Consider the following 56,063-nt stretch of genomic DNA (forward strand, 5'->3'; position numbering starts at 1 on the left):
TTCCCGGCTCCTGCGCAACAACAAACAGCAAGGCACAAGTCAGGCGAACGAGTGCCCTCACCCCACCCCTCTCCCAGAGGAAGAGGAAGCAAGTCCGGCAAAAGGTGAACCCATGATCCACACGGCCGTCCCCAAGGCGAATACCGCTGCCGAAGGCGGAGGTCGCCCATGAGCTACGCCACCATCGACCGCGCCGTCTTCGCCGAGCTCCAGGACACGGCGGGCGCGGACTTCGTGCAGGAGCTGCTGCAGACCTTCTTCGAGGAGGCGCCGGTGATGTTGACGGAACTGCGCGAGGCGCACGAGGCCGGCAACGCCGACGCGTTCCGCCGCGCCGCGCATTCGCTGAAGTCCAACAGCCTGACCTTCGGCGCGCAGGCGCTCGCCGCCATGGCGCGCGAGCTGGAGCTCGGCGGCCTGGCGGCCGCGCCGACGGCGGATGCCCTCGCCGCGCTGCAGGGCGAGTACGACCGGGCCGCCGCGGCCCTGGCGGCGCTGAGCCATGGTTGACCTGCGCCACGCGCCGGCGCATGTGCTGGTGACCGACGACAACAAGGTCAACCGCCTGCTGATGACGCGCAACCTCGAGCTGCTGGGCCACACCGTCCGGTGTGCCGAGAACGGGCGCATGGCGCTGGAAATGCTGCAGCAGAACGGCTTCGATCTGATGCTGCTCGACGTCGAGATGCCCGAGATGAACGGCTTCCAGGTGCTGGAGGCGCTGGCGGGCGATTCGCGCCTGCGCGACCTGCCGGTGATCGTGACCTCCTCGCTCGAGGGCGTGGCCAACATCGCGCGCTGCATCGAGCTCGGCGCGGAGGACTACCTGCACAAGCCGGTCAACCCGGTGCTGCTCAAGGCGCGCATCGGCTCCAGCCTCGAGAAGAAGCGCCTGCGCGACCAGCAGAAGGAGATGGTGCGCCGCTTCGTTACCCCCGAGGTCGCGCAGGATCTCGCGCAGTCCGGCTTCGCACTCGGCGGCCGGCGCGTCCAGAGCACCGTCATGTTCTCCGACATCCGCGCCTTCACCACGCTGGTGGAGTCGCAGCCGCCCGAGGAGACCATCGAGCTCCTGAACACCTACTACACGCTCGTGTTCGAAGCCATCACCAGCCACGGCGGCGTGGTCAACCAGATGATCGGGGATGGCCTGATGGCCATCTTCGGCGCGCCGCAGCCGCTGGCCGACCACGCGGCCGCGGCGGTGCGCGCGGCGCTGGACATGGTGGAGATGATCGAGCTGCTGAATGTCGAGCGCACCGCATCGGCCAAGACCGCGCTGCGCATCGGCGTGGGCATCGCCACCGGCGAGACCATCGCCGGCTACACCGGCACGCAGCAGCGTGCGACCTACACCTGCATCGGCGACGCCGTCAACCTCGCCGCCCGGCTCGAGACGCACACCAAGGAGGCGAGGCGCACGATCCTGATCGATGCCGCCACCTGTGCCGCGCTCGAGGGACGTTTCCCGGTCGAGGCGCTCGGCAAGGCCCAATTCAGAGGCAAGGCGGCGCCGGTGGAGGTCTTCGCGGTGCCGTGGGTCGGCGCGAAGAACGAAGGAGCAAGCCGATGACAGGAGGAGGGACGCGCATGTCAACGACCGGATTGCTCGACACCGCGCTGGCCGCACTGGACACGGCCCTGGCGACACCGACGGGGATCGTCGCGCTGTGCTCGGCCACCATCGCGGGCGTGCTGATCATCATCAGCTCCTTCGTCAGAACCATGATCCCGCTGCGCTACCTCGCGGTCGGGGGCAACCTGGGCTTCCTGATCTACGGCGCGCTGCATCCGTCGCTGATCCTGGTGTTGCTGCACGGCGTGCTGCTGCCGATCAACATCTTCCGCGCCGGGCAGATGGTGCGCCTCACCCGCCGCGTGCAGGTCGCCGCGGCCTCGAACGACCTCTCCGGCGTCTGGCTGCGGCCCTACATGCGCAGGCGCAGGCGCAGGAAGAACGCCGTGATCTTCCGCAAGGGCGACGAGGCCACGCACCTGTACTTCCTGGCCGACGGCGTCATCGAGTTCGTCGAGATCGGCGAGAGGCTGGAGGCCGGCCGGCTGTTCGGGGAGATCGCATTCTTCGCCCCCGACAAGCGCCGCACGCTGACCGCGCGCTGCGTCACGACGTGCACCGTCCTCCAGATGGACGAGGCCACCTTCAAGAACCTCTATTTCCAGAACCCCACCTTCGGATTCGAGGTGGTGACCCTCGTGACCCGGCGGCTCCTGGCCGACCGCCAGCGGTTGGAAGAACGGCTTGCGGCCAGCCCCCGGTCGAAAGACCCCACCGAAGAGGAGAGACCATGCCCGACATCCTGAAGCGCGCGACGCGCCGCCACCTCGCGCTGTGGCTCTGGTTCCTGATCCTGCTGCCGGCCATCGCCCACGCCCAGGCGCAGCTGGGCAGTGCCGCGGCGTTGCAGGGAAAGTTCGATGCGGTCAAGTCGCAGCTCGAGGGCAACATCTTCGGGCGCCCGCTGGTGCTCGAATCGACGGAGGCCTCCGGCCAGTTGAGCGGCGACATCTTCGCGGTGCTGAACCACCCCTTCGACCAGGTCAGCGCATCGCTGAGCCAGCCGGCCGTCTGGTGCGACGTGCTGATGCTGCATCTCAACACCAAGCACTGCGCGGTGCGGGGCGGCGAGGGCAGCAGGACGCTGGCCGTCTCCGTCGGCCGCAAGTTCGACCAGCCGCTGTCGGAAGCGCAGCGGGTGGACTTCGTCTGGGCGGCGCCGACCACCTCCGCGGACTACCTGAGCGCCAGGCTGAGCGCGGACAAGGGGCCGCTGTCGACGCGCGACTACCGCATCGAGCTCGAAGCCACGCCGCTTCCCAACGGCAAGACCTTCATGCATCTCGGCTACGCCTATGCCTACGGGACGGCGGCGCGCATCGCGATGCGGGGCTATCTCGCGACCCTCGGCGCGGACAAGGTGGGCTTCACCGTGACCGGCAAGGATGCGTCGGGCCAGCCCGAATACATGGGCGGCGTGCGCGGTGTCGTGGAGCGCAACACCATGCGCTACTACCTCGCCATCGATGCCTACCTGGACTCGCCCAAGCAACTGCAGCCACGCCTGGCGGCCTGGTTCGACAGCACGGAGCGCTATGCGCGGCAGCTGCATGAGGTGGATCGGGAAGACTATCTGACGATGAAGCGCAACGAGTACAAGCGGCTGGCCAGCGGGGCGACGGAATAGCACGCTGCAGGAGGGCCGCCTCGCGGTGGCTGTATCCGCGTATACAGCCAGGCCGCCCCCGCCCATGGAAGACTGCGGGCTTTCTCCAAGCCGTGAAACCCGCATGAACATCCCGCCTGCCAAGCAACAACTCATCGATCTGTCGCGCCGATTGCTGAAGGAGGTCAAGGACCATCCGATGGGCGAGGCGCTGGAAATCTGGCTGAACGCAACCTACCCCGCGAGCAGCGACCTCTACCGCCAACTGGCGAGCCTCGTCAAAACCGGCATGACCGAGGGATGGGCCTGCCGCGACGAGATCAGGGGGCCCGACTACCGCCGCAGCCAGATCGCGCCGCCCAGCCTGGCGACGTTCGGCTTCAGCATCGAAAGCGTCTACATGCGAGAGATCGTCGGCAGGGAACACGAACACCCGAACGGCGAGGTGAACATGATCGTTCCTCTCGACGCCGGTGCGCGCGTCGGCGAGGTCCACGCGGGCTGGACGTGCCCGGCGCCCAGGAGCCAGCACTTCCCCGAGGTTCACGGCGGCGCGGTGATCTTCCTCTACTACCTTCCCGGCGGCGAGATCCGGTTCACTGGGCGCTGACATGGAAACGGAAGAAGTCATCCGGCCCGGTTTCGAGGACGCGATCCGCACCCGGCGCTCGATCCGCCGCTACCTGCAGACGCCGGTTCCGAAGGAACTGGTCTTCCGACTGCTCGATCTCGCCGCCCGGGCGCCGAGCAACTCGAACACCCAGCCCTGGAACGTCTATGTCCTGACCGGCCGCGCGAAGGAAGCGCTGAGTGCTGCCATCGTCGATGCGCACCGGCATCGGCGCAGCGAGCATTCGGAGGAATACGCCCACGATGCGCGCAAGCCGCTGGAACCGTACCAGTCGCGCCGCCGGGACTTCGGCGCCAGGCTCTACGGGCGGCTCAACATCGAGTACTCGGAGAATCCGCAGCGCGATGCCCAGATCGCGCGCAACTACCAGTTCTTCGGCGCGCCGGTGGGCCTGATCTTCACGCTCAGGCGCGAGCTGGGCCTCGGCAGCTGGGTGGACCTCGGCATGTTCATGCAGACGCTGATGCTCGCGGCACGCGGCCACGGGCTCGACACTTGCGCGCAGGTGTCGTTCGCCAAGTACCACCGGCTCATCAAGCCGCGGCTTGCCATCGACGAGGCCGAGATCGTGGTGTGCGGCATGGCGCTCGGGCACGCGGATCCCGCCGCACCGGAGAACGATGGCTGGATGCCCCGGCTGTCCGCACGCGAGTTCGCACGCTTCTTCGATTGAAGCGGCAAGCGCTCGAATGACGGCCGCGGGTATAGCGCTATACAGCGTCGCGCCGACCTCGCGGCTTCTAATTTCCCCACCGATCGAAACATACGGAGCGGATCATGAAGAGAACATATCGAGGGTTGGCCGTCGCGGCCTTCGCCTTCCTGGCGGTCGCCACGTCGGCACCTGCGCAGATCAGGGTGGGCGTGACGCTCTCGACCACCGGCGCGGCTGCGTCGCTCGGCATTCCCGCGCGCAACGCCGTCACGCTTCTGCCGCGCAGCATCGCGGGCCAGGCGGTCGAGTACATCGTGCTGGACGATGCTTCCGACCCCGTTGCGACAGTGAAGAATGTGCGTCGCTTCCTGACGGAAGACAAGGTCGACGTGGTCGTCGGTTCGTCCACGACGCCCAACAGCCTCGCGATGATCGATGTCGTCGCGGCGGCGGAAACGCCGATGATCTCGCTCGCCTCGTCCGTGCGGATCGTCGAGCCGATGGACGCCAAGCGCCAGTGGGTGTTCAAGGTCGTGCACAACGATACGCTCCAGATGACCACCATGGTCTCTCACATGGCGGCCAACGGCGTCTCGAAGGTCGGGCTTGTCTCGGTGAACGATGCGTACGGCGAGGGCGTGATCTCCGAATTCCAGAAGGTCGCACCGGCACGCAGGCTGGGGGTGGTGGCCCATGAACGCTATGCACGCACCGACACCACCGTGCTCGCGCAGGTGCTGAAGGTGATGGCGGCGCAGCCCGACGCGGTGCTGGTGGCCGCCGCCGGTACGCCGGCCGCGCTGCCCGCCAAGGGGCTAAGGGAGCGCGGCTACAAGGGGAAGATCTACTTCACCGACGGTGCCGTCAACGAAGATTTCCTGCGCATCGGCGGAAGCGATGTGGAGGGCGGCTTCCTTCCGTCGGGCCTCTTCGTGGTCGCGAAGCAGCTGCCCGACAGCAACCCGAGCAAGGCGGTGGCGCTGGACTTCATCCGCCGCCACGATGCGGCGTTTCCCCCGGGTACCGCGAACCACTTCTCCGGCCACACCTGGACAGTGGGCCTGCTGCTGCAGAAGGCCGTGCCCCTGGCGCTCGCCAAGGGCAAGCCCGGCTCCGCCGAATTCCGGCGGGGCCTGCGCGACGGCCTCGAGCAGACGCGCGAGCTCGTCACGGCGCAGGGCGTGATGAACATGAGCCAGGCGGATCACGTCGGCTACGACCAGCGCGCCAGCACGATGGTGACGGTCGAGCGCGGCACCTGGAAGCTCGGCAGGTAAGCATGGATTCCACGATCTCGCTCATCCTCGCGCAGGACGGCATCAGCACGGGCGCCATCTACGCGCTGCTGGCGGTTGCGCTGGTGCTGGTGTTCGCCGTGACGCGCATCATCTTCATCCCCCAGGGCGACCTGGTCGCGTGGGGCGCGATGACGATCGCCGCGTTGCAGGCCGGCCATCGGCCGGCCACGGTGCATCTGCTGCTTGCGCTCGGTTTCGCCGCCTTCGCCATCGACGGGTTGCGGCCGCAGCCATCGGGCTCGAGCCGGCTGCGCCCGCTGGTGCGGGCTTCGCGCCATCTGGCGGTTCCGCTCGCTGCCGCCGCCGTCGCATGGTGCATGCCGCTGCGGGACATGGGCCTCGCGCTCCAGGTGGCGCTCACGCTCGTCATCGTCGGCGCGATGGGTCCTTTGCTCTATCGCCTCGTCTATCGGCCGGTGGCGCGGCAGAGCGTGCTGCTGCTCCTGATCATGTCGGTCGCCTTGCACTTCGCGATGATGGGCATGGGACTCGCGATGTTCGGCCCCGAAGGCGTTCGCTCGAACGCGCTCGTCGCCGGCAGTTTCGATCTCGGCGCCGGCCCGGTGAGCCGGCAGTCGATCGCGGTGGTCGCGTCATCGGCGCTGATCATGGTGCTGCTGTGGTTCTTCTTCGACAGGACACTCGAAGGCAAGGCCATGGCGGCGACGGCGGTGAACCCCGTGGGCGCACGGCTGATGGGCATCGAGGTGACGAAGGCCGGCGGCATCTCGCTGGGACTCGCGAGCTGCATGGCGGCCGCCTCCGGCATCCTGATCGGGCCGACCACGACCATCTACTACGACTCCGGCTTCGTCATCGGGCTCAAGGGCTTCGTGGCGGCGATCCTCGGCGGGCTGTGCAGCTATCCGGTCGCGGCGGCGGGCGCGCTGCTCGTGGGCTTGCTGGAAATCTTCGCGTCGTTCGCCGCGAGCGCCTACACCGAGGTGCTGGTGTTCTCGCTGGTGCTTCCGGTGCTGCTCTGGCGCTCCATCGCCACGCATGCGCACGACGGGCGGGACGCATGAGCGCGGTCGTTTCTCCCGCCGTGCCGCCGGTGCCGACATCGGCAGGCCGGCGCATCGGCCTCGTCCTCGGCTGCCTCGTCGCGATCGCGCCGCTCGCGCCCATCCCGGAGTACTGGATCACGCTTCTGAACTACATCGGCCTGAACGCGCTGGTGGCGTTGGGCATCGTGCTGCTGACGGGCATCGCGGGCATGACCTCGTTCGGCCAGGCCGCGTTCGTCGGCGTCGGAGCCTATGCCGGTGCGCTGGTCTCTTCGCACTTCGCGGCCTGGCCGTGGCTCGGCCTCGCGGCCGCGCTGGCCGTGGTGGTGCCGATGGCCATGGCGCTCGGACTCCTGACCATGAAGCTCTCGGGACACTACCTGCCCATCGGCACGCTGGCCTGGGGCGTTGCGCTGTATTACTTCTTCGGCAACCAGGAGGCGCTCGGCAAGTTCGACGGGCTCTCCGGCATCCCGCCGGTCACGGTGTTCGGCTGGCCTCTCACCACGGGGCGCGAGATGTATGTGCTGATCCTGAGCTTTCTCGCCGGGGCGATGCTCGCGGTGCGCAACCTGCTGGATTCCCGCGTGGGCCGTGCCATTCACTCGCTGCGGGCGGCGCCGCTGGTGGCGGAGTCGTGCGGCGCGTCGGTGCCGCTCCTGCGCATGCGCGTGTTCGTCATCGCGGCGCTGCTCGCGGGCATCGCCGGATGGCTCTATGCGCACACGCAGCGGGCGGTGAATCCGACGCCTTTCAATTTGTCGGCCGGCATCACGTACCTGTTCATGGCCGTGATCGGCGGCGCGGCGCACATCTGGGGCGCGGTGATCGGTGCGGCCGCGGTGACCGTCGCGGGCGAGCTTCTGAAGGACGCGCTGCCCCGTCTCCTCGGCTCGGCAGGCAACTATGAGGGCGTCGCGCTCGGCGTGGCAACCATCCTCCTGCTGCAGCGCGCACCCGACGGCATCTGGCCGGCGCTCGTCGGGAAGCTCGGCCCGCGGGAGCAGCCTGTGCAAGGCGATGGCGATGCCGCCACGCTGTGCCGGCCGGCCTCGGTGCGCAAGCGTCCGCTGCCTGCGCGCGGGACGCCTCTGCTCGAGGTGCACGCGGTGCGCAAGCGCTATGGCGGGCTGGTCGCCATCGACGGCATCGATCTCACGATGCGGGCCGGCGAGATCGTCGGACTGATCGGGCCCAACGGCGCGGGCAAGAGCACGCTCTTCAACGCCGTGAGCGGTGTGTTGGCGACCGACGGCGGAACCATCGCCTTCATGGGCGCTGACCTGACCGGACGGCAGCCGCGGGAGTTCGCCCGCAGCGGCATGGGACGGACTTTCCAGCATGTGCAGCTGCTGCCCGAGATGACCTGCCTGGACAACGTTGCCATGGGTGCATACCTGCACGGTGCGAAGGGCTGGATTGCGAGCATGCTTCGGCTCGACCGGGCGGAAGAGCGCGACCTCAGGGCCCAGGCGCTCGCGCAACTGAACCGCGTCGGGCTCGGCGCGTATGCGGAGCGGCGGGCGGGATCGCTCGCGCTCGGGCAGCAGCGCATCCTCGAGATCGCGCGCGCGCTCGCTGCGCAGCCCGTGCTGCTGCTGCTGGATGAGCCCGCGGCCGGTTTGCGCCACGGGGAGAAGAGGGCGCTGGCGATGCTGCTGCGCGCGCTGCGCGCCGAAGGCGTGGCCGTGCTGATCGTCGAGCACGACATGGACTTCCTCATGGCGCTGGCCGATCGCCTCGTGGTGACGCAGTTCGGCAAGGTCATCGCGGAGGGTTCGCCCGAGGCGATCCGCTGCGATCCCGTCGTGCAGACGGCCTACATGGGGGACGCCGATGACTGAGTCGCGCGCACTCCTCGAGGTGGACGACTATTCCGTTCGGTACGGGCAGGCCGTGGCTGTCGATCGTGCGCGGCTCGCGTTGCACGCGGGGCAGGTCGTGACCGTGATCGGCCCCAACGGAGCCGGCAAGTCCTCGCTGCTGAACGCGATCATGGGCCTCGTGCCCGCCAGCGGCAGGCTTCGCTTCGGCGCTGCCTGCGATGCCGGCACGCCGCTCGAGAAGCGCGCGCGGGCCGGAATGGCGCTGGTGCCGGAGAAGCGCGAGCTGTTCGGCACGATGACGGTCGCGGACAACCTGTGGCTCGGCACGTATTGCCGGGGGCGCTCGCTCGCTGCGATGCGCGACGACGTCTATGCGCTCTTCCCGCGTTTGGCCGAGCGCCGCCGGCAGGTCGCGGCAACGCTCTCGGGCGGGGAGCGCCAGATGCTCGCCATCGGGCGTGCGCTCATGGGCGCGCCAACGCTCCTGATGCTCGACGAGCCCAGCCTGGGCCTCGCGCCGCAGGTGGTGCGCGAGATCTTCCAGCTCGTCGCCGGGTTGCGCGAGCGCGGCGTCGGCATCCTGCTGGTCGAGCAGAATGCGCGCGCCGCGCTGCGCATCGCCGACTACGGCTACGTGCTGGAGAATGGTTGCATCGTGATGGAAGGCGAGGCCGCCACCCTTCTCGGCGACACGCGCATCGGCAAGACCTACCTCGGTACCGCTCTGGACTACCGCGAAGACTCCCCTCGGGAAATCCGATGAAGGAACAGCTGACGCGCCGGACGCGCACCGCCGTCAGAGGCCGCCGATCCGGTTGAGCGCGACCGGATCGAGCACCGTGATGGAGTCGTCGTTCATCTGGATGACGCCGCTGGCGGTCAATTCCTTGAGTGCGCGCGTGACGGTGACGCGTGTTACGCCGACCAGCGCGGCGATCTGCTCGTGCGTCAGCCGCGTCGTGATCAGCATGCCGTCGTCCGTCGGCACGCCGTAGATGCTGCACAGGCGCAGCATCATTTCGGCGATGCGCGCGCTGGGCGAGGCCATGGTGAGAGCGAGCAGCCGGCTCGCCAGTTGCCGCTGCTTGTAGGCCGTCACCCAGAGGAAGGACGTCGCGAGTTCCGAGTTGCGCTTGAATGCGGCGGGGAGATCCTGCGAGCGGTACTCGATGACTTTCACCGCCTCGATCGCGGTCGCGCTGGAGAAGCGCGGCAGGCCGTCGAGCGCGGCGCCCTCGCCGAGCACCACGCCCGGCCCCATGATCTCGAGGATGAGCTCGTACCCGTCGGGGCGTGTCATCGACACCTGCACGCGGCCGGAGATGATGACGTAGAAGAGCGATGAGATCTGGCCCTGGTCGTAGATCCGCTCGCCGCGCGCGAACTCCATGAGGCGCGCGCCCGGGTCGGCGAGCAGCGCGTCGCAGACATTCTTTTCGAGTACGCGCAGGGTTTCCGCGTTTTTCATGCCGTTCGTCCCGGTGCGATGTGCGCTCGAGTATCGCGGAACGCCCGGAATCCGCCAGCCGGAGCGCATGGCCGCGCGTCCCGGTCCGGTCATCGAATACACTGCGCCCCGCTCGCGGCGGCCATTGCCGCGGGCCGCCACAGGCAACGTGGCGAATTCAACTCATAGGAAATCAGCTTTGAACCGCATTGAACTCGTCGAGAAGATCGCAGACACCCACAACGTCAGCAAGGCCGAAGGTGCCCGCATTCTCGAGACCGTGACGAGCAGCATCGTCGCCGCCGTGAAGAAGGGCGATCCCGTGCAGATCGTCGGCTTCGGCACCTTCAAGCAAGTCGCCCGCGCCGCACGCTCGGGCTTCAACCCCAGCCTCGGCACCAAGATCAAGATCGCCGCGCAGAAGGTGCCGAAGTTCGTGCCGGGCGCCGCCTTCAAGGCCGCGGTCGATCCGAAGGCCGCGAAGCGCAAGGCCGATGCCGCGCCCAAGGCGAAGCCCGCCGCGAAGAAGGCAGCCGCCAAGAAGAAGTGAAGTCCTGCGGCCTCGCGCCGCGCGGACAGGACGACGGCCCTTCGGGGCCGTTGTCGTTTCTCACTCCAGGGCCGTGGCCGGTCCGAAGAACTCGTAGCGTGCCTGCGCATCCGGCACGCCCAGCGCGCGCAGCGCCGCCTTCACCTGCTTCATGAAGGGCTTCGGCCCGAGGAAGTAGGCGTCGACGTCGACGGTCCCGGCGGGCAGCCAGTGCGCGAGCTTCTGCACGTCGAGGCGCCCGATCGCATGCGGCGCGTCGGCGCCGTCGCGGGCTTCCTCGTAGCAGTAGAAGCGCTTGAGCTGCGGATGCTTCCTGGCCAGCGCCTCGACCGTCTGGCGGAAGGCATGGACGCCCTGGTGGCGCGCGCAGTGGATGAAGTGGACGACGCGCGAGGTCTGCAGCGCCGCGTCGAGCATGGCCAGGGTGGGCGTGATGCCCACGCCGCCGCTGATCAGCACGAGGGGCCGATCGCTCGGTTCCAGCGTGAAGGCGCCGGCGGGCGGGAACAGTTCGACGACGCTGCCCGGGTGGACGTGGTCGTGCAGGTGGCCCGATGCGACGCCGCCTTGCTCGCGCTTGACGCTGATGCGGTAGGTCTTGCCGTTCGGCGCCGCCGACAGCGAATAGTTGCGCCGGATGTCCTGGCCGTCGACAGTGAGGCGGATGCCGATGTACTGGCCGGGCTGGAAGTCGAGCACGGGCTGGCCGTCCACGGGCGCGAAGTAGAAGGAAGTGATCTCCTCGCTTTCGACTTCCCTGCGCAGCACCTCGAAGGCACGGCCGCCGCGCCAGCCGCCGGGGGCGGCCGCGTTGCGGTCGTAGGCCTGGCGCTCGGCACCGATCAGCATGTCGGCGAGCTGGCCGTAGGCGGCAGCCCAGGCCGCGATCACCTCGTCGGTCGCGACCTCGGCGCCCAGCACTTCGCGGATGGCCCGCAGCAGGCAGGCGCCGACGATGGGGTAGTGCTCGGGCTGCACCTGCAGCGCCACGTGCTTGTTGACGATCTGCCCGGCCAGCGGGCCGAGCGCCTCGAGACGATCGATGTGCTTCGCGTACATCAGCACGCCGTTGGCGAGCGCGCGCGGCTGGTCCCCGCTGGCCTGGTGGGCCTGGTTGAAGAGCGGCCGAACCTCGGGATGCTCGTCGAGCAGGATGCGGTAGAAGTGGGTGGTGAGCGCCTCGCCGCCGGATTCAAGCAGCGGGACGGTGGCGGTGACGATCGACTTCTGTTGGGCGGTCAGCATGGAAAGCTCCTTGGGGATGGAAAGACGGGTGCCTTCTCTTTGCAATCCGCGTTCCAGGGCCGAGGCCGAGCAAAATCAAAGACTTGCAGAGGGGTGTGTCTTTTTGACATGGCCAAAAATCGAGTCCATCTGACGCATCTGGAGTCGAAATGACCACGCACCCGCTGCTCCAGGCCATCATCCCGCTGGTGGCCGACATCGCCCGCGAGCTGCCCAGCGCCGAGCGCTACCGGCGCCTGCTGGAGGCGCTGCGCGTGCTGCTGCCCTGCGATGCCGCAGCACTTCTCCGGCTGGAGGACGGCTGGCTGGTGCCGCTGGCGGTAGACGGCCTGAGCAGCGACACGCTGGGCCGGCGCTTCCGCGTCGGGGAGCATCCGCGCTTCGCCGCGTTGCTGGAGGCGGACGGCCCGCTGCGCTTCCCGGCCGACAGCGCCTTGCCCGACCCCTACGACGGCCTGGTCGAGGGCCACCAGGGGCATCTGCCGGTGCACGACTGCGTGGGCTGCGCGGTCCGGCTGGACGACCGGCCCTGGGGCCTGCTGACGCTGGACGACCTGGCGCCCGATCGCTTCTCCAGCCTCGATCTCGCGGTGCTGCAGTCCTTCGGCAGTCTGGCTGCCGCCACGGTCAGCGTCGCCGCGCGCATCGAGCAGCTGCATTCGCGCGTCGAGCACGAGAGCCTGCGCGCCGAGGGCTACCGGCTGGCCGCCGCGCCGCGCGCGCGCACGCTGATCGGCCGCAGCGCCGCGATGCGGCAGCTGCAGAAGGAGATCGGGCTCGTGGCCGGCAGCGAGCTGCCGGTCCTGATCCAGGGCGAGACCGGCGTCGGCAAGGAACTGGTGGCCGAGGCACTGCATGCGGGATCGACGCGCGCGGCGCGGCCGATGATCAGCCTCAACTGCGCGGCGCTGCCCGAGACGCTGGTCGAGAGCGAGCTCTTCGGCCACGTGAAGGGCGCCTTCACTGGCGCGCTCGGCGAGCGCCCGGGCAAGTTCGAGCTGGCGGACGGCGGCACGCTCTTCCTCGACGAGGTGGGCGAGCTGGCGCTGCCGGTGCAGGCCAAGCTGCTGCGCGTGCTGCAGAGCGGCCAGCTGCAGCGGCTGGGATCGGATCGCGAACATCGCGTCGACGTGCGGTTGATCGCCGCCAGCAACCGCAACCTGGCCGACGAGGTGCGGGCCGGGCGGCTGCGCGCCGACTTCTATCACCGCCTGAGCGTCTATCCGCTGCACGTGCCGCCGCTGCGCGAGCGCGGGCGCGACGTGCTGCTGCTGGCCGGCTTCTTCCTGGAGGAGAACCGCTCGCGCCTGGGCCTCGGCGGGCTGCGCCTGGACGCGGACGCGCAGGCGGCGCTGCTCGCGCACGACTGGCCGGGCAACGTGCGGGAGCTGGAGCACCTGCTCGGCCGCAGCGTGCTGAAGGCGCTGGGCCGCCAGCCGCAGCGGCCGCGCATCCTCAGCCTGACGGCGGAAGACCTGGACCTGCCGGGCCGGCGTGGCGCAGCGAGCCCGGCGCCCGTCCCTGCGCCTGACGAGCCCACGGCGGGGGAGGGCGCGAGCCTGCGCGATGCGGTCGCGCAGCTCGAGCGCCGGCTCGTCACCGAGGCGCTCGCGCGGCACGGCTTCAACCGCTCCGCGGCGGCCCGCGCGCTCGGCCTGGACCGCGCCAACCTCGCGCGCCTTGCCAAGCGGCTCGGCGTCGTGCTGCCGGGCGCGCCCCGCTAAGTACTAACCCGAGTCGCGTCACTCGGGCGACCGGACGGCCCCTCGCGGGCCATTCCGGAACTTCGTACGCCGCCGCGCCGCCGGCTCGCGCGATCCCCTTTGAAAACAAGGACTTGGCCGTGCGCGCGCCCCGCGTGGGCCCTGGCACACCCGTTGCGATGAAGAGCAGGCCATGTCGTGTCCGCAGGCAGCGCGGCAGGCGTCCACAGAGGAGACAAACCAAGATGGATACGAACGAGGACCTCGATCCGGTCGAGACCGGCGAGTGGGTCGATGCACTGCGCGCGGTGCGCGCACACCGGGGCGCCGAACGCACGGGCTACATCGTCAACCGCGTGGTCGACGAGGCGCGGCGCGACGGCGTCTACATGCCGCGATCGCTCACCACGGCCTACAGGAACACCATCCCGCCCGAGTCCGAGGCCAAGAGCAGCGGCGACCGCGCGATCGAGCATCGCCTGCGCTCGATCATCCGCTGGAACGCGATGGCGATCATCCTGCGCGCCAACAAGGACAGCTCGGAACTCGGCGGCCACATCGCGAGCTTCCAGTCCGCCGCCACGCTCTACGACATCGGCTTCGGCCACTTCTGGCATGCGCCCACCGACAGCCATGGCGGCGACCTGCTCTACATCCAGGGGCACAGCGCGCCGGGCATCTATGCGCGCGCCTTCCTCGAAGGGCGGCTGACGGAAGAGCAACTGCTCGGCTACCGTCAGGAGGCCGAAGGCAAGGGCATCTCTTCGTACCCGCACCCGTGGCTGATGCCCGACTTCTGGCAGTTCCCCACCGTGTCGATGGGCCTGGGCCCGCTGATGGCGATCTACCAGGCCCGCTTCCTCAAGTACCTGCAGGGCCGCGGCCTGGCCGACACGGCGCCGCGCAAGGTCTGGGCCTTCATGGGCGACGGCGAGATGGACGAGCCCGAATCGCTGGGCGCCATCTCGCTGGCCGGGCGCGAGGCCCTGGACAACCTGGTCTTCGTCATCAACTGCAACCTGCAGCGCCTCGACGGCCCGGTGCGCGGCAACGGCAAGATCGTGCAGGAGCTCGAGTCGGTGTTCCGCGGCGCCGGCTGGAACGTCATCAAGGTGCTGTGGGGCAGCGGCTGGGACAAGCTGCTGGCCAAGGACACGAGCGGCCTCCTGCTCAAGCGCATGGAAGAGTGCGTCGACGGCGAATACCAGGACTTCAAGAGCAAGAGCGGCGCCTACGTGCGCGAGCATTTCTTCGGCAAGTACGAGGAACTCAAGGCGCTGGTGGCCGACATGAGCGACGACGGGATCTGGGGCCTCACGCGCGGCGGCCACGATCCCGAGAAGGTGTTCGCCGCCTACGCCGCGGCGGTGAAGCACACCGGCCAGCCCACGCTGATCCTGCCCAAGACCGTCAAAGGCTACGGCATGGGCGAGTCGGGCGAGGGGCAGATGATCGCGCACCAGGCCAAGAAGATGACGCAGGACGCGCTGCGCAACTTCCGCGACCGTTTCCAGATCCCGGTGTCCGACGAGGACCTGCCGAAGGTGCCCTTCATCAAGCTGCCCGAGGACAGCCCCGAGATGAAGTACCTGCGCGCGCGGCGCGAGGCGCTGGGCGGCTACCTGCCGCAGCGGCGGCAGAAGTCCACCGCGCTCGAGATTCCGCCGTTGTCGACCTTCGAGCGCCTGCTCAAGGACACGGGCGAGCGCGAGATCTCCACCACCATGGCCTTCGTGCAGATGCTCGGCACGCTGGTGCGCGACAAGGCCATCGGCAGGCACGTGGTGCCCATCGTGCCCGACGAGTCGCGCACCTTCGGCATGGAGGGCATGTTCCGCCAGCTCGGCATCTATTCGTCGGTGGGGCAGCTCTACAAGCCGCAGGACGCCGACCAGCTCATGTACTACCGCGAGTCGAAGGACGGGCAGGTGCTGCAGGAAGGCATCAACGAGGGCGGCGCGATGTCGAGCTGGATCGTCGCGGCCACCTCGTACAGCACGAGCAACGTGCCGATGATCCCCTTCTACATCTACTACTCGATGTTCGGCCTGCAGCGCGTGGGCGACCTGGCCTGGCTGGCCGGCGACATCCGCGCGCGCGGTTTCCTGCTGGGCGGCACCGCGGGGCGCACCACGCTCAACGGCGAGGGCCTGCAGCACGAGGACGGGCACAGCCACATCATCGCCGGCACCATCCCCAACTGCATCTCCTACGACCCGACCTTCGCCTACGAGGTCGTGACCATCGTGCGCGACGGCATGCGCCGGATGTACCAGGACCAGGAGGACGTCTACTACTACGTCACCCTGATGAACGAGAACTACCCGCACCCCGGCATGCCCGAGGGCAGCGAGGCGGGCATCCTCAAGGGCCTCTACCAGCTCAGCGACGGCGGCAAGACCCCGAAGAAGGGCCAGCGCGTCCAGCTGATGGGCAGCGGCACCATCCTGCGCGAAGTCATGGCCGCGGCCGAGCTGCTGAAGGCGGACTGGAACGTGGCGGCCGACGTCTGGAGCGCGACCAGCTTCAACGAGCTGCGCCGCGACGGCATGGCCGCCGAGCGCTGGAGCCGGCTGCATCCCACCGAGGCGCCGCGCAAGAGCCATGTCGAGCAATGCCTCGAGGGCCACGAGGGCCCGGTGATCGCCGCCACCGACTACATGCGCAACTACGCCGACCAGGTGCGCGAGTACGTGCAGGCCGCAGGACGCCGTTACACCGTGCTGGGCACCGACGGCTTCGGCCGCAGCGACTACCGCGTGAAGCTGCGCCGCTTCTTCGAGGTCGACCGCTTCCACGTCGTCGTCGCGGCGCTCAAGGCGCTGGCGGACGAGGGCGTGCTCAAGCCGGCCGTGGCCGCCGAGGCCATCGCGAAGTACGGGCTCGACGCCGAGCGCGCCGCCCCCTGGACCGTCTGAGGCACCACGACATGAGCAACACCATCGACATCCAGGTGCCCGACATCGGCGACTTCAGCGACGTGCCGGTGATCGAGATCTACGTGAAGGTCGGCGACACGGTGAAAGCGGAAGACCCGCTGGTCTCGCTCGAATCCGACAAGGCCACCATGGACGTGCCCGCGCCGCAGGGCGGCGTGGTGCAGGCGATCCACGTCAAGCTCGGCGACAAGGTGAGCGAGGGCAGCGTCATCCTGGCGCTGGCCTCGGGCGACGCATCGGCCGCCGCCGCGCCCGCGCCGTCTTCCGCGACCCCGACCGCCACGGCCCCGACGGCCGCGCCCGCTGCGACGGCCGCGCCCGCTGCCGGCGGCATCGACGAGGCCGGTTTCGCGCTCGCCTACGCCGGCCCCGCGGTGCGCAAGCTGGCGCGCGAGCTCGGCGTGGACCTGGGCCAGGTCAAGGGCAGCGGCAACCACGGCCGCATCGTGCGCGAGGACGTGAAGGCATTCGCAGAGGGAGGCGGCGCGGCGGCGCCGGCGAACAAGGCTTCAGCGCCGGCCGCCGCCGGCGGGGGCGTGGGCGGCATCGACCTGCTGCCCTGGCCCAAGGTCGACTTCGCGAAGTTCGGGCCGGTGGAGCGCAAGGAGCTCGGCCGCATCAAGAAGATCTCGGCCGCCAACCTGCACCGCAACTGGGTCGTGATCCCGCACGTCACCACGCACGACGAGGCCGACATCACCGAGCTCGAGCAGTTCCGCGTGCGCATGAACAAGGAGCTGGAGAAGAGCGGCGTCAAGCTCAGCATGCTGCCCTTCATGATGAAGGCGGCGGTCGCCACGCTGAAGAAGTTCCCGGAGTTCAACGCCAGCCTCGAGGGCGACAGCCTGGTGCTCAAGAACTACTGGCACATCGGCTTCGCGGCCGACACGCCCAACGGGCTGATGGTGCCGGTGATCCGCGACGTCGACCGCAAGACCGTGCCCGAGATCGCCAAGGAGATGGGCGAGCTCGCCGGCCTGGCGCGCGAGGGCAAGCTCAAGCCCGATCAGATGCAGGGCGGCACCTTCACCATCAGCTCGCTCGGCGGCATCGGCGGCATCTACTTCACGCCCATCATCAACGCGCCCGAGGTCGCGATCATGGGCGTTTGCAAGAGCTACTGGAAGCAGCACTCCAGCGACGGCAAGACCTGGGCCTCGCGCCTGACCTTGCCGCTGTCCCTGTCCTGGGACCACCGCGTGATCGACGGCGCGGCCGCCGCACGCTTCAACGTCCATTTCGCCAACGTGCTGGCCGACCTGCGGCGCACCCTGTTCTGAGTCGAGGTCTCTTCATGGCAAATCTGGTGGAAGTCAAGGTTCCCGACATCGGCGACTTCAAGGACGTCGCGGTGATCGAGGTGATGGTGAAGGCCGGCGAGACCATCGCGGTCGACACCGGGCTGATCATGGTCGAGTCGGACAAGGCCTCGATGGAGATCCCGTCCTCGCAGGCGGGCGTGGTCAGGGAGATCAGGGTCAAGGTCAACGACAAGGTGAGCGAAGGGTCGGTGATCCTGGTGGTCGAGGGGGTGGGTGCTGCTTCTTCCCCTCCCCCTCTGGGGGAGGGCAGGGTGGGGGCTGCGGCGTCTGCGGAGGGTGCGCCGGTATCGGTGCCCCCACCCCGGCCCTCCCCCAGCGGGGGAGGGAGTCAGAGCGCGCCTGTCGCAACCTACGCAGGCAAGGTCGACGTCGAGTGCGAGATGCTGGTGCTGGGCGCCGGCCCCGGCGGCTATTCCGCCGCCTTCCGCAGCGCCGACATCGGGATGAAGACCGTGCTGGTCGAGCGCTACGCCACGCTGGGCGGCGTGTGCCTCAACGTCGGGTGCATCCCGTCCAAGGCGCTGCTGCACACCGCCTCGATCATGGACGAGGTGGCGCAGATGCCTGACCACGGCATCAAGTACGGCGCGCCCGAGATCGACATCGACAAGCTGCGCGCCTTCAAGGAGGGCGTGATCAAGAAGCTCACCGGCGGCCTCGCCGGCATGGCCAAGATGCGCAAGGTGGAGGTGCTGACCGGCACGGGCAGCTTCCTCGATCCGTGGCACCTGGAAGTGGCCGCGGCCGACGGCGGCAGGAAGGTCGTGAAGTTCGGCAAGGCCATCATCGCGGCCGGCAGCCAGGCGGTGAAGCTGCCCTTCTTCCCCGAGGACGAGCGCATCGTCGACTCCACCGGCGCGCTGGAGCTCAAGAGCATCCCCAAGCGCATGCTGGTGGTCGGCGGCGGGATCATCGGGCTGGAGATGGCCACCGTCTACTCGACGCTGGGCACGCGCATCGACGTGGTGGAAATGCTCGACGGCCTGATGCAGGGCGCCGACCGCGACCTGGTCAAGGTGTGGGAGAAGTTCAACAAGCCGCGCTTCGACAAGGTGATGCTCAAGACCAGGACGGTCGGCGCCAAGGCGACCGCGGCGGGCATCGAGGTTTCTTTCGAAGGCGAGCAGGCGCCTTCGGCCCCACAGGTCTACGACCTGGTGCTGGTGGCCGTGGGCCGCAGCCCCAACGGCAGGAAGATCGGCGCGGAGAAGGCCGGCGTCGCCGTCACCGAGCGCGGCTTCATCGAAGTCGACCGGCAACTGCGGACCAACGTGGCGCACATCCACGCGATCGGCGACATCGTCGGCCAGCCGATGCTGGCCCACAAGGCGGTGCACGAAGCCCACGTGGCGGCCGAGGCGGCGCACGGCGAGGCGGCCTTCTTCGACGCGCGCCAGATCCCCTCGGTGGCCTACACCGACCCGGAGGTCGCCTGGGCCGGCAAGACCGAGGAGCAGTGCAAGGCCGAGGGGCTGAAGGTCGGAAAGGCGGTGTTCCCCTGGGCCGCCTCGGGCCGCGCCATCGCCAACGGCCGCGACGAGGGCTTCACCAAGCTGATCTTCGACGAGGCCACGCACCGCGTGATCGGCGGCGGCATCGTCGGCACGCATGCGGGCGACCTGATCAGCGAGGTGTGCCTGGCCATCGAGATGGGCTGCGAGCCGGCCGACATCGGCAAGACGATCCATCCGCATCCGACCCTGGGCGAGTCGATCGGCATGGCCGCCGAGCTGTTCGAGGGCGTGTGCACCGACCTGCCGCCGACCAAGAAGAAATAACGACACCGCTGCCGCCCGGCACCCGACCGATCACTGGAGAAAAAGCACCATGGCCGACAACCTGCGCGACGACGCGCTCGACTACCACCGCTACCCCACGCCGGGCAAGATCTCGGTCACGCCCACCAAGGCGATGGCCACGCAGCGCGACCTGGCGCTGGCCTACTCGCCCGGCGTGGCCGAGGCCTGCATGGAGATCGCGCGCGACCCGGCCGAAGCGATGAGCCTGACCTCGCGCGCCAACCTGGTCGCCGTGGTCACCAACGGCACCGCGGTGCTGGGCCTGGGCAACATCGGGCCGCTCGCGGGCAAGCCGGTGATGGAGGGCAAGGCCTGCCTGTTCAAGAAGTTCGCCGGCATCGACGTGTTCGACATCGAGCTGGCCGAGGACGACCCCGACGCGCTGATCGACACCATCGCCCGCATGGAGCCGACCTTCGGCGGCATCAACCTCGAGGACATCAAGGCGCCCGAGTGCTTCTACATCGAGAAGAAGCTGCGCGAGCGCATGAAGATCCCGGTCTTCCACGACGACCAGCACGGCACCGCGATCGTCGCCGCGGCGGCCATCCTCAACGGGCTGCGGCTGGTGGGCAAGAACATCGGCGAGGTCAAGCTGGTCGCCTCCGGCGCGGGTGCGGCGGCGCTGGCCTGCCTCGACCTGATCGTGAGCCTGGGCCTGAAACCCGAGAACATCGTGGTCACCGACGCAAAGGGCGTGGTCTACGTGGGCCGCACCGAGGGCATGGACGACAACAAGGCGCGCTATGCCCGCGAGACCAACGCGCGCACGCTGGCCGAGGTCATGCCCGGGGCCGACATCTTCCTCGGCCTGTCGGCCGGCGGCGTGCTCAAGCCGGAGATGGTGAGCGGCATGGCGCCGCGCCCGCTGATCTTCGCGATGGCCAACCCGACGCCGGAGATCCTGCCCGAGGACGCGCTGGCGGCGCGGCCCGACGCCATCCTCGGCACCGGGCGCTCGGACTACCCGAACCAGATCAACAACGTCCTGTGCTTCCCCTTCATCTTCCGCGGCGCGCTGGACGTGGGGGCGACCACCATCAACGAGGAGATGAAGCTGGCGGCCGTGCGTGCCATCGCCGGCCTCGCCCATGCCGAGATCCCCGAGGTGGTGGCACAGGCCTACGGCGCCGCGGGGCTGCGCTTCGGTGCCCAGTACCTGATCCCGAAGCCCTTCGACCCGCGGCTGATCGAGGCCGTCGCGCCGGCGGTCGCCAAGGCTGCGATGGACAGCGGCGTCGCGCTGCGCCCGATCGAGGACCTCGAGGCCTACCGGCAGCGCCTGGGCCAGTTCGTCTACCAGTCGGGCGGTGCGATGCAGCCGGTGTTCGCCGCCGCCAAGCGCACGCCCCGGCGGGTGGTCTACGCGGAGGGCGAGGACGAGCGCGTGCTGCGCGCCGCCCAGGTGGTGGTCGACGAAGGCCTGGCGCGTCCGCTGCTCGTGGGCCGGCCCGATGCGATCGCCGGGCGCATCGCGCAGTTCGGCCTGCGCCTGGCGCCAGGCACCGACTGCGAGTGCGTGGACCCGATGGACCCGGCCGTGCATGACGAGGCCGCGGAGGCCTACTACGGCCTGGTGCAGCGACGCGGCGTGTCGCGCGCGCTGGCCCATGCCGAGATGCGCGGCCGCGGCACGCTGCTGGGCGCGATGCTGGTGCGCCAGGGGCGCGCCGATGCCATGCTGTGCGGCACGGTGGGCCGTTTCCACGACCATCTGGCCTACGTGCGCGACGCCATCGGCCTGCGCAACGGCGCCTGTACCTTCGCCGCTGTCCAGATGCTGATGCTGCCCGGGCGCCAGCTCTTCATCTGCGACACGCACGTGAACGCCGACCCGACCCCGCAGCAGGTGGCCGAGACCGCGCTGATGGCCGCCGAGGCGGTGCGCCGCTTCGGCATCACGCCCAGCGTGGCGCTGCTGTCGCATTCGAGCTTCGGCGATTCCAATGCGGCGGCCGCGCAGAAGATGCGCGAGGCGCTCAAGCTGGTGAAGCTGCGCGACCCCGGCCTGGCGGTGGAGGGCGAGATGCGCGGCGACGCGGCGCTGTCGCGCAGCATCCTCGAGCGCGAGTTCCCCGAGGCCGGCCTCACCGAGGAGGCCAACGTGCTGGTGATGCCCAACGTCGACGCCGCCAACATCGCCTACAACCTGCTGCGCATCGCCGCAGGCAACGGCATCACCGTCGGCGGCATCCTGCTGGGCGCCGACCGGCCGGTGCACATCCTTACTCCCTCGTCCACCGTCAGGCGTATCGTGAACATGACCGCCGTCGCGGCGGTCCATGCCGGCGCGCAGCGCACGGCCTAGGCAGTTCTTTTTTTCGACAGGAGACAGCAATGGAAGCAACCATGGACGCGGGCAAGGCATCGGCTCCAAAGCCGTTCTACAGATCGCTTTATTTCCAGGTCATCACGGCGATCGTCATCGGCGTGGCGCTCGGGCATTTCTATCCCGCGCTCGGCGAGTCGATGAAGCCGCTGGGCGACGGCTTCATCAAGCTGATCAAGATGATCATCGCGCCCATCATCTTCTGCACCGTAGTGGTGGGCATCGCCGGCATGGAGGACATGAAGAAGGTCGGCAAGACCGGCGGGCTGGCGCTGCTGTACTTCGAGGTCGTGAGCACCGTCGCGCTGATCGTCGGGCTGGTGCTGGTGAACGTGTTCAAGCCCGGCGCCGGCATGAACGTGGACCCGAGCACGCTGGACACCAAGTCGATCGCGGCCTACACCGGCCCGGGCAAGATGCAGGGCACGGTCGACTTCCTGCTCAACGTGATCCCGAGCACGGTGGTCGACGCCTTCGCCAAGGGCGAGATCCTGCAGGTGCTGCTGTTCTCGGTGATGTTCGGCTTCGCGCTGCACAAGTTCGGCGGGCGCGGCACGCTGGTGTTCGACATCATCGAGAAGGGCTCGCACGTGCTCTTCTCGATCGTGGGCATGATCATGAAGGTGGCGCCCATCGGCGCCTTCGGCGCCATGGCCTTCACCATCGGCAAGTACGGCGTGGGCACGCTGTTCTCGCTCGGCAAGCTGATGGGCACCTTCTACCTGACCTGCCTGATCTTCATCTTCGTGGTGCTGGGGCTGATCGCGCGCTTCCACGGCTTCAGCATCTGGAAGTTCATCAAGTACATCAAGGAAGAGTTGCTGATCGTGCTGGGCACGTCGTCGTCCGAATCGGTGCTGCCGCGCATGATGGCCAAGCTCGAGAACCTGGGCGCGCGCAAGTCGGTGGTGGGCCTGGTCATCCCGACCGGCTACTCCTTCAACCTCGACGGTACCTCGATCTACCTGACGATGGCGGCGGTGTTCATCGCGCAGGCGACCAACACGCCGATGACGCTGACGCAGGAGCTCACGCTGCTCGCGGTGCTGCTGCTGACCTCCAAGGGCGCGGCCGGCATCACCGGCAGCGGCTTCATCGTGCTGGCCGCGACGCTGTCGGCGGTCGGGCACGTGCCGGTGGCGGGGCTGGCGCTGATCCTGGGCATCGACCGCTTCATGTCCGAGGCACGGGCGCTCACCAACCTGATCGGCAACGGCGTGGCCACGGTCGTGGTCGCCAAGTGGACCGGCGACCTCGACACCAAGCGGATGCACGAACAGCTCAACAACGAGACGACCACCGCGGCCGAGGAACCCGAGGTGGTGCTGGACGCCGTCGAACAGCACATGCCGGTGCCCGCATCGGCATCGGCGCAGCGCTGAGCCACGGACCGCAGCCGCCGATGGACGCCGCAATCTCCACGCGCGCCGGGCCGCATCGCGTCGTCATCGTCGGCGGCGGCGCGGGTGGGCTCGAGCTCGCCACGCGGCTGGGCAACACGCTCGGCCGCCGCGGCGAGGTCGAGGTCACGCTGATCGAGAAGAACCGCACCCACGTGTGGAAGCCCAAGCTGCACGAGATCGCCGCGGGCAGCATGGACATGAGCGCGCACGAGGTGGGCTACCTGGCGCAGTCGCACTGGCACCACTTCCGCTACCGCGTGGGCGAGATGGTGGGCCTGGACCGCGCCCGGCGCGAGGTGCTGGTGGCGCCCCACGTCGACGACGAAGGCCAGGAGGTCACGCCGCTGCGCGCCTTCGGCTACGACACGCTGGTGCTGTCGGTCGGCAGCCAGAGCAACGATTTCGGCACGCCCGGCGTGCGTGAGCATGCGATGCGGCTGGAGTCGGCTGCCGATGCGCGGCGCTTCCATTCGCGCATGGTCAACGCCTGCATCCGGGCGCATGCGCAGACCGAGCCGCTGCGGCCCGAGCAACTGCACGTGGCGATCATCGGCGCCGGCGCCACCGGCGTGGAGCTGGCCGCGGAGCTGCACCGCACGACGCGCGAGGTGGTGGCCTTCGGCCTGGATCGCGTGGATGCCGACAAGGACATCCGCGTGACCGTGGTCGAGGCGGCGCCGCGCATCCTGCCGGCCCTGCCGCCGCGCCTGTCGGGCGCCGCCGAGGACCTGCTGCGCAAGCTCGGCGTGGAGGTGCTCACCGATGCCAAGGTGGCCGAGGTCGAGCCCGTGGGCGTGCGCCTGGCGGACGGCCGCGTGCTGCCGGCCGAGCTGATCGTGTGGGCGGCCGGCGTGAAGGCGCCGGATTTCCTGAAGGAGCTGGCGAGCCTGGAGACCAACCGCATCAACCAGCTCGTCGTCATGCCCACGCTGCAGACCACCCGCGACGGGAACATCTTCGCCATCGGCGACTGCGCGGCCTGCGCCTGGCCCGAGGCCAACCAGGGGAAGGGCGGCTTCGTGCCGCCGCGGGCGCAGGCGGCGCACCAGCAGGCCTCTCACATGGCCCGGCAGATCCGCCGCCGCCTGGCAGGCAAGCCGCTGGCCGACTATCGCTACCGCGACTTCGGCTCGCTGGTCTCGCTGGGCGAGTTCAGCACCGTCGGCAACATGATGGGCGGGCTGATCGGCGGCAGCCTGATGGTCGAGGGCCTGTTCGCGCGCCTGATGTACCTGTCGCTCTACAAGATGCACGAGCTGGCGCTGCACGGCTTTCCGAAGGTGGCGCTCGACACCCTGGCGCGCCTGATCGTGCGGCGCACCGAACCCCACGTGAAGCTGCACTGAGGAGTCTTCTTTCCATGAGCGCGTCCCTGCCCATCCCCACGCCCGATCTCGGCCGCTGGATCGCCGAGCTGTTCGACATGCAGCAGGCCATGCTGCGCAGCTTCGGCGCCGCGCCCGAGCCCCCGCCGCTGAAGCCGGATGCCGAGCCCGTGCCGGTCTCGCTGATGGCGGCCGCGCGGGCCCTGGCCGCGTGGCAGGAGGAGGCGCTGCGGCAGATGGCTGCGATCTGGCCCGCGGGCGAGCCCGCCGACGGGGCCGACCGCCGCTTCGCCGCCCAGGCCTGGCGCGAGGACCCGCGCTTCGACCTCGCGGTGCGCCACTACCAGAGCTACGCGAAGCTGCTGCGCGGCGCCGTCGACGAGGCGCCGGTCGATGCGCAGCAGAAGGCCCAATGGCATTTCGCGCTGCGCCAGGTGCTGGATGCGCTCAGCCCCGCCAACTGCCTGGCCACCAATCCCGAAGCGATGCAGGTCGCGGTGGACTCCGGCGGCGCGAGCCTGGTGGAGGGCATGCGCCTGTTCCTGCAGGACCTGGCCCGGGGCCGCATCGCGATGACCGACGAGGATGCCTTCGAGGTGGGGCGCAACGTTGCCACCACCCCGGGCAGCGTGGTGTTCGAGAACGAACTGATGCAGCTCATCCAGTACGCGCCGACGACCGCGAAGGTGCACGAGCGGCCGCTCCTGATCGTGCCGCCCTGCATCAACAAGTTCTACATCCTCGACCTGCAGCCGGCGAACTCGCTGGTGGCGCATGCGGTGGCGCAGGGGCACACGGTGTTCCTGGTGTCCTGGCGCAACGTGTCGGAGGCACAGGGCCACCTGCGCTGGGACGACTACGTCGAGCAGGGCGTGATCGCCGCGATCGACACCGCGCGCGAGATCGCCGGCGCCGAGCGGATCAACGCCCTGGGCTTCTGCGTCGGCGGCACGCTGCTGGCCTGCGCGCTGGCGGTGCTGGCCGCGCGCGGCGAGGACAAGGCGGCCAGCCTGACGCTGTTGACCACCATGCTCGACTTCCACGACCCCGGCGAGATCGGCCTGCTGGTCAACGAAGGCATGCTGGCGCTGCGCGAAGCGGCCATCGGCGGCGGCGGCGTGCTGCGCGGGCGGGAGCTGGCCCAGGTGTTCGCCTCGCTGCGCGCCAACGACCTGATCTGGCCCTACGTGGTCAACGGCTACCTGAAGGGCAAGGCGCCGCCGGCCTTCGACCTGCTGTTCTGGAACAGCGACGACGCCAACCTGCCCGGGCCGATGTTCTGCTGGTATTTGCGCCATGCCTACCTCGAGAACCGGCTGCGCGTGCCGGGCGGCACCGTGCAATGCGGCGAGTCGGTGGACTTCGGCCGCATCGACGTCCCGGCCTTCATCTACGCCTCGCGCGAGGACCACATCGTGCCCTGGCGCACCGCCTACGCGAGCACCCGGCTGCTGGGCGGCGACACGCGCTTCGTGCTCGGTGCCAGCGGGCACATCGCCGGCGTGATCAACCCGCCGGCCGCCCGCAAGCGCAACCACTGGGTGGGCCCGGTCGGCGCCGAGCCGCAGCGCTGGCTGGACGGCGCCGAGTCGGTGCCCGGCAGCTGGTGGCCGGAGTGGACGCGCTGGCTTGCCACGCATGCGGGCGCCCAGGTCGCCGCACCGAAGAAGGCCGGCAGCCGCGCGCATCCCGTCATCGAGCCGGCACCGGGCCGCTACGTGAAGGAAAACGCGGCCTAGGGCCCGTTCATCGCCATTCGTCGTTTCCAACAGAGAGAGAAGGAGTCACCATGACCGATATCGTGATCGTCGCCGCGGCCCGCACCGCCGTGGGCAAGTTCGGCGGCAGCCTGGCCGCGACCCCCGCGCCCGAGCTGGGGGCCCACGTCATCAAGGGGCTGCTGGAGCGCGCCGGCGTGCCCGGCGACGCGGTGAGCGAAGTCATCCTGGGCCAGGTGCTCACCGCCGGCGCCGGCCAGAATCCCGCGCGCCAGAGCATCATCAAGGCCGGCCTGCCGCACCACGTGCCGGGCCTGACCATCAACAAGGTCTGCGGCTCGGGGCTCAAGGCCGTGATCCTCGCCGCGCAGGCGGTGCAGTGCGGCGACGCCGAGATCGTCATCGCCGGCGGGCAGGAGAACATGAGCGCCGCCCCGCACGTGCTGCTGGGTTCGCGCAATGGCCAGCGCATGGGCGACTGGAAGATGGTCGACTCGATGATCACCGACGGCCTGTGGGACGTCTACAACCAGTACCACATGGGCATCACGGCCGAGAACGTGGCGAAGAAGTACGCCGTCTCGCGCGAGGCGCAGGACGCGCTGGCGCTGGCGTCGCAGCAGAAGGCCGCCGCCGCGCAGGACGCGGGCCGCTTCGCCGACGAGATCCTGCCCTTCCCGATTCCGCAGAAGAAGGGCGAGCCGATCGTCTTCGACAAGGACGAGTTCATCAACCGCAAGACCAGTGCCGAGGGCCTGGCCGGCCTGCGCCCGGCCTTCGACAAGGCGGGCTCGGTGACCGCTGGCAACGCCTCGGGCATCAACGACGGCGCGGCGGCCGTGCTGGTGATGCGGGCGGACCGCGCCGCGGTGCTCGGCCTGAAGCCGGTGGCCGTGATCCGCGCCCATGCCTCGGCCGGGCTGGACCCGAGCCTGATGGGCATGGGCCCGGTGCCGGCCTCGCGCATGTGCCTGAAGAACGCCGGCTGGCGCGCGCAGGACCTGGACCTGATGGAGATCAACGAGGCCTTCGCCGCGCAGGCCTGCGCGGTCCACCAGGAGATGGGCTGGGACATGGCGAAGGTCAACGTCAACGGCGGCGCCATCGCCATCGGCCATCCGATCGGCGCCTCGGGCTGCCGGGTGCTGGTCACGCTGCTGCACGAAATGCAGCGGCGCGGCGCGGGCAAGGGGCTGGCGTCGCTGTGCATCGGCGGCGGCATGGGCATCGCGCTGGCGGTCGAGCGGGCATGAGAGCCTGAGTTTTTTTCAACCACAAGGAGAAGACAGATGACGAAAGCACGCGTGGTCCTCGTGACCGGTGGGATGGGCGGCCTGGGCGAAACCATCTCGACCAAGATGGTGGACGGCGGCTACAAGGTGGCCGTGACCTATTCGCCGGGCAACACCAGGCATGCCGAATGGGTGGCGCAGATGAAGGCCGAGGGCTACGACATCCTGGCCGTGCCCTGCGACGTGACCGACATCGATTCCTGCGCGCGGGCAGTGGCCCAGGTGCAGGAGCAGCTCGGGCCGGTCGACGTGCTGGTCAACAACGCCGGCATCACCCGCGACATGACCTTCAAGAAGATGGACAAGGTCAACTGGGACGCGGTGCTGCGCACCAACCTCGACAGCCTGTTCAACATGAGCAAGCAGGTCGCCGACGGCATGGTGGACCGCGGCTGGGGCCGGGTCATCAACGTCTCCTCGGTCAACGGCTCCAAGGGCGCCTTCGGCCAGACCAACTACTCGGCGGCCAAGGCCGGCGTGCACGGCTTCACCAAGGCGCTGGCGCTGGAGGTGGCGAAGAAGGGCGTGACGGTGAACACCATCTCGCCCGGCTACATCGGCACGAAGATGGTGACGGCCATCCCGAAGGAGGTGCTGGACTCCAAGATCCTGCCCAACATCCCGGTCGGCCGCCTGGGCAAGCCGGAGGAAGTGGCGGGGCTGATCATCTATCTCGCCTCCGAAGAGGCGGCCTTCGTCACCGGCGCCAACATCGCGATCAACGGCGGCCAGCACATGCAGTGATCGGGGTGTGTCGGGGCGGCCACCAAAGAGGATGTTTGCGCAAGAGCGTTTCTCCGCGCGGGCGGGGGCCGGCCGGGGGCCTAACATCGCCCCGTCCGGCGACAGGCTCCTGCCGATGGGGCATGAGGAGCCGCGGGAGACGCTGAGGAGTGGGATGAAGGCAGTCGTGCGACGCGCGCTGGGCTGGCTCGTGGCGCTGGCGATCATCGGGGCGGCCGCGCTGGCCGGCCATGCGGTGGCCATGCGTTCGGGCCTGGAGCGCCTGCGCGAGGCCGCGCAGCACCGGCTCGACATGGTGGCCGCGGGCCTGGAGGCCGATCTGGCCCGCTTCGACTACCTGCCCTCGCTCCTGGAGGTCACGCCCACCGTCTTCGCGCTGCTCGACCGGCCCGACAACGCCGAGCTGCGCGACCAGACCAACCGCTACCTGGAGCGCATCAACGCCACGGCCGGGGCGTCGAACCTCTACATGATCGACGCCGCGGGTGTGTGCCTGGCAGCGTCGGACTGGAACGATCCGGGCACCCCGGTCGGCACCGACCTGTCGTTCAGGCCCTACGTCAAGGATGCGCTGGCGCGCGGGCGGGGCCGCTTCTACGGTGTCGGCTTCACCAGCCGGCGCGCGGGTTACTACCTCTCCTATGCCCTGTTCGGCCAGGGCCGGCGCGGGGTGGCGGCGGTGAAGGTCGATCTCGAGACCACCGAGGCCGCCTGGCGCAAGCTGCCCGGCGAGGTGCTGGTGCTCGACGAGCGCGGCGTGGTGATCCTGTCCTCGCGCGAGGAATGGAAGTTCAGGCCGCTCGCGCCCCTGGGGCCGGAGGCCCTCGCGGACATCGCCGGCACGCGGCCCTATGGCGTCGCATCGCTGACGCCGCTGGACTGGCGCGAGACGGCGCACCCGGCCGGCGCCGCGGCCGCGATCCGGCTGGAAGGCGCGCAGTACCTCGGCATGACCCGCTCCCTCGAACCCGCGGGCTGGCGCGTCGTGGCGCTCGACGACACCGCACCGGTGCGCGCCAGCGCGCGCAATCTCGCGCTCATGGCCGCGCTGGGCGCGATGGTGCTGCTGCTGGTCGCGACGGTGCTGACGCAGCGCCAGCGCGCGCTGCGCGCCAAGCTGGCCAGCCGCGCCGCGCTGCAGGCGGCGCACGACAGCCTGGAGTCCAAGGTCGTGCTGCGCACGGCCGAGCTGCGCAGCGCGGTGGCGATGCTGGGCGAGGAGGTCGAGGCGCGCAAGGGCATCGAGGCCGACCTGCGCGCCACGCAGGGCGAGCTGGTGCATGCGGGCAAGATGGCGGCGCTGGGGCAGATGTCGGCCGGCATGGTGCACGAGCTCAACCAGCCGCTGGGCGCGCTGCGCACCCTCTCCGACAACGCCTGCGTGCTGCTGGAGCACGACCGGTTCGACGACGTGAAGGGCAACCTGCAGCGCATCGGCCACCTGGTCGATCGCCTCGGCCGCCTGACCTACCAGCTCAAGGCCTTCGCCTACAAGAACACGCTCGCGCGCGTGCGGGTCGACCTGCAGCAGTCGATCGCGAACGCGCAGCTGCTGGTGTCCGAGCGCCTGCGCGAGAAGGGCGTGGAGCTGGTGGTGCACGTGGAGCCCGAGGGCCTGTGCGCCTGGGCCGAGGAGGCGCGCCTGGAGCAGGTGCTGGTGAACCTGATGGGCAACGCCGTCGATGCGATGGCGGCCTCGTCGCTGCGGCGCCTGCGCATCGAGGCGGGTGCGCATCCGGTGGCCGAGCACCGCTGCCAGATCCAGGTCTGCGACACCGGCCCCGGCATCCGCGCCGACATCCTGCCGCGCCTCTTCGATCCCTTCGTCACCAGCAAGCCGGCCGGCGCCGGCCTGGGCCTGGGCCTGATGATCTCGGCCCACATCGTGCGCGAGCTCGGCGGCAGCCTGCGGGCGGCCAACATCGGCGGCTCGGGCGCCTGCTTCACGATCGAGCTGCCGATGGTGGCGGCACAGGAAACCGTTTCATGAGCGACAAGACAGCCATCCGCGTCATCTTCGTCGAGGACGATGCCGACGTGCGCCTGGGCAGCACCCAGGCGCTGGAGCTGGCCGGCCTCACGGTCGACGGCTTCGCCAGCGTGGAGGAGGCGCGCTCGCGCATCCGCTTCGGCGCGCCGGTGGTGGTGCTGTGCGACGTCAAGCTGCCCGGCATGGCCGGCACGGACTGGCTGGGCGAGATCCGCGCGGTCGATGCCGAACTCCCGGTGATCCTGGTCACCGGCCACGGCGACATCGCGATGGCGGTGCATGCGATGCGGCAGGGTGCCTACGACTTCATCGAGAAGCCCTTTCCCTCGGAGCACCTGGTCGCGGTGGTGCGGCGCGCCGCCGAGAAGAGGGCGCTGACGCTGGAGGTGCGCGAGCTGCGCGACCACCTCGAGAACTGGCATGGCATCGAGGCCGCCCTGCTGGGCCGCTCGGCCCAGATGCAGCGTGTGCGGCGCGAGGTGCTCAACCTGGCGGGGACGTCGGCCGACGTCGTGATCTACGGCGAGACCGGCACTGGCAAGGACCTGGTGGCGCGCTGCCTGCACGATCACAGCGAGCGGCGCCGCGCCAACTACGTGCCGGTGAACTGCGGCGGGCTGCCCGAGTCCCTGGCCGAGAGCGAGCTCTTCGGCCACGAGGCCGGCGCCTTCACAGGTGCCACGCGGGTGCGCATCGGCAAGTTCGAGCATGCGCAGGGCGGCACGCTCTTCCTCGACGAGATCGAGAGCATGCCGATGGCGGTGCAGATCAAGCTCCTTCGCGCGCTGCAGGAGCGCGCCATCGAGCGCCTCGGCTCGAACAAGCTGGTGCCGGTGGACTGCCGCGTGATCGCCGCGGCCAAGGACGACCTCAAGGCCCTGAGCGACCGCCAGAAGTTCCGGGCCGATCTGTACTACCGCATCGGCGTGGCCTTCATCGAGCTGCCCCCGCTGCGCGAGCGGCGGGAGGACATCCCGCTCCTGTTCGAGCACTTCATGCTGCTGGCCGCGAGCCGCTACCAGCGCGCGGCGCCCATCCTCGGAGGGGCGCAGCTGGGCGAGCTCATGGCCCATGCGTGGCCCGGCAACGTGCGCGAGCTGCGCAACGTGGCCGACCGCTTCGTGCTGAGCCTGCCCGGCGACCGCCTGCTGCCGACGGCCGGCGGCGCGGAGCTGCCGAGCAGCCTGCCGGCGCAGATGGAGCGCTTCGAGCGGGTCATGATCACCGAGGAACTGCGGCGCTGCCACGGCGACGTGGTCCTGACTGCCAAGGCGCTGGGCCTGCCCAAGCAGACCCTGTACGACAAGCTGAAGCGGCTGCGGGTGTCGACCGAGGGGTTCAAGCAGGAGGGCTGACAGCTTCGGTCAGCGCAACTCGCCCTGCGCGAGGCTCGCGTGCCGGCCCCGGCCGGCCGCCTTGGCCCGGTACAGCATCCGGTCGGCACGCTCGATGAGCGCGCGCCAGCCGTCCGACGCCGCGGCGCCCAGCGCCACGCCGACGCTGGCGCCGATCTCCAGGCCGAGGCCTGCAACCTCGAAGCGCAGCCGTGCGGCTGCCACGACCTCTTCGGCGATGGCCTCCGCCTGCGCGCCATCGCGCATGCCGGCCAAGGCGATGGCGAACTCGTCTCCTCCCAGCCGGGCCACCGCGTCGGTGGGGCGCACCAGCCCCTGCAGCCGATGCGCGAACTGCTGGAGGAGCTGGTCGCCGATGGCGTGACCGTGCGTGTCGTTGACCGGCTTGAAGCGATCCAGGTCGATGTACAGCAGGGCCAGGGCCTGGGTGGCGCCTTGCTGGTCGAGAAAGGCCTCGAAGCCCGCGCGGTTGAGAAGGCCGGTCAGGGGATCGCGCTGGGACAGCTGCAGCAGGCGCGCGCTTTCCTGCTGTTGCCGGCGGCGCACGGCCAGCTGGTCCGTGATGTCGCGCATGACGGACGAGTAGAGGTGGACCCGGCCGTCGGACCCCTTGTGCGCGATGACCATCTGGCTGACGGGCAGCACCCGGCGGTCCGCCACGTACACCGTCGTCTCGCCGATCCAGATGCCCTCGGCCTCGGCCGCCGGCAGGATGGTGCCGACGAACAGGTCGTTGGTCTCGGGCGGGTTGAAGCGGGTGACGTCGAGACCGTGCACCGGTTCGTCGGGGCCGATGCCCTGGGCCTGGCGCAGGGCCGGGTTCATGTAGTGGATGCGGCCGCGCGCGTCCGTCTGGACCACGTAGTCGGTCGTGTGCTCGAACACGGCGACGAGGTCGCGCAACGCGCGCTCGTCCGTGTGGATGGGCTGGGTCTTCCGTTCGCTCCCGGCCAGGCGCCGGAGTGCCGGCAGGAGCGTGATGGCAAGCACCGTGAGCATGGCGCCCGCGAGCCGCGGGGCCGACAACATCGCCTTCTGCATTTTTTCTCTCCCTGATTCGCGATCGGCGGCGATCTTACCCATTCCTCCATCGCTGGAGTCGATCGGCCGAACCAGGAAGGGGCGAAGCTCAGATGTCCAGCACGAGCCGCGGCGTCAGGCTGCCGGAGCAGCAGACCATCATCGCGCGGTTGGCCGCCTTCTCCTCGTCGGTGAGGTAGTCGTCGCGGTGGTCGGGCGTGCCTTCCAGTACGGGCGTGCAGCAGGTGCCGCAGATGCCCTGCGAGCAGGAATACTGGATCGGCACGCCGGCGTCGAGCAGCGTGTCCAGCAGGGTCTTGCCGGCCTCCACGCTGAGGGTCTTGCCGCTGCGGGCCAGCTGCACCTCGTAGCCGCCTGCGGTGGCGGCCTCCTGGCTGGCGCTGAAGCGCTCCAGATGCACGCGCTGCGGCGCCAGGCCGCCGCAGGCCGCGGTGAAGGCCTCCAGCATGCCGTTCGGCCCGCAGCAGTAGAGGTGCGATCCGGCCGGCGCCGCGCGCACGATGGCGGTGATGTCCGGCCGTTCCATGTCTTCACCGGTGCAGTGGAGGATCACGGAGTCGCCGGTTCGGTCCAGCGCCTGCAGTTCCTGCACGTACGCTGCGCGCTGCCGCGAGCGCACCGCGTAGTGCATCCGCCAGCGATGGCCCAGCGCGTTCAGGCGCGCGGCCATCGCCAGGAAGGGCGTGATCCCGATCCCGCCGGCGATGAAGACCGACAACGGCGCATCCTCGTACAGCGGGAAGTCGTTGACCGGCGCGCCGGCGGCGATGCGGTCGCCGGGCCGCGGCACCGTGTGCATCCAGGCCGACCCGCCGCGGCTCTCGGCCGCACGATCCACCGCGACCACGTAGCGGTGCCGCTCGGCCGGGTCGTTCACCAGCGAATAGCTGCGCAGCAGGCCGCCGGGCAATTGCAGGTCGATGTGTGCGCCGGCCGTGAAGGGCGGCAGCGGCGCGCCGTCCGCGGAGACGAACTCGTAGGACACGATGCCTTCCGCCTCGCGGCGCAGCTGGCGCAGGAGCAGTTGCGGTCCGGTCACGGCGTGTAGCCGAAGCCGGCGTCGAGCTTCGCCACCGTGTGCTCGCGGTGCTCCTGCCACGGCACGCCGGTGGGCAGCGTGAGGGACACCGCGCGCACCATGAAGGTGGCGGGGTCGCGCGCGCCCTGCGGCTCGGTGCCGCTGCCCTGCAGGTTGCGCACCGTCTCGAGCAGCAGGCGCCGCGTCATCGCCACGCCTGTGTCGCTGATGCCCAGGTGCTCCTTGCTGCGGTCGTAGATGGCGGCCACGCCGGACTGGCAGGCCGCGTCCTGCACCCACAGGCCCGGCAGGCCGGAGAACCAGGTCTTGGTCTGCGCGTCGTAGTTGAAGAGGTAGCCGTTCTGGCGGGTGTACTTCGTCCAGTACTTGGCGAAAGGCTCGGTGGCGGGCCGCGGCGCGAAGGCATCGTTGCTGGCATGGCCGGTCTCGCGGCCGGCGTGGCCCTTCTCGAACAGCGCGCGCGTCTTGTCGTAGAGTTTTTCCGCGGGGTGGTAGGAGAACATGATGCACAGCGTGTGGTGGTCGTCGATCGGCACCCAGGCATGGCCGGACAGCTCGGGGTACTGCGACTGCGGCGGCACCAGCGTCCAGAAGGGCAGCAGGAACTGGTTCACGCGCCAGTAGCTGGTCTCGTCGTCCAGCTTGCGGCGCGAGGCGACGCTCATGCCGAAGGGCTGGCGCTGGCATTCGAAGCTGGGGCGCAGGTCGCGCTTGGCGATCCAGTCGCTGATGGCGCCCTGCGCGTCGATGCGGCCGTGCAGGATGGGCGCATGGGCCGAGTCGATCTCGCCCTCGACCGCCTGCAGCCAGTTGCATTCCTGCACGCGGAAGCTCACGTGCACGCGCTCGGCCGGCACCAGGTTCCATTCCATCTCCGGCAGCGGCGGCGGGTTGTCCTGCTGCGGGCCCATGTAGGCCCAGGCGATGCCGTTGCGTTCCCGGCAGGCATAGGCCTTGAGGCGGACCTTGTCCTTCAGCCGGCTCTCGGCCGGCTCGGCCGGCAGGTCCTGCACGCGGCCGTCGGTGCCGAACTTCCAGCCGTGGTAGACGCAGCGCAGGCCGCAGTCCTCGTTGCGGCCGAAGACCAGCGGCGCGCCGCGGTGCGGGCAGGCATGGTCCACCAGGCCGAGCCGCCCCTCGCTGTCGCGGAAGGCGATCAGGTCCTCGCCCAGCAGGCGAACGCGCTGGGGCATGCCGCCGGCCGGCAGGTCCGCGACGGGGAGAAAGGGAAGCCAGTACAGGCGCATCAGGCCGCCCATGGCGGTGCCCGGGCCGACGCGCACGAGGGTTTCGTTGTCTTCAGGGGTGAGCATGGGGAGCTCCGTGGGCTGTGGTGGGTGAAATGGTGATTGGTCTTACCATTTTAATATCGAAACCTGCAAAACGGAAGATGGAGCGGAACGATCGGATTCGGGGTTAAACCCAGGAATAATCTATTGGTCAGTCCATTAGACTTATAGGATCCCCACGTATCCAGGAGTCCGCCATGTCCGCCCCAAGCCCCGGCCGCCGCGCCGCCCTGTTCCAGATCGCGGCGGGCACCGCCGCCCTGGCCGCCTTTCCCGGCCGCCTGCTTGCCCAGGGGAACTGGCCCGAGAAGCCCATCACCCTGATCTCGCCTTTCGGCGGCGCCGTCGACATCCTGGCGCGCCTGATCGCGGCCGACCTCGGCCGGCGCCTGGGCCAGAACGTCATCGTGGACCTGAAGCTGGGCGGCTCCGGCACCATCGGCATGGCGGCGGTGGCGCGTGCACAGCCGGACGGCTACACGATCGGCATGGGGACCACCACCTCGCTGACGTCTGCGCCGCACCTGATCAAGAACCCGGGCTACGACGTCGAGAAGTCCTTCACCTACCTGGGGCTGATCCAGACCTCGCGCCAGGTGCTGACGGTGTCGCCGAAGCTGGGCGTGGACACGCTGCAGGATTTCATCGCCCTGGCCAAGGCCAAGCCCGGCACGCTCAACTTCGGCTCCAGCGGGGTAGGCAACAGCATCCACCTGGCGGTGGAGCAGTTCAACGCGGCCGCCGGCATCAAGGCGGTGCACGTGCCCTACAAGACGGGCAACGAGACCGACGCGGCCATGATGGCCGGCGACGTGCAGTACACCATTGCCTCGCTCGCCACCTCGCTGCCGCTGATCCAGGCGGGGCGCATCAAGGCGCTGGCGGTGACGGGCGAGGGCCGCGATCCGGCGCTGCCGAACGTGCCGAACCTGACGGAGTCGGGCCTGGCCGCGCGCATCCCGGACCAGCTCTTCGGCATGGTGGGCCCGGCGAACATGCCGGCGCCCGTCAGTGCGAAGCTGCTGAAGGCGGTGGCCGACATGCAGGCGGACCCGGCGTTCCAGGAGTCCGTGCGCCGCGGCGGCGGCCTTCCCTCCCAGGTGCACGGCGAATCCTTCCGCAAGCTGGCGCTCGGAGATAGCCAGATCTGGGGCGATCTGATCAAGCGCCTAAACATCACCCTCAACAGCTGAAATGACGCTCTCCCCCAGGCTCCCCCACTTCGTGTGGTCCGCCAACCCCCTCACCGGGGGCGCACCCCGCGGGCCGGCAAAGCCGGTTCCGCGGGTGCTCCCGAACGGGCCGGCTTCGCGGCCTGCGTGTTTCATGCGTCGCGGGTCGCGCGAAGCGCGGTGGAGCAACTGAAATGAAGCTCTCCCCCAGGCTCCCCCACTTCGTGTGGTCCGCCAACCCCCTCACCGGGGGCGCACCCCGCGGCCCGGCAAAGCCGGTTCCGCGGTGTTCCACGAATGTCCGTCCTGGCGCCATGCGCTGCAGGCCGCGCGGGCTGCAATGGGGCCACTGAAGACAGCGCTGGTCGCCGGGGCCAGCGGCATCGTCGGGCGCGGCATTGCCGAGCAACTGGCGGGGCAGGGCTGGCGCGTGCTGTGCGCGAGCCGCTCGGGCGCCGCGCTGGCCGGCACCGAGGGCGTGGCGGTGGACCTGATGGATCCGGCCGCCTGCGCACGGGCCCTGTCGCCGCACGCGGACATCACGCACCTGTTCTACGCAGCCTTCCAGCCGGCACCCAGCCGCGCGGCCGAGGTCGGGCCCAACCTGGCGATGCTGCGCCACGTGGTCGAGGCGGTGCAACAGGCCTCGCCCGCGCTGCGCAAGGTGGTGCTGGTGACCGGCGCCAAGTTCTACGGCATCCAGTGGGGCGCCAGCCCGACGCCCTGCCGCGAGAGCGATGCGCGACAGCTGCCGCCGAACTTCTACTACGACCAGGAGGACTGGCTGCGCCAGGCCAGCCGCGGCACGCCATGGCGCTGGGTCAACCTGATCCCCCCCTTCGTCTCCGGCTATGCGGTGGGCAACCCGATGAACCTGGTGTTGGGCATCGGCCTCTATGCCGCGGTGTGCAGGGAGTTGGGCATGCCGCTGCGCTTTCCCGGCAGCACGGGGGCCTACGAGGCCCTGCACCAGATCGCGGACGCGCGCCAGATCGGCGCGGCCGCCGCCTGGGCCGCGGAGGCCTCGGCAGCCGAGGACCAGGCCTTCAACGTGACGAACGGCGACCCGGCCCGCTGGTGCCGGACCTGGCCGGTGCTCGCCGATGCGCTGGGCATGGGCTGGGCCGAGCCCAAGACGATCCCGCTCGCGGACATGATGCCGGAGCAGCAGCCGGTGTGGGACCGCATCGCCCATCGCCACGGGCTGCGGCCGGTCGACATCGGCCGTGTCGTGGACTGGCGCTGGATGGACTACATGCTGCGCCAGGCGCACGACATCGTGTTGGCGACGGGCAAGATCCGCCGCGCCGGCTTCCACGACTGCATCGAGACCGATGCCACGCTGGTGCAGCGCCTGCGCGAGCTGCAGGCGAGCGAGGTGCTTCCGGCATGAGCCGCACGGCCGCTCCGAAAGCGAAGGTACTCCAGTGAACACACACCCGCTGCATCGCGATGTCCGCGCGCTCACGCTCGGCTTTCTCTCGCTGGGCGCGCAGGCCGCGCCGCTGGAAGTGCTCGCGGCCGCGGCGGAAGCCGGCTTCGGCGCGGCAGGCCTGCGCATCAGCGGCCGCAACCCGGGCGATCCATGGCCCGGGCCGGGCGCGGAGGACGATGGGTTCGAGCGCATGCGCGCCAGGGCCGAAGCGCTGTCGGTCCGCATCTCCAGCATCTGCGGTTACTACATCTCGGAGAAGACGACGCCGTCGCACCTGCAGGCCAACGTCGATGCGGCGCGGCGCACCGGCGCCACCCTGATCGCGCAAAGCTGTTTCGAGCCCGATCTCGCGCGCGTGAGCGGGCTGCTGCGCGACTACGCGCGCGCCGCCGCCGCCGCCGGCGTGCGCATCGCGCTCGAGTTCATGCCCATGAGCGCGCTCAAGACGATCGGCGACGCGCAGCGCGTGATCGCCGACAGCGGCGCGCGCAACGTGGGCCTGCTGATCGACTCGCTGCACCTCGCGCGCTCCGGCGCGGGCGCGGCAGAGGTGCGCGCCCTCGATCCCGGCGCCATCCTTCTCACGCAGCTGTGCGATGCGCCGGCCGTGCGTGCGCCGTCGACGACGCTCTTCGACGAGGCGATGTCGGGGCGCATGTACCTGGGGGATGGCGGGCTGGACCTGGCGGGCCTGGTGGCTGCGCTGCCGGCAGACGCAGAGATCGAGCTGGAGACGCCGGTCGTTGCCGACGCGGCGCTGCCGGCGGCGCAGCGTGCACGGCGCGCCGCGCAGAAGGCCCGGGCCTTCTTCGCTGCGCACTTCGCCTGAAGGGCTGTTCAGTCTCGCGCCGGCTTCAGGCCGGTGAAGGCCGGCCGCCGCTTGCCCAGGATGGCCTCGATCTGCGCCGCCGGCTCCGGTGCGGCGAAGGCGGCCGCCTGGCTCGCGGCCTCGAGCGCGAAGGCGCTCTGCCGGTCGCCGTCGAGCGAGGCATTCAGCATCGCCTTGGACAGGGCCACCGCCGTCGGTGCGGCCAAGGCCATGCGCTCGGCCATCTCGCGCACGCGCACTTCCAGGGCCTCGCTCGCGTGCACGTCCATCACGATGCCGAGCGCGCGGGCTTCCTCCACGCCGACGTCACGGGTGGAGAACACCAGCTCCTTCGCACGCTGCAGTCCCACCACGCGCGGCAGCAGGTAGAGCGCGCCGAGGTCCGGCACCAGGCCCAGCCGAAGATGCGCCATGGCGAACTTCGCGCGCGGGCTGGCGACGATCATGTCGGCGCACAGCGCCAGCGCGAAGCCGGCGCCGATGGCGGGTCCGTCGATCGCGGCGATCACCGGGCAGCCGATGTTCAGCAGATCGTCGGTCAGGCGCAGGCCCGCGTTGATGCGCCGCTGCCAGTAGGCCGGACCGGCCTGCGCATGCTCCTGCAGCGCGTGCAGATTGCCGCCCGCGCAGAACGCGCCCGCGCCGCCGGTGAGCACCAGCACGCGCACGGCCGGCTCGTTGCGCACGCGCTCCAGCACCGCCATCAGGTCGGTGCGCAGCGCCACGTCCAGCGGGTTGTGGATATCCGGCCGGGTGAAGCGCACCCAGCCGACCCCGTTCTCCACCGAGAAGTCGATCGTCTCCATGCGCGTTCAGGCCGGCTTGAACATCGGGACCATCGCGCCGCCTTCGGCGGGCTTGAAGGTCACCGCGACGCGCTGGCCGATCCTCAAGGTGTCGAGGTCGCAGTCCACGATGTTGGTCAGCAGGGTGATGCCTTCGTCGAGCGCGACGTAGGCGATCGCGTAGGGGATGGGTCCGGCCCGGCGGGTGACGCTCACGCTGTAGATCGTGCCCTGGCCCGAGAGGCTGCACCACTCGGTGTCGCCCAGGCAGAAGGGGCACAGCGCGCGCGGGTACCAGTGGACCTTGCCGCAGCCCGTGCAGCGCCGCGTGCACAACAGGCCCTCCCTGGCCTGTGTCCAGAAATGCTCGGTGGCCGCGTCGACATGGGGAGCCGCCAGCGGCCGGTCGGTGGAAGGAGTGGACATTGCTTATTGCCTTTCCATGATCAGGGTGGCGCTGCCGTGGCGCGAGCCCAGCAGGCCGCCGGTGCCCTGGGCCAGGGCCAGCGTGCAGTCGGGCACCTGCACCTTCGGGTGCGCCTCGCCGCGCAGCTGGCGCACGGCCTCGATCACCTTGGTGATGCCGCCGCGGTTGGCCGGGTGGTTGTTGCACAGGCCGCCGCCGTCGGTGTTGAAGGGCAGCTTGCCCACGCCGGAGATCAGGTTGCCGTCGGCCACGAAGCGGCCGCCTTCGCCCTTCCTGCAGAAGCCCAGGTCCTCCAGCTGCATCAGCACGGTGATGGTGAAGCTGTCGTAGATCGATGCGTACTGGATGTCGGCCGGGCGCACGCCCGCCTCCTCGAAGGCGATCGGTCCCGAGACGGCGGCGCCGGACCAGGTCAGGTCCACCTGGCCGCCGAGCTGGCCCTTGATGGTCTCGCCGGCGCCCAGCACGTTGACCACCGGGCGCTTGAGCCGCGCGGCGATCTCGGGCCGCACCACCACCAGCGCGCCGCCGCCGTCGCTCACCACGCAGCAGTCCAGCTTGTGCAGCGGGTCGGAGATCATCGGCGAGGCCAGCACCTCCTGCACCGTGACCGGTTCGCGCAGCATCGCGTTCGGGTTGTGCTGCGCATGCGCCGCGGCGGCCACCTTGATCCAGGCGAGCTGCTCGGGGGTGGTGCCGAACTCGTGCATGTGGCGCGCCGCCGCCAGCGCATACATGTTGACGGTGACGGGGCCGTACGGCATCTCCCACGGCACGTCCGGCGTGTTGGCCGTGACCAGTCGGGGCGCGACGCCGCTCGACCCCTCGCTGCGCGGGCGGCCCGCCAGCGTGATCAGCGCCACGTCGCACTTGCCGGCGGCGATCGCCTGCGCCGCGTGCGAGACGTGGATCAGGTAGGCCGAGCCGCCGGTGTCGGTGCTGTCCACGTGGCGCAGGCGCGTCAGGCCCAGGTAATCGGCCATGTTGTTGGCGCCCAGGCCGGGCGCGTCGCCGGCGCAGAAATACCCGTCCACGTCCCGCAGGGTGAGGCCCGCGTCCTCCAGCGCACCCCGGGCGCATTCGGCATGCAGCTGCGCCACCGTCTTGTCGGGGGCCTTGCGCGTGGGGTGCTCGTAGGCGCCTGCGATGCAGGCCTTGCGTTTGATCGTCATCTGATTGCTCCAGCCAGGGTTCGCATGTAGGATATCATTGGTTCAACCATCGGACAAGCAAGGAGCAAGCAAAGTGGATCCCATCGTCAGCCTGCAAGGGCGCACCATCGTCGTCACCGGGGCCGGCCAGGGCATCGGCAAGGGCATCGCGGAACTGGCCATCGAACTGGGCGCCAACGTGGTGGCGGTCGACCTCAACGGGCAGACCCTGGACGCCGCGGTCTCGGCGCTGCCGCAGGCGCGCGTGCTCGCGGTGCAGGGCAGCGTGGCCGATCCGGCCGTGGCCGACCGCGCGGTGGCCGACGCGGTGGCGAAGTTCGGCGCGGTGCACGGCCTCGTCAACAACGCCGGCATCATCCGCCCCGCGATGATCGACAAGATGACCGACCAGCAATGGCAGGAGGTGATCGACGTGCACCTCACCGGCTCCTTCTACTGGATGCGCGCGGCCGGCCGTCACATGGTGGAGCGCGCCAAGGGCGGCGACAAGACGGGCGGCTCGATCGTCAACATCTCGTCCGATGCCGGGCGCAAGGGCTCGATCGGGCAGATCAACTATGCGGCCGCCAAGGCCGGCATGCTGGGCATGACGATGACCGCCGCGCGCGAATGGGGCCGCTACAACATCCGCACCAACTCCATCTGCTTCGGCGTGGTGGAGACGCCGATGACGGAAGTGGTGCGCGGCGAGAAGTTCCGCGACCAGATGCTGGCGCAGATCCCGCTCGGCCGCTGGGCCACGCCGGGCGAAGTGGTGAAGAGCGTGTGCTACCTGCTGTCGGATGGTGCCAGCTACGTCACGGGCCAGCACCTGGGCGTGAACGGCGGCTTCCACATTTCGCTCTGACCATGGTGGGCGACAGCGTCCTCCTGGCGCGCGCGGACGGCGTCGCCGTCCTCACGCTGAACCGGCCCGCGGCGAAGAACGCGATCGACATTCCCACCACCGATGCGCTGACGGCCGCGCTGCGCGCACTGCGCGCCGACGACGAGGTGCGGGCGGTGGTGCTCACCGGCGCCGCCGGCGACTTCTGCGCGGGCGGCGACGTCAAGGGCATGGGCGAGGGCGCCTCGCGCACCGTCGAGCAGCGCCGCGCCGGGATGGCGCGCTATGCCGAGCTGGCGCGCGCGCTGATGACCCTGGACAAGCCGCTGATCGCCGCGGTCGACGGCGTGGCCTTCGGCGCGGGGCTCAGCATGGCGCTCTACGCGGATCTCGTGCTGGTGAGCACGCGCGCGAGGATGGCCATGGTCTTCCACCGCATCGGCCTGGTGCCCGATGTCGGGGCGTGGTTTCAGCTCCCGCGCGTGGTGGGGCTGCAGCGGGCCAAGGAGCTGATCTATTCGGCGCGCGAGTTCGGCGCCGAGGAGGCAGTGCGCATGGACCTCGCGCTGGAATCCCTCGCGCCCGAAGCCCTGATGCCGCGCGCGATGGCGCTGGCGCAGAGCCTTGCAGGCGCCTCGCCCACGGCCTTCGGCCTTTCCAAGCGCGCGCTGGCTGCCACGCTGCAGAGCGATTTCGAGGCCATGCTGGAGATGGAGGCTTCCTCGCAGGCCATCGCCTCCTCCAGCGCGTACTTCCGCGAGGCCATTCGCCGCTTCGCCGCCAAGGAGCCGGCGCAGTTCCGCTGGCCGAAGAAGGATTGACCGCATGATCGACTACGAGAAGACCAAGGCCTGGCGCTCCGGCCCGGTGCGCCACAGCTACACCGGGCGCGACACGATCCTCTACGCACTGGGTGTCGGCTTCGCCGCCGATCCGCTGGCAGCGGAGGAACTGCGCTTCGTCTACGAGAAGGAACTCCAGGCCGTGCCGACCATGGCCGCGGTGCTGGCCTCGCCGGGCTTCTGGATGCGCGACCGCAAGGAGCTGGGCATCGACTTCCTGAAGCTGGTGCACGGCGAGCAGGGCGTGACGATCCATACGCCGCTGCCCGCGGCCGGCACGCTGGTCGGCGAGAGCCGCGTCACCCGCATCATCGACAAGGGTGAGGGCAAGGGCGCGGTGATGCACGTGGAGAAGACGCTCACCAACGAGGCGGACGGCCGGCTGGTTGCCACGGTCGAGATGGTGCTCTTCCTGCGGGGCGATGGCGGTTTCTCCAGGAACGGCGGTGGCGACGAGCCCGCGCCCGCCGCGCCCGCGACGCCCGACACTGCGCCGGATGCGACGTTCGAGCTGTCCACGCGCGCCGACGCGGCGGTGCTGTACCGCTTGTCAGGAGACATCAACCCGCTGCACATCGATCCGGCGGTGGCGGCCAAGGCCGGCTTCCCGAAACCGATCCTGCATGGCCTGGCGACCTACGGCAACGCGTGCCGCGGCATCCTCGCCGGCTTCTGCGGGCACGACGCATCGCGCATGAAGTCGATCCGCGCCCGGCTGACCTCGCCGGTGTATCCCGGAGAGACCCTGGTGCTGGACTGCTGGCGGCTGGGCAGCGAGGAGATCGCTTTCCGCGCCAGCGTGAAGGAGCGCGGCGTGCAGGTGCTGGCCAATGGCCGTGCGGTCCTTGCCGGGCCGTGATCCTCCGTCCGACCTACAGCCGGATGATCACGGACTTCTGTTGCGTGTAGTGCGCCAGCGCGTCCATTCCCTGCTCGCGGCCGTAGCCGCTTGACTTGTAGCCGCCGCAGGGGTTCTGCACGAAGCCGCCGCCGTACTCGTTGACGACGATGCGGCCGGCCTCCAGCAGCGCGGCCACGCGGTGCACGCGGCCGATGTCGCGGCTCCAGATGCCCGCGGCCAGGCCGAAGGGCGAGTCGTTGGCGATGCGCACCGCGTCTTCCTCGTCGTCGAAGGGAATCACGCACAGTACCGGGCCGAAGATTTCCTCGCGCGCGATGCGCATGCCGTTGTGGCAGCCGACGTAGACGGTGGGCTCGATGAACCAGCCCTGCTGCAAGCGCGGCTCCATGGGCAGCCGGCCGCCGATCGCGGCGCGCGCACCCTCCTGGCCGGCCACCTCGAAGTACGACAGGATCTTTTCGTACTGCGCGCGGGTCGTGATGGGGCCGGCGGTGGCATCGTGCTCCGGGCCCACGCGGATCTGCGCCACCGCCTCGACGAGGCGCTCGACGAAGCCGTCATGGATGCTCCGCTGGACCAGCAGCCGCGTGCCTGCCGCGCACCACTGGCCGCTGTTCCAGGTGAAGGCGCGGGCCGAGCCCACCGCGGCGGCCGCGAGGTCGGCATCGTCGAACACGATGTTGGCGGACTTGCCGCCCAGCTCCAGCGTCAGCGGCAGGATGCGCTCGGCCGCGATGTGGCCCAGCGCCTGCCCGGCCCGCACGCTGCCGGTGAAGGAGATCTTGCGCACCTGTGGGTGCTCCGCGAGCGCGGCGCCCACGGCCGGGCCGGTGCCGAGCACGACGTTGAGCACGCCGGGCGGCAGCCCGGCCTCCTCGACCGCCAGCCGCGCCAGCGCTACCAGCGAGCCGGAGGTGAACTCCGAAGGCTTGGCCACCACCGTGTTGCCGGCAGCCAGGGCGGGCGCGATGGCGCGCGCCGCCTGGTGCAAGGGGGCGTTCCAGGGCAGGATGGCGCCGACGACGCCGAAGGGCTCGCGCAGCGCATAGCTGTGGTAGGCCGGGCCGACGTTGACCAGCTCGCCGTCCATCGCGCCGGCGATGCCGCCGTAGTACTCGAAGAACTGCGCCACGAGGTCGATCAGCGCGGGCATCTCGCGGCCGGGTTTGCCGGTCTCGCGCGATTCGATGTCGCCGAGCAGTGCCGCATGGCGGCGTGCCACGCGAGCCAGTTCGACGAGCGCGCGGCCGCGCTCGCCCGGACGCATCGCGCGCCAGGCCGGCCAGGCCTGGGCACTGGACGCCACGGCCTGCGCGACATCCTCCGGGCCGCTGTCGGCCACTTCGCCGATGCGCCGTCCGGTGCGCGGGTCCAACTGGTCCAGCCAGCTGCCGCCGGCCGGCGGCACCGCTTCGCCGTGCAGGTAATTCAGGGTGCGGGTGGGTGTCATGTGGCTCTCCTCAAGTGGTGTGCAGGGGCCGGGCGGGCGCTGCAGGCGCCGCCGGCGCCTCGGCCGCACGCGCGGTGGCGCGGCGCCGCCAGAGATGACCGATCTGTCCGACCACGCCGCGCCGGAACACCATCACCGTGACCATGAACACCAGCCCGCTCAGCACCAGCAGCCACGAGCCCATGCCTGACAGCAGATGGTGCAGGCCGGTCAGCATGAATGCGCCGACGACCGGACCGGCCAGCGTGCCCAGGCCGCCGAGCAGCGTCATCAGGATTGCGTCGCCGCTGGTATGCCAGTGCGCGTCGTTCAATGAAGCGAGCTGCATCACCAGCGCCTTCAGCGCGCCGGCCAGGCCGGCCAGCGCCGCCGACAGCACGAAGGCCAGCAGCTTGTGGCGCGCCACGTCGTAGCCCAACGAAACCGCACGCGGCTCGTTTTCACGGATGGCCTTCAACACGTCGCCGAAAGGCGAGTGCACGGTGCGCACGATCAGCGCGAAGGCGGCAGCGCACACCGCCAGCACGAAGAAGTACATCGCCAGGTTGTCGTTCAGGTCGACCAGGCCGAACAGCGTGCCGCGCGGCACCCCCTGCATGCCGTCCTCCGCGCCGGTCCAGGGCGACTGCACGAAGAAGAAGTACACCATCTGCGCCAGAGCCAGTGTGATCATCGAGAAGTAGATGCCCTGGCGCCGGATCGCCACCGCGCCCATCGCGAGACCCAGCAGCGCCGCGGCGGCCGTGCCCAGCAGCACCCCCAGCGGTGCCGGAACGCCGAAGTCGCGCACGGCCAGCGCGGTCACGTAGGCGGCGGCAGACAGGAAGGCGGCATGCCCGAAGGACAACAGCCCCCCGAAGCCCAGCAGCAGGTTGAATGCGCTCGCGAACAGCGCCAGGCAGAGCGCCTGCATCAGCAGCACCGGGTACACCACGAAGGGTGCGGCGACCGACAGGGCCGCTGCCACCGCCGCCACACCGAGAAGAAGGGTCGGCTTCATGCACGCCTCCCGAACAGTCCGGCCGGCCGCGTCAGCAACACCAGCACCATGAGCGCGAACACCACGGTGTTGGCGAACGGCGGGTAATACACCTTCGACACGCCCTCCACCACGCCCAGGCCCAGGCCGGTGACGATCGCCCCGAGCACCGAGCCCATGCCGCCGATCACCACCACGGCGAACACCACGATCAGCAGGTTCGAGCCCATGTGCGGACTGACTTGCGTCAGCGGTGCGGCCAGCACGCCGGTCAGCGCCGCCAGTGCGGCGCCCGCCGCGTAGGTGCCGGTCACCAGGCGCGGCACGTTGAGCCCGAAGGCACCCAGGAGCCGCGGGTTCTCGGTGCCGGCGCGCAGCATGGCGCCGAGCCGCGTCCGCTCGATCAGCGCCCAGGTCGCGCCACACACAAGGAGGGCCGCGCCCACCACCCAGGCACGGTAGGCCGGCAGCACCATGAAGCCCAGGTCGATGCCGCCCTGCAGAAGCTCCGGCGCGGGGTAGGGCAGGCCGGAGGACCCGACGGCCTGCGTCACCGCGCCTTCCAGCAGCAGGGCCAGGCCGAAGGTCAGCAGCAGGCCGTACAGGTGGTCGAAGCGGTAGAGGCGCGCCAGCAGCGTGCGCTCGAAGGCCACCGCCGCGGCCGCCACGACGAGCGGCGCGGCGAGCAGCGCCAGCCAGTACGACATGCCCAGATGGGCCATGCCTGCCCAGGCCAGCAGCGCACCGGACATGTACAGCGCGCCGTGGCAGAAGTTCACCACGTTGAGGAGGCCGAAGATCACGGCCAGCCCCAGGCTGAGCAGTGCGTAGAAGCAGCCGTTGACCAGGCCGACCACGAGCTGCCCCATGAGTGCCGGCAGCGGCACACCGAAGATCGCGTCCATCTCAGCTCTTCTTCACCAGGGCGCACTGGCCCTTCTCGATCGGCGGAAAGGCTTCGCTGCCGGGAATGGTGGCGCGCACGTTCAGGTAGTCCCAGCTGCGCTTCGACTCGGCGGGCGTCTTGACCTGGACCAGATACACGTCCTTGACCAGCCGGCCGTCGTCGCGGATGCGGCCGCCACTGGCGAAGATGTCGTCGATGGGAAGCTCGCGCAGCTTGGCGCGCACCGCCTTCGGGTCGTCGGTGCCTGCGGCGGCGATGGCCTTCAGGTAGGCCATCGCGCCGGAATAGTCGGCCGCGTGGACCTCCGAAGGCATCTTGCCCGTGCGCTTGAAGAAGCGTTCGGACCACGCGCGGCTCTTGTCGTCGCGGTCCCAGTAGAAGCTGGCGGTGGTGTAGATGCCTTGCGCGACGGGCAGGCCCAGCGCGTGGATGTCGCTCAGGAACAGCGCCATCGCCACCAGGTTCTGCTTGCCGCTGCGCATCAGGCCGAAGTCGCGCGCGGCCTTGATCGAGGCGATGGTGTCGCCGCCTGCATTCGCCAGCCCGATGAACCTGGCGTTGGAGGCCTGGGCCTGCAACAGGTAGGACGAGAAGTCCGGCGAATTCAACGGATGCTTGACCGACCCCAGCACCTTGCCGCCGCCGGCCTGGATGGCGGCGGTGGCGTCCGCCTGCATCGTCTGGCCGAACACGTAGTCCGCGGTCAGGAAGAACCAGCTGTCCGCGCCCTGGCGCACCAGCGCCCGCGGCGTGTTGGTCAGCGCGTTGGTGTCGACCTGGTAGTGGATGGTGTAAGGCGCGCAGGCCTCGTTGGTCAGCCGCGAGGTGTAGGCCGCGGTGATCATCACGATGCGCGACTTCTGCCGGCCGACCTCGGAGATGGCCAGCGCCGTGCCCGAGGACACGCCGCCGAGGATGGCATCGACCTTGCCGGCGTCGAGCCATTCGCGCGCCTTGGTCGCGGCGATGTCGGGCTTGTTCTGGTGATCGGCCGAGACCAGCTCGATCGGCTTGCCCAACACCTGGCCGCCGAAGTCCTCGATGGCCATCCGGACCGCCTCCACCGATCCCTTGCCCGAGAAATCGGAATAGAGCGAGGCCATGTCGGTCAGCAGGCCGATGCGGACCACGTCGTCGGATGCCCCGGCCTGGGCCGAGGCCGTGTGGACGAATGCCACTGCCGCCAGCGCCGAGATGGCGGTGGAGCTTGCGCGAAGAAAGTTCATTCGGATGTCTCCTGGTCGTTCAATTGGAAAGGGATCGTCAGACGCCCAGCACCTCGCGGAAGCGGGCGCGTGCGTCGGGCCGGTGGGCATCGGCGGCGGCGATGTCCGCCACCACGCGCCCGTGCTCCACCAGCAGATGGCGGTCGGCCAGCGGCAGCGCGAAGGGCAGGTTCTGCTCGACCAGCACGATGGTGTGCCCCTGTGCGCGCAGCTCGCCTATCGCGCGCGCCAGGGCCTGCACGATCACCGGTGCCAGGCCTTCGGATATCTCGTCCAGCAGCAGCAGGCGTGCACCGGTGCGCAGGATGCGGGCGAGCGCCAGCATCTGCTGTTCGCCGCCGGACAGGCGCGTTCCCGGGCTGGCGCCGCGCTCGCGCAGGTTGGGGAACATCGCGTAGATCTGCGCCAGGCTCGCGCCGCCGGGGCGGAGCAGGGGCAGCAGCAGCAGGTTCTCTTCGCAGCTGAGGTTGGCGAAGATACCGCGCTCCTCCGGGCAATAGCCCAGCCCCAGGCGGGCCACGGCATGCGAGGGCAGCCCGATGGTTTCGCGGCCGTAGACCTGCACCGAGCCGGCCCGCCGTCCGGTCAGGCCCAGGATGGCGCGCAGCGTGCTCGTGCGGCCGGCACCGTTGCGGCCGAGCAGGCTGACGACCTCGCCCTCGCGCACCTCGAAGTCCATGCCGTGGAGCACCTGGGCGTCGCCGTAGTGCGCGGTGAGGCCGCGCACGCGCAGCACTTCAGGCCGGGATTCAGCCATGGCCGTGCTCCTCCGCGCCGCCGAGCACGGGGGTGCTGCCGCCCATGTACGCCTCCACCACGCGCGGGTCGCGCGACACGGCCTCGTAGCTGCCTTCGGCCAGCACCTGGCCGCGCTGCAGCACGGTGATGGTGTCCGCGATGCGCGAGACCACCTGCATGTTGTGTTCCACCAGCAGCACGGTGCGGCCCTGGGCTACGCGCTGGATCAGCGTGGTGACCGCCTCCACGTCCTCGTGGCCCATGCCCTGCGTCGGCTCGTCCAGCAGCATCAGCTCGGGCTCCAGCGCCAGCGTGGTCGCCAGCTCCAGCGCGCGGCACCGGCCGTAGGACAGCTCGCTCGCCGGCACGCCGGCCTGCGCGGCGAGGCCGACCTGCTCCAGCAGTTCCATGGCGCGCGGATGCAGCGCGCGCAACGAGCGGTTGCTGCGCCAGAAGCAGAACGAGGCACCGCTGCGCCGCTGCAGCGCGATGCGCACGTTCTGCAGCGCGGTCAGGGCCGGGAAGGTCGCCGAGATCTGGAAAGACCGCACCATGCCGCGCTGTGCCAGCGCCGCCGGCGCGGCATGCGTGATGTCGACGCCGTTGTAGTGGATCGTGCCGGCGCTGGGCTCGAGGAACTTGGTCAGCAGGTTGAAGCAGGTGGACTTGCCGGCGCCGTTGGGGCCGATCAGCGCGTGGATGCTGCCGCGACGCACCTGGAGGTCCACGTCCTGCACCGCGGTGAAGCCCATGAAGCGCCGGGTCAGGCCGCGCGTGCGGAGGATCAGGTCGTCCGTGCCTGGACGTGGGAAGGTGGGATCGTGGCCCGGCATGTCTCGCTCCGTCGTTGGAATGTGGGCGAATGCTAGGCAGCGGCCGGTGTGGCAACAAACGATTAAATCGGAAGCTTTCCTTGAGTTTTCTGCAAGCGAGAAGCGGCCGCTTCGCTTGCGCCGTGCTCAAGCAAGGCGGGCCGATTTCTCGTTTGAGGGCACCTGCCGTCCCGGCCTAGCATGCGCCGCATCTTTTACACGGAGACATGCCATGCAGGACACGATCGGCTTCATCGGACTGGGCGCCATGGGGCGGCACATGGTCCCCCACCTGCTGCGCGCAGGCTTTGCGGTGTTCGTCTGCGACACCAGCGAGCAGGCCGCGGCCGCCATGGTGGCGCAGGGCGCCGTTCGCTGCGACATGCCGCGCCAGGTGGGCGACAGCGCCGACGTGGTGCTCACCTGCCTGCCCACCCCGGACGTGGTGGAGCAGGTGGTGGTCGGCGAGAACGGCGTGGCCGAAGGCGGCCGCGTGCGCGTGGTCGTCGACCATTCGACCACCGGGCCCAGCATGGCGCGCAGCCTGGCGCGGCGCCTGGGCGCGCGCGGCATCGCCTCGCTCGATGCGCCGCTGGCCGGTGGCGTGCCCGGCGCCGAGGCGGGCACCCTGTCGGTCATGGTCGGGGGCGATGCACAGGCCTACGCGCGCTGCGAGCCGGTGTTTCGCAGTTTCGGGCGCAAGGTGGTTCACGTGGGCCGGGAGCCCGGGCTGGGCCAGGTGCTCAAGCTGGTCAACAACATGACGGTGGCCGCCACGCTGGTGGCGACGACCGAGGCGGTGCTGTTCGGCATCAAGAGCGGGCTGGAGGCCGGCCTGCTGCTGGACATGCTGAATGCCAGCACGGCACGCAGTTTCGCCAGCGAGTCACTGTTGGGCCAGGACGTGGTTCATCGGCGCTTCGACTTCGGCTTCCGGATCGAGCTGATGCGCAAGGACCTGCGCCTGTTCCTGCAGGAGGCCGAGGCAGCCGGCACGCCCGCCTTCACCAGCGCGCTGACCAAGCAGTTCTTCGACCATGCAATCGCCGCGGGGCACGCCGACCACGACATGACGCACGTGGTGCAGGTCCTGGAGCGCATGGCCGGCGTCGAGATCGCGCGCTGAGCGCGCGCACCCCCTACAACTTCACCCGCCCCGCATCCACCAGCTTCTGCGTCAGCGCCAGCTGGTCCTTCATGAAGCGCTGCGTCTTGTCGCCATTCCACGGCGCCGGCTCGAAGCCCAGTTCCAGCAGCTTGGCACGCACGTCGGGCATCACGAGGATGCGTGCCAGCTCTGCCGTCAGCTTGTCGACGATGGGCTTCGGCGTCTTCGCGGGCACGAAGGCGGCGGCCCAGCCGGGCATGTCGACCTGCGGGTAGCCCAGCTCGGCGAAGGTCGGCACGTCGGGGTAGGCAGGGAAGCGTGCGGCGCCGGCCACGGCCAGGGGCTTGATCTTGCCGGGGTAGCGGTTCACGCCGCCGACCGACACCACCGCCGCATCGATCTGTCCGCCCAGCAGATCCTGCAGTGCCGGCGCCTCGCCCTTGTAGGGCACGTGCACGGTGTTGATGCCGGCCGCCATGTTGAACAGCTCGCCGACGAAATGCCCGCCCGAGCCCTGGCCGTAGGAGCCGTAGGAGATCCTGCCGGGCCGGGTCTTGGCGAGCGCCACGTACTGCTTGAGCGTGGACACCGGCAGGCTCTCGCGGATGCCGATGGCGATCGGCGTGAGCGCGAGCATGCCCACCGGCTGCAGGTCCTCCAGCCGATAGCCCGGCTTCGGCATCAGCACCGTGTTGCTCAGCAGCGCGCTGTAGCCCACCAGCACGGTGTGGCCGTCGGCCGGCGCCTGCGACACGGTCGCGGCGGAGATCGCGCCGCTCGCGCCGGGCTTGGATTCGACGATGCAGGGCTGGCCCCAGGCCTCGGTCAGCTTCTGGCCGATGAGCCGCATCATGGTGTCGTGGCCCCCGCCCGCAGGCGTGGGAATCACGAACCTGATGACCGACGAAGGAAAGGGCTGCGACGGCCCCTGCGCCCGCGCAAGCGGCAGGGCGCCGGCACCGAGCGAGCCGATGGCGGCGAGCGCGTGGCGTCGGGTGAAGTTCATGCGATGTCTCCTTGTGTGATGGATTCGGCTGCTATACGATCGCTGTCGATCATTGGTTCAACCATAGATTAAACAGCAAAGTGAACGATTCATCCACCCCTGCCGCGGCGCCTGCCGGCGGGTTCGATGCGGTGCAGGCTGGGCGGCAGCGAAGGAGACCCGATGACGAACCGCCTCCCCACGACGATGCGCGCATGGCGCGTCGAAGCTCTTCGCGCTGCGCATGGCGGGCCGGCTGCAGCCCGGCGACACGCTGCTCGTGCATGCCGCCGCGGGCGGCGTGGGCAGCGCCGCGCTGCAACTGGGCAAGCTGATGGGCGCGCGCGTCATCGCCACCGCGGGCAGCGCGCGGAAAGTGCAGGCCTGCCTGGACGCTGGTGCGGATGCCGTGCTGGACTATGGCGACCCCGGTTGGGTCGAGGCCTTCCGCCAGATGGCGCCGGGCGGCGCCGACGTCATCTACGACCCGGTGGGCGGCGAGGTGGGCGCGCAGAGCCTGCGCTGCCTGGCCTACGGCGCGCGCTACCTCGTCATCGGATTCGCCGGCGGCACGCTGACCCAGCTGCCGGCCAACCGGCTGCTGCTGCACAACGCGAGCGCGGTCGGCGTGCTGTGGGGCGAGGTGCGCAAGCGCGACACCGCGCTGGCGGCGCAGCTCACGCGCGAGGTCTGCGACCGGCATGCCCAGGGCCGCATCCGGCTCATGCCCGGGGCTTCGTTCGCGTTCGCGGAGGCGCGCGAGGCGCTTGCCGCGCTCGAGGGCCGATCCACGGTCGGCAAGGCCTGGCTGCGGGTGTCGCAATAGCGGCGTGCAAGGCGAAGCAAACCGCAACCAGATCGCCCGCCTCGAGCTGGCGCCTCACTGAAAGGACCCACCCTCATGTACATGCCACCTGATACCCGGCTCAAGCTGGACCCGCGCGACGAATACACGCACCCGCCGGAGCCGGTAGGTCACTACAACGAGAGCATGTATTTCAATGCCTTCGACGCCGCGCGCCGCATCGGCGCGTGGGTGCGCATCGGCAACCGGCCCAATGAGGGGCATGCGGAGATGAGCTGCTGCGTCTACCTGCCCGATGGGCGGGTGGGCTTCATGTTCGGCCGTCCTGCCATCACCGGCAACGAGCGGATGGCTGCGGCCGGGATGGTCTTCGAGGTGATCGAGCCGTTCAAGCGGCATCGTGTGAGCTACGAGGGCGAGCTGCTGCTGATGGACGATCCGCTGGCCATGGCTGACCCGAGCGCGGCCTTCAAGCGCTACCCGAAGCGGCCGGCCTCGATCGAGCTGGACTTCGAGGGGGTGTCACCGATGCATGGCGGCGAGATCGTCGACCTGGAGGGGAAACCCATCGTGCCGGACCCGGCGCATGCGGTCTATCGCGGCCATACCGAACAGAACATGGCGGTGAATGGGTACATCACCGTGGATGGTGTGAAGCATGAACTGGTGGGCGGCACCGGCTATCGCGACAAGTCCTGGGGGCCGCGGCACTGGCACAGCTTCTTTTGGTACAAGTGGCTGCCCGTCACCTTCTCGCGCGACTTCGGCATCCTGCTGTCGATCAAGGGGCGGCCGGAGGGCGGCGCGAATCGCGTCAGCGGCAACGTGCTGCGGGAGGGCGTGTACGAGCCGGTGGTCGATGGGCGCATCGAGACCGAATACGACGCCGCGTGGATTCCGCGCGGGCTCACGGCGTGGGTGACGACCGAGCGGCAAACCTACGTGATGAAGGGGCGCGTGCTGACCACGGTGCCGCTGCGGCATCGGCGCGTGGGGGCGAGCGACTTCCGGACGTACACGCGCATCACCGAGAGCTTGACGGAGTTCGACTGCGATGGGCGGACCGTGCTGGGGATGACGGAGTACTGCGACCTGATGAACGACGGCGTGCCGATCTCGGAGCAGCGGCCACCGGCGTGAGCTCCTGCAGCGTGTAGCCGGGGGACTTCGCCGTCAGGCTGGTGAGCACCAGGCTGCTGAGCGACAGCACCATCGTGTGGCCGTCCGGCGGCGCCTTGGCGACCAGGGCGTAGGCGACGGCGCCGCCGGCGAGGACGGGCGATGCGGCGGCGAGGGTGCGCAGGGCCTGGCGTCGGGCGGGGGGGGGTGCGTGCCTTGTCTCCGTTGATGAGTCAGGCCCGCCTGCGCGTCCAGGCGGGGTTGTCGATGGCCAGCGCGTCGCGCAGGCTCTCGCGCAGGTGCTGCAGCAGGGCCTCGTCCGCCAGGTCGAAGGAGCCCGCCTCGATGCGCCGCGCGAGTTCCGCGCGCAGCGCGGGCAGGTCGTCCGATCCGCTGTCCAGCAGCGCCTGCAGCCGTGCCTGCTCGGCGGCGTCGGCCGCATCGCCGAGTGCGAGCTCGCGGGTCAGCAGGCGCAGCACGTTGACGATGACGCGCGTGCGAAAGCGCGGGAAGCCGGCGAGCGCGGGCAGCACGTCGCGCTCGAGGTCGTCGGCTGCGGCCTGCAGCAGTGTGGCGGCGGAGGGGACGAAGGCGGGCATGGGGCGTCCTCCTCAGTCCTTGGCGGTGGCGAGCGTCATGAAGTCCCACAGCGGTTCTTCCAGCCGCCGGCCGACGGCGGCAAGCTCGCTGCTCGCGGGCTGCCCGTCGGCGCCGCGCGCCAGGCCGCGCCGCACGCAGGAGATGGCCCACTTGAGGTTGGACATCGCTTCCCAGAAGCGAACGCGCCGCGGGTCGACGCGCATGCCGCTCGCGCGTTCGTAGGCCGCATAGAGGTCCTCGCGCATGCCGAATCCGCCTGCCTCGCCTTGGCCGCCGAAGCGCCAACTGCGCGTGCACAGCACGCCCAGGTCGTGCATCGGGTCGCCGATGCGCGCGATCTCCCAGTCGAGCACGGAGCGCACGCCCTCGGCCGGGTCGACGATCAGGTTGCCGGTGCGGAAGTCCGCATGCACGACGCGGGCCTCGTCGTCCGGCGGCAGGCGTTCGCCGATCCAGCGCATCGCATACGACAGGGCAGGGTGGACGAAGGGATGTTCCTTGAGCAGGCCTCCATAGACAGCGAGCTCGTCGGCGGGGCCGAGGCGCGCCAGGAAGCTCAGCCCGTCCGAGGGCATGCGGTGGATGGCGGCGAGGATCTCGCCGCACTGCGCCGCCAGGCGTGGGCGCACGGCGTCGAAGGCGTGGTCGGCCACGATGCGCTTGCCGAGCGTTTCGCCCTCGATGCGCTCCGTGATGTAGCCGCTGCCCAGCTTGTCGGCGGGCGTGAGCACGTGCACGACGCGCGGTGCGGGCACGCCGGTGGCGCGGGCGGCGATCATCAATGCAGCGTCTTCCTCCGCCGTGAGCTTGGGCGGGCGGCGTGCCGGGCTGCCGATGTCCGGTGCGCGCGGCGGGGTCTGCTGGAGGATCAGCGGATGGCGGCCTTCGGCGTCGAGCCAGTCGAAGGACCAGGTGGTTTTTGTGGCGCCGCCGGTGAGGCGGGTCAGGGATTGCACCTCGCCCCGAGGGCCGGCGCGCGCGAGCACGGCTGCCAGCGCGTTGCGTGTTTCCTCCGGGCTCATGGCAGGACCTCGTTCGGTCTTTGTTTTGGCCTTGCTGTTTGATTGGCGCAGGGGCCGGGAATTCGCCGCAGAGGGAGAGGGAGCAAGACCGTGCTCATGCAGCAGCCAACGCCGCAGCAGCAGCAAGGCGCTCCCGGCATTGGAGAACCATGCGCTCGATCAACTCTCCGCACGACGGAATGTCGTCGATCAGCCCCGCCACCATGCCGGCCCAGATCACCCCGTCCGTGACATCGCCGCTCTCCAGCGCCGCCCGCCCCCGCTGCCCGTTGACCAGCGGCCGCAGCACCTCGAACGCCGCACCGCCCGGCCGGTGTTCCAGCTCGAGCACTTCCTCCGACACCGGGTTGAGCAGCACGCGCGAGCTGTTGCGCAGGGTGCGCATGATCAGCCGCGTCTCGTTCTCCCGCGCATCGAGCAGGGCCTGCTTGACCTTGTCGTGCACCGGCGCCTCGCGCGTGGCGACGAAGCGCGTGCCCATGTTCACCCCCTCGGCGCCGAGCGAGAGTGCCGCCGCCATGCCGCGGCCATCGGCGATGCCGCCGGAGGCGATCACGGGCACGCGGAGGACCGACACCGCGGCCGGGATCAGCACCAGGCCGGGAACGTCCTCCTCGCCCGGGTGGCCCGCGCATTCGAAGCCGTCGATGCTCACGATGTGCACGCCGCGCTTCTCGGCCGCCAGCGCGTGGCGCACCGAGGTGCACTTGTGCAGGATCACGATGCCCGCATCGCGCAGGCGCTGGAACACCTCGACGGGCACGTTGCCCGCCGTCTCCACGATGCGGATGCCGTGTTCGACGATCACGTCGAAGATGCGCTCGTAGGGCGGC

49 protein-coding genes and 1 pseudogene (1 of these 50 running past the window's edge) are annotated in these 56,063 nt (G+C 69.9%); 32 read left to right on the top strand and 18 right to left on the bottom strand.

Going from position 1 to position 56,063, the window contains the following annotated elements:
• Positions 1-168: 168 nt before the first annotated feature.
• From A8M77_RS25730 to A8M77_RS25775, 10 genes are all read left to right on the top strand, one after another.
• Complete coding sequence (locus tag A8M77_RS25730) at positions 169-510, top strand: Hpt domain-containing protein (protein ID WP_086924363.1); 342 nt, start codon at positions 169-171, stop codon at positions 508-510.
• A complete protein-coding gene (locus A8M77_RS25735) occupies positions 503-1,573 on the top strand; it encodes an adenylate/guanylate cyclase domain-containing protein (protein WP_086924364.1) in 1,071 nt (356 codons plus the stop codon). Before A8M77_RS25730 ends, A8M77_RS25735 begins: the two co-directional genes overlap by 8 nt.
• A gap of 17 nt (positions 1,574-1,590) precedes the next feature.
• Positions 1,591-2,322: a Crp/Fnr family transcriptional regulator gene (locus tag A8M77_RS25740; protein ID WP_158100995.1), complete on the top strand. Its 732-nt coding sequence runs from the start codon at positions 1,591-1,593 to the stop codon at positions 2,320-2,322.
• Positions 2,307-3,203 carry a hypothetical protein gene (locus tag A8M77_RS25745; RefSeq protein WP_086924366.1) on the top strand — a complete coding sequence of 299 codons (897 nt, stop codon included), beginning with the start codon at positions 2,307-2,309 and terminating at the stop codon, positions 3,201-3,203. Before A8M77_RS25740 ends, A8M77_RS25745 begins: the two co-directional genes overlap by 16 nt.
• A 103-nt stretch (positions 3,204-3,306) precedes the next feature.
• Positions 3,307-3,792 (top strand): 4-hydroxylaminobenzoate lyase, encoded by a 486-nt coding sequence (locus A8M77_RS25750; protein ID WP_086924367.1) that lies wholly within the window; start codon positions 3,307-3,309, stop codon positions 3,790-3,792.
• 1 nt (position 3,793) lies between these two features.
• Complete coding sequence (locus A8M77_RS25755; protein ID WP_086924368.1) at positions 3,794-4,486, top strand: nitroreductase; 693 nt, start codon at positions 3,794-3,796, stop codon at positions 4,484-4,486.
• A 104-nt stretch (positions 4,487-4,590) separates the two neighbouring features.
• The gene (locus tag A8M77_RS25760; RefSeq protein ID WP_086924369.1) at positions 4,591-5,745 is read left to right on the top strand and encodes an ABC transporter substrate-binding protein; all 1,155 of its coding nucleotides are present in this window, start codon (positions 4,591-4,593) and stop codon (positions 5,743-5,745) included.
• A 2-nt stretch (positions 5,746-5,747) separates the two neighbouring features.
• Complete coding sequence (locus tag A8M77_RS25765; protein ID WP_086924370.1) at positions 5,748-6,791, top strand: branched-chain amino acid ABC transporter permease; 1,044 nt, start codon at positions 5,748-5,750, stop codon at positions 6,789-6,791.
• Entirely contained in the window at positions 6,788-8,617 is a 1,830-nt protein-coding gene (locus A8M77_RS25770; protein WP_086924371.1) for a branched-chain amino acid ABC transporter ATP-binding protein/permease, read from the top strand. The genes A8M77_RS25765 and A8M77_RS25770 overlap by 4 nt, the downstream gene beginning before the upstream one ends.
• Positions 8,610-9,362 (top strand): ABC transporter ATP-binding protein, encoded by a 753-nt coding sequence (locus A8M77_RS25775; protein WP_086924372.1) that lies wholly within the window; start codon positions 8,610-8,612, stop codon positions 9,360-9,362. Before A8M77_RS25770 ends, A8M77_RS25775 begins: the two co-directional genes overlap by 8 nt.
• Positions 9,363-9,395: 33 nt before the next feature.
• Here the strand turns inward: A8M77_RS25775 and A8M77_RS25780 are convergent, their stop codons facing one another.
• On the bottom strand, positions 9,396-10,067 hold the full coding sequence (locus A8M77_RS25780; protein WP_158100996.1) for a Crp/Fnr family transcriptional regulator: 672 nt from the start codon (positions 10,065-10,067) through the stop codon (positions 9,396-9,398).
• A gap of 178 nt (positions 10,068-10,245) precedes the next feature.
• On the opposite strand from A8M77_RS25780, the gene A8M77_RS25785 reads away from it, so the two are divergent.
• A complete protein-coding gene (locus tag A8M77_RS25785; protein ID WP_086924374.1) occupies positions 10,246-10,596 on the top strand; it encodes an HU family DNA-binding protein in 351 nt (116 codons plus the stop codon).
• A gap of 60 nt (positions 10,597-10,656) precedes the next feature.
• On the opposite strand, the gene hmpA is transcribed toward A8M77_RS25785, so the two are convergent.
• Positions 10,657-11,841: an NO-inducible flavohemoprotein gene (hmpA, locus tag A8M77_RS25790; RefSeq protein WP_086924375.1), complete on the bottom strand. Its 1,185-nt coding sequence runs from the start codon at positions 11,839-11,841 to the stop codon at positions 10,657-10,659.
• 149 nt (positions 11,842-11,990) lie between these two features.
• Between hmpA and norR the strand changes: the two genes are divergently transcribed.
• From norR to A8M77_RS25850, 12 genes and pseudogenes are all read left to right on the top strand, one after another.
• Positions 11,991-13,565, top strand: coding sequence for a nitric oxide reductase transcriptional regulator NorR (norR, locus tag A8M77_RS25795; protein WP_086924376.1), 1,575 nt, complete (start codon positions 11,991-11,993; stop codon positions 13,563-13,565).
• Between the two features lie 224 nt (positions 13,566-13,789).
• Positions 13,790-16,462, top strand: coding sequence for a pyruvate dehydrogenase (acetyl-transferring), homodimeric type (gene aceE / locus A8M77_RS25800; RefSeq protein WP_086924377.1), 2,673 nt, complete (start codon positions 13,790-13,792; stop codon positions 16,460-16,462).
• Positions 16,386-17,763: pseudogene (aceF, locus tag A8M77_RS25805) on the top strand (dihydrolipoyllysine-residue acetyltransferase); the annotation flags it as partial. The gene aceE and the pseudogene aceF, both read left to right, overlap by 77 nt.
• Positions 17,764-17,777: 14 nt before the next feature.
• On the top strand, positions 17,778-19,583 hold the full coding sequence (lpdA, locus tag A8M77_RS25810; RefSeq protein ID WP_086924379.1) for a dihydrolipoyl dehydrogenase: 1,806 nt from the start codon (positions 17,778-17,780) through the stop codon (positions 19,581-19,583).
• A gap of 49 nt (positions 19,584-19,632) precedes the next feature.
• Entirely contained in the window at positions 19,633-21,912 is a 2,280-nt protein-coding gene (locus A8M77_RS25815; protein WP_086924380.1) for an NADP-dependent malic enzyme, read from the top strand.
• A 29-nt stretch (positions 21,913-21,941) separates the two neighbouring features.
• The gene (locus tag A8M77_RS25820) at positions 21,942-23,315 is read left to right on the top strand and encodes a dicarboxylate/amino acid:cation symporter (protein ID WP_272947454.1); all 1,374 of its coding nucleotides are present in this window, start codon (positions 21,942-21,944) and stop codon (positions 23,313-23,315) included.
• Positions 23,316-23,335: 20 nt separating this feature from the next.
• A complete protein-coding gene (locus tag A8M77_RS25825; protein WP_086924381.1) occupies positions 23,336-24,682 on the top strand; it encodes an NAD(P)/FAD-dependent oxidoreductase in 1,347 nt (448 codons plus the stop codon).
• Positions 24,683-24,696: 14 nt separating this feature from the next.
• Positions 24,697-26,400 (top strand): class I poly(R)-hydroxyalkanoic acid synthase, encoded by a 1,704-nt coding sequence (phaC, locus tag A8M77_RS25830; protein ID WP_192871682.1) that lies wholly within the window; start codon positions 24,697-24,699, stop codon positions 26,398-26,400.
• 50 nt (positions 26,401-26,450) lie between these two features.
• Complete coding sequence (locus A8M77_RS25835; RefSeq protein WP_086924382.1) at positions 26,451-27,632, top strand: acetyl-CoA C-acetyltransferase; 1,182 nt, start codon at positions 26,451-26,453, stop codon at positions 27,630-27,632.
• A 36-nt stretch (positions 27,633-27,668) separates the two neighbouring features.
• Positions 27,669-28,415 carry an acetoacetyl-CoA reductase gene (gene phbB / locus A8M77_RS25840; RefSeq protein ID WP_086924383.1) on the top strand — a complete coding sequence of 249 codons (747 nt, stop codon included), beginning with the start codon at positions 27,669-27,671 and terminating at the stop codon, positions 28,413-28,415.
• Between the two features lie 154 nt (positions 28,416-28,569).
• Positions 28,570-30,405, top strand: a complete 1,836-nt coding sequence (locus tag A8M77_RS25845; protein ID WP_238136970.1) for a sensor histidine kinase — start codon at positions 28,570-28,572, stop codon at positions 30,403-30,405.
• On the top strand, positions 30,402-31,760 hold the full coding sequence (locus A8M77_RS25850) for a sigma-54-dependent transcriptional regulator (protein ID WP_086924385.1): 1,359 nt from the start codon (positions 30,402-30,404) through the stop codon (positions 31,758-31,760). The genes A8M77_RS25845 and A8M77_RS25850 overlap by 4 nt, the downstream gene beginning before the upstream one ends.
• Positions 31,761-31,769: 9 nt before the next feature.
• On the opposite strand, the gene A8M77_RS25855 is transcribed toward A8M77_RS25850, so the two are convergent.
• The 3 genes from A8M77_RS25855 to A8M77_RS25865 all read right to left on the bottom strand — a co-directional run bounded on the left by A8M77_RS25855 (position 31,770) and on the right by A8M77_RS25865 (position 35,153).
• Positions 31,770-32,801, bottom strand: a complete 1,032-nt coding sequence (locus A8M77_RS25855) for a diguanylate cyclase domain-containing protein (protein ID WP_158100997.1) — start codon at positions 32,799-32,801, stop codon at positions 31,770-31,772.
• 88 nt (positions 32,802-32,889) lie between these two features.
• The gene (locus A8M77_RS25860; protein ID WP_086924387.1) at positions 32,890-33,840 is read right to left on the bottom strand and encodes a PDR/VanB family oxidoreductase; all 951 of its coding nucleotides are present in this window, start codon (positions 33,838-33,840) and stop codon (positions 32,890-32,892) included.
• Positions 33,837-35,153 carry a Rieske 2Fe-2S domain-containing protein gene (locus A8M77_RS25865; RefSeq protein ID WP_086924388.1) on the bottom strand — a complete coding sequence of 439 codons (1,317 nt, stop codon included), beginning with the start codon at positions 35,151-35,153 and terminating at the stop codon, positions 33,837-33,839. Before A8M77_RS25865 ends, A8M77_RS25860 begins: the two co-directional genes overlap by 4 nt.
• Before the next feature lie 173 nt (positions 35,154-35,326).
• Between A8M77_RS25865 and A8M77_RS25870 the strand changes: the two genes are divergently transcribed.
• From A8M77_RS25870 to A8M77_RS25880, 3 genes are all read left to right on the top strand, one after another.
• Complete coding sequence (locus A8M77_RS25870) at positions 35,327-36,322, top strand: Bug family tripartite tricarboxylate transporter substrate binding protein (protein ID WP_086924389.1); 996 nt, start codon at positions 35,327-35,329, stop codon at positions 36,320-36,322.
• Positions 36,323-36,587: 265 nt separating this feature from the next.
• Positions 36,588-37,694 (top strand): SDR family oxidoreductase, encoded by a 1,107-nt coding sequence (locus A8M77_RS25875; protein ID WP_143694760.1) that lies wholly within the window; start codon positions 36,588-36,590, stop codon positions 37,692-37,694.
• Between the two features lie 34 nt (positions 37,695-37,728).
• Positions 37,729-38,565 carry a sugar phosphate isomerase/epimerase family protein gene (locus tag A8M77_RS25880; protein WP_158100998.1) on the top strand — a complete coding sequence of 279 codons (837 nt, stop codon included), beginning with the start codon at positions 37,729-37,731 and terminating at the stop codon, positions 38,563-38,565.
• Between the two features lie 8 nt (positions 38,566-38,573).
• Here A8M77_RS25880 and A8M77_RS25885 read toward each other — a convergent pair whose 3' ends face one another.
• The 3 genes from A8M77_RS25885 to A8M77_RS25895 are packed head-to-tail and all read right to left on the bottom strand — an operon-like array spanning position 38,574 to position 40,949.
• A complete protein-coding gene (locus tag A8M77_RS25885; protein ID WP_086924392.1) occupies positions 38,574-39,371 on the bottom strand; it encodes an enoyl-CoA hydratase/isomerase family protein in 798 nt (265 codons plus the stop codon).
• A gap of 6 nt (positions 39,372-39,377) precedes the next feature.
• The gene (locus tag A8M77_RS25890) at positions 39,378-39,776 is read right to left on the bottom strand and encodes a Zn-ribbon domain-containing OB-fold protein (protein ID WP_086924393.1); all 399 of its coding nucleotides are present in this window, start codon (positions 39,774-39,776) and stop codon (positions 39,378-39,380) included.
• A gap of 3 nt (positions 39,777-39,779) precedes the next feature.
• Entirely contained in the window at positions 39,780-40,949 is a 1,170-nt protein-coding gene (locus tag A8M77_RS25895) for a thiolase domain-containing protein (protein WP_086924394.1), read from the bottom strand.
• Positions 40,950-41,022: 73 nt separating this feature from the next.
• Between A8M77_RS25895 and A8M77_RS25900 the strand changes: the two genes are divergently transcribed.
• The 3 genes from A8M77_RS25900 to A8M77_RS25910 are packed head-to-tail and all read left to right on the top strand — an operon-like array spanning position 41,023 to position 43,476.
• The gene (locus A8M77_RS25900) at positions 41,023-41,796 is read left to right on the top strand and encodes an SDR family NAD(P)-dependent oxidoreductase (RefSeq protein WP_086924395.1); all 774 of its coding nucleotides are present in this window, start codon (positions 41,023-41,025) and stop codon (positions 41,794-41,796) included.
• 2 nt (positions 41,797-41,798) lie between these two features.
• Entirely contained in the window at positions 41,799-42,596 is a 798-nt protein-coding gene (locus A8M77_RS25905; protein ID WP_086924396.1) for an enoyl-CoA hydratase/isomerase family protein, read from the top strand.
• A gap of 4 nt (positions 42,597-42,600) precedes the next feature.
• On the top strand, positions 42,601-43,476 hold the full coding sequence (locus tag A8M77_RS25910; protein ID WP_086924397.1) for a MaoC/PaaZ C-terminal domain-containing protein: 876 nt from the start codon (positions 42,601-42,603) through the stop codon (positions 43,474-43,476).
• Positions 43,477-43,489: 13 nt separating this feature from the next.
• On the opposite strand, the gene A8M77_RS25915 is transcribed toward A8M77_RS25910, so the two are convergent.
• Genes A8M77_RS25915 through A8M77_RS25940 form a run of 6 tightly spaced genes read right to left on the bottom strand, consistent with a single transcriptional unit; the run spans position 43,490 to position 49,612 of the window.
• A complete protein-coding gene (locus A8M77_RS25915) occupies positions 43,490-44,929 on the bottom strand; it encodes an aldehyde dehydrogenase family protein (RefSeq protein WP_086924398.1) in 1,440 nt (479 codons plus the stop codon).
• Positions 44,930-44,939: 10 nt separating this feature from the next.
• On the bottom strand, positions 44,940-45,929 hold the full coding sequence (locus A8M77_RS25920; protein ID WP_086924399.1) for a branched-chain amino acid ABC transporter permease: 990 nt from the start codon (positions 45,927-45,929) through the stop codon (positions 44,940-44,942).
• Positions 45,926-46,813: a branched-chain amino acid ABC transporter permease gene (locus A8M77_RS25925; RefSeq protein WP_086924400.1), complete on the bottom strand. Its 888-nt coding sequence runs from the start codon at positions 46,811-46,813 to the stop codon at positions 45,926-45,928. Before A8M77_RS25925 ends, A8M77_RS25920 begins: the two co-directional genes overlap by 4 nt.
• 1 nt (position 46,814) lies before the next feature.
• Positions 46,815-48,041, bottom strand: coding sequence for an ABC transporter substrate-binding protein (locus tag A8M77_RS25930; protein WP_086924401.1), 1,227 nt, complete (start codon positions 48,039-48,041; stop codon positions 46,815-46,817).
• 37 nt (positions 48,042-48,078) lie between these two features.
• Positions 48,079-48,798: an ABC transporter ATP-binding protein gene (locus tag A8M77_RS25935; protein WP_086924402.1), complete on the bottom strand. Its 720-nt coding sequence runs from the start codon at positions 48,796-48,798 to the stop codon at positions 48,079-48,081.
• Positions 48,791-49,612 carry an ABC transporter ATP-binding protein gene (locus tag A8M77_RS25940; RefSeq protein WP_086924403.1) on the bottom strand — a complete coding sequence of 274 codons (822 nt, stop codon included), beginning with the start codon at positions 49,610-49,612 and terminating at the stop codon, positions 48,791-48,793. Before A8M77_RS25940 ends, A8M77_RS25935 begins: the two co-directional genes overlap by 8 nt.
• Before the next feature lie 211 nt (positions 49,613-49,823).
• Here A8M77_RS25940 and A8M77_RS25945 point away from each other — a divergent pair, with 211 nt between their 5' ends.
• Positions 49,824-50,717, top strand: a complete 894-nt coding sequence (locus tag A8M77_RS25945; RefSeq protein WP_086924404.1) for an NAD(P)-dependent oxidoreductase — start codon at positions 49,824-49,826, stop codon at positions 50,715-50,717.
• A 13-nt stretch (positions 50,718-50,730) separates the two neighbouring features.
• Here the strand turns inward: A8M77_RS25945 and A8M77_RS25950 are convergent, their stop codons facing one another.
• A complete protein-coding gene (locus A8M77_RS25950; RefSeq protein ID WP_086924405.1) occupies positions 50,731-51,705 on the bottom strand; it encodes a Bug family tripartite tricarboxylate transporter substrate binding protein in 975 nt (324 codons plus the stop codon).
• A gap of 223 nt (positions 51,706-51,928) precedes the next feature.
• On the opposite strand from A8M77_RS25950, the gene A8M77_RS25955 reads away from it, so the two are divergent.
• Both A8M77_RS25955 and A8M77_RS25960 read left to right on the top strand, forming a co-directional pair.
• Entirely contained in the window at positions 51,929-52,510 is a 582-nt protein-coding gene (locus tag A8M77_RS25955) for a zinc-binding dehydrogenase (RefSeq protein ID WP_086924406.1), read from the top strand.
• Between the two features lie 75 nt (positions 52,511-52,585).
• Positions 52,586-53,629: a DUF7064 domain-containing protein gene (locus A8M77_RS25960; protein ID WP_086924407.1), complete on the top strand. Its 1,044-nt coding sequence runs from the start codon at positions 52,586-52,588 to the stop codon at positions 53,627-53,629.
• 212 nt (positions 53,630-53,841) lie between these two features.
• On the opposite strand, the gene A8M77_RS25965 is transcribed toward A8M77_RS25960, so the two are convergent.
• From A8M77_RS25965 to A8M77_RS25975, 3 genes are all read right to left on the bottom strand, one after another.
• Positions 53,842-54,207 carry a DUF6285 domain-containing protein gene (locus tag A8M77_RS25965; RefSeq protein WP_086924408.1) on the bottom strand — a complete coding sequence of 122 codons (366 nt, stop codon included), beginning with the start codon at positions 54,205-54,207 and terminating at the stop codon, positions 53,842-53,844.
• Between the two features lie 12 nt (positions 54,208-54,219).
• The gene (locus tag A8M77_RS25970) at positions 54,220-55,230 is read right to left on the bottom strand and encodes a phosphotransferase family protein (protein ID WP_086924409.1); all 1,011 of its coding nucleotides are present in this window, start codon (positions 55,228-55,230) and stop codon (positions 54,220-54,222) included.
• A gap of 94 nt (positions 55,231-55,324) precedes the next feature.
• Positions 55,325-56,063 carry the 3' portion of an NAD(P)H-dependent flavin oxidoreductase gene (locus A8M77_RS25975; protein WP_086924410.1) on the bottom strand. Its footprint extends 236 nt past the window's final position, so only the last 739 of its 975 coding nucleotides appear in the window; its start codon lies beyond the right edge, outside the window; its stop codon occupies positions 55,325-55,327.

Origin of the sequence: Variovorax sp. JS1663 (assembly GCF_002157355.1) — a bacterium.
Lineage (GTDB): Bacteria > Pseudomonadota > Gammaproteobacteria > Burkholderiales > Burkholderiaceae_C > Variovorax.

Bases quoted from the DNA above. Each gene is read 5' to 3' on its own strand.
- A8M77_RS25895 (WP_086924394.1), bottom strand. From the start codon at position 40,949: ATGACGATCAAACGCAAGGCCTGCATCGCAGGCGCCTACGAGCACCCC.
- A8M77_RS25885 (WP_086924392.1), bottom strand. From the start codon at position 39,371: ATGGAGACGATCGACTTCTCGGTGGAGAACGGGGTCGGCTGGGTGCGC.
- A8M77_RS25910 (WP_086924397.1), top strand. From the start codon at position 42,601: ATGATCGACTACGAGAAGACCAAGGCCTGGCGCTCCGGCCCGGTGCGC.
- A8M77_RS25740 (WP_158100995.1), top strand. From the start codon at position 1,591: ATGTCAACGACCGGATTGCTCGACACCGCGCTGGCCGCACTGGACACG.
- A8M77_RS25815 (WP_086924380.1), top strand. From the start codon at position 19,633: ATGGCCGACAACCTGCGCGACGACGCGCTCGACTACCACCGCTACCCC.
- A8M77_RS25765 (WP_086924370.1), top strand. From the start codon at position 5,748: ATGGATTCCACGATCTCGCTCATCCTCGCGCAGGACGGCATCAGCACG.
- A8M77_RS25930 (WP_086924401.1), bottom strand. From the start codon at position 48,041: ATGAACTTTCTTCGCGCAAGCTCCACCGCCATCTCGGCGCTGGCGGCA.
- norR (WP_086924376.1), top strand. From the start codon at position 11,991: ATGACCACGCACCCGCTGCTCCAGGCCATCATCCCGCTGGTGGCCGAC.
- A8M77_RS25865 (WP_086924388.1), bottom strand. From the start codon at position 35,153: ATGCTCACCCCTGAAGACAACGAAACCCTCGTGCGCGTCGGCCCGGGC.
- A8M77_RS25820 (WP_272947454.1), top strand. From the start codon at position 21,942: ATGGAAGCAACCATGGACGCGGGCAAGGCATCGGCTCCAAAGCCGTTC.
- A8M77_RS25915 (WP_086924398.1), bottom strand. From the start codon at position 44,929: ATGACACCCACCCGCACCCTGAATTACCTGCACGGCGAAGCGGTGCCG.
- A8M77_RS25735 (WP_086924364.1), top strand. From the start codon at position 503: ATGGTTGACCTGCGCCACGCGCCGGCGCATGTGCTGGTGACCGACGAC.
- A8M77_RS25870 (WP_086924389.1), top strand. From the start codon at position 35,327: ATGTCCGCCCCAAGCCCCGGCCGCCGCGCCGCCCTGTTCCAGATCGCG.
- A8M77_RS25845 (WP_238136970.1), top strand. From the start codon at position 28,570: ATGAAGGCAGTCGTGCGACGCGCGCTGGGCTGGCTCGTGGCGCTGGCG.
- A8M77_RS25945 (WP_086924404.1), top strand. From the start codon at position 49,824: ATGCAGGACACGATCGGCTTCATCGGACTGGGCGCCATGGGGCGGCAC.
- A8M77_RS25775 (WP_086924372.1), top strand. From the start codon at position 8,610: ATGACTGAGTCGCGCGCACTCCTCGAGGTGGACGACTATTCCGTTCGG.
- A8M77_RS25750 (WP_086924367.1), top strand. From the start codon at position 3,307: ATGAACATCCCGCCTGCCAAGCAACAACTCATCGATCTGTCGCGCCGA.
- A8M77_RS25855 (WP_158100997.1), bottom strand. From the start codon at position 32,801: ATGCAGAAGGCGATGTTGTCGGCCCCGCGGCTCGCGGGCGCCATGCTC.
- A8M77_RS25905 (WP_086924396.1), top strand. From the start codon at position 41,799: ATGGTGGGCGACAGCGTCCTCCTGGCGCGCGCGGACGGCGTCGCCGTC.
- A8M77_RS25745 (WP_086924366.1), top strand. From the start codon at position 2,307: ATGCCCGACATCCTGAAGCGCGCGACGCGCCGCCACCTCGCGCTGTGG.
- A8M77_RS25835 (WP_086924382.1), top strand. From the start codon at position 26,451: ATGACCGATATCGTGATCGTCGCCGCGGCCCGCACCGCCGTGGGCAAG.
- A8M77_RS25955 (WP_086924406.1), top strand. From the start codon at position 51,929: ATGGCGGGCCGGCTGCAGCCCGGCGACACGCTGCTCGTGCATGCCGCC.
- A8M77_RS25950 (WP_086924405.1), bottom strand. From the start codon at position 51,705: ATGAACTTCACCCGACGCCACGCGCTCGCCGCCATCGGCTCGCTCGGT.
- A8M77_RS25780 (WP_158100996.1), bottom strand. From the start codon at position 10,067: ATGAAAAACGCGGAAACCCTGCGCGTACTCGAAAAGAATGTCTGCGAC.
- A8M77_RS25825 (WP_086924381.1), top strand. From the start codon at position 23,336: ATGGACGCCGCAATCTCCACGCGCGCCGGGCCGCATCGCGTCGTCATC.
- A8M77_RS25850 (WP_086924385.1), top strand. From the start codon at position 30,402: ATGAGCGACAAGACAGCCATCCGCGTCATCTTCGTCGAGGACGATGCC.
- phaC (WP_192871682.1), top strand. From the start codon at position 24,697: ATGAGCGCGTCCCTGCCCATCCCCACGCCCGATCTCGGCCGCTGGATC.
- A8M77_RS25770 (WP_086924371.1), top strand. From the start codon at position 6,788: ATGAGCGCGGTCGTTTCTCCCGCCGTGCCGCCGGTGCCGACATCGGCA.
- aceE (WP_086924377.1), top strand. From the start codon at position 13,790: ATGGATACGAACGAGGACCTCGATCCGGTCGAGACCGGCGAGTGGGTC.
- A8M77_RS25970 (WP_086924409.1), bottom strand. From the start codon at position 55,230: ATGAGCCCGGAGGAAACACGCAACGCGCTGGCAGCCGTGCTCGCGCGC.
- A8M77_RS25935 (WP_086924402.1), bottom strand. From the start codon at position 48,798: ATGGCTGAATCCCGGCCTGAAGTGCTGCGCGTGCGCGGCCTCACCGCG.
- A8M77_RS25730 (WP_086924363.1), top strand. From the start codon at position 169: ATGAGCTACGCCACCATCGACCGCGCCGTCTTCGCCGAGCTCCAGGAC.
- A8M77_RS25925 (WP_086924400.1), bottom strand. From the start codon at position 46,813: ATGGACGCGATCTTCGGTGTGCCGCTGCCGGCACTCATGGGGCAGCTC.
- A8M77_RS25890 (WP_086924393.1), bottom strand. From the start codon at position 39,776: ATGTCCACTCCTTCCACCGACCGGCCGCTGGCGGCTCCCCATGTCGAC.
- A8M77_RS25960 (WP_086924407.1), top strand. From the start codon at position 52,586: ATGTACATGCCACCTGATACCCGGCTCAAGCTGGACCCGCGCGACGAA.
- A8M77_RS25940 (WP_086924403.1), bottom strand. From the start codon at position 49,612: ATGCCGGGCCACGATCCCACCTTCCCACGTCCAGGCACGGACGACCTG.
- A8M77_RS25965 (WP_086924408.1), bottom strand. From the start codon at position 54,207: ATGCCCGCCTTCGTCCCCTCCGCCGCCACACTGCTGCAGGCCGCAGCC.
- hmpA (WP_086924375.1), bottom strand. From the start codon at position 11,841: ATGCTGACCGCCCAACAGAAGTCGATCGTCACCGCCACCGTCCCGCTG.
- A8M77_RS25760 (WP_086924369.1), top strand. From the start codon at position 4,591: ATGAAGAGAACATATCGAGGGTTGGCCGTCGCGGCCTTCGCCTTCCTG.
- A8M77_RS25755 (WP_086924368.1), top strand. From the start codon at position 3,794: ATGGAAACGGAAGAAGTCATCCGGCCCGGTTTCGAGGACGCGATCCGC.
- lpdA (WP_086924379.1), top strand. From the start codon at position 17,778: ATGGCAAATCTGGTGGAAGTCAAGGTTCCCGACATCGGCGACTTCAAG.
- phbB (WP_086924383.1), top strand. From the start codon at position 27,669: ATGACGAAAGCACGCGTGGTCCTCGTGACCGGTGGGATGGGCGGCCTG.
- A8M77_RS25920 (WP_086924399.1), bottom strand. From the start codon at position 45,929: ATGAAGCCGACCCTTCTTCTCGGTGTGGCGGCGGTGGCAGCGGCCCTG.